The 54,998-nt window shown below is 70.1% G+C and carries 55 protein-coding genes, 1 tRNA gene, 1 pseudogene and 1 riboswitch (2 of these 58 running past the window's edge); of the genes and pseudogenes, 29 read left to right on the top strand and 28 right to left on the bottom strand.

Annotated features, from left to right (window positions below):
• Positions 1–667, top strand: partial view of a sel1 repeat family protein gene (locus ACIQWG_RS19485; RefSeq protein ID WP_404097059.1) — the final stretch only. Its footprint begins 1,274 nt before the window's first position; 667 of the gene's 1,941 nt are visible here — the last part of the coding sequence; the start codon falls outside the window, past its left edge; its stop codon occupies positions 665–667.
• A gap of 101 nt (positions 668–768) precedes the next feature.
• Positions 769–842 (top strand) — tRNA-Met (locus ACIQWG_RS19480).
• Between the two features lie 49 nt (positions 843–891).
• Here ACIQWG_RS19480 and ACIQWG_RS19475 read toward each other — a convergent pair.
• The 4 genes and pseudogenes from ACIQWG_RS19475 to ACIQWG_RS19460 all read right to left on the bottom strand — a co-directional run bounded on the left by ACIQWG_RS19475 (position 892) and on the right by ACIQWG_RS19460 (position 4,304).
• Positions 892–2,049: an ABC transporter substrate-binding protein gene (locus ACIQWG_RS19475; RefSeq protein ID WP_404097056.1), complete on the bottom strand. Its 1,158-nt coding sequence runs from the start codon at positions 2,047–2,049 to the stop codon at positions 892–894.
• Complete coding sequence (locus ACIQWG_RS19470) at positions 2,046–2,909, bottom strand: ABC transporter permease (RefSeq protein ID WP_404097053.1); 864 nt, start codon at positions 2,907–2,909, stop codon at positions 2,046–2,048. The genes ACIQWG_RS19475 and ACIQWG_RS19470 overlap by 4 nt, the downstream gene beginning before the upstream one ends.
• Positions 2,906–3,704 (bottom strand): annotated as a pseudogene (locus ACIQWG_RS19465) (ABC transporter ATP-binding protein). Before ACIQWG_RS19465 ends, ACIQWG_RS19470 begins: the two are co-directional and overlap by 4 nt.
• 183 nt (positions 3,705–3,887) lie before the next feature.
• Entirely contained in the window at positions 3,888–4,304 is a 417-nt protein-coding gene (locus ACIQWG_RS19460; RefSeq protein ID WP_328423642.1) for a Fur family transcriptional regulator, read from the bottom strand.
• Positions 4,305–4,457: 153 nt separating this feature from the next.
• Between ACIQWG_RS19460 and ACIQWG_RS19455 the strand changes: the two genes are divergently transcribed.
• The gene (locus ACIQWG_RS19455; RefSeq protein WP_404097731.1) at positions 4,458–5,912 is read left to right on the top strand and encodes a catalase; all 1,455 of its coding nucleotides are present in this window, start codon (positions 4,458–4,460) and stop codon (positions 5,910–5,912) included.
• An 82-nt stretch (positions 5,913–5,994) separates the two neighbouring features.
• Here ACIQWG_RS19455 and ACIQWG_RS19450 read toward each other — a convergent pair whose 3' ends face one another.
• Positions 5,995–6,387: a cyclic nucleotide-binding/CBS domain-containing protein gene (locus ACIQWG_RS19450; protein ID WP_404097049.1), complete on the bottom strand. Its 393-nt coding sequence runs from the start codon at positions 6,385–6,387 to the stop codon at positions 5,995–5,997.
• Positions 6,388–6,540: 153 nt separating this feature from the next.
• On the opposite strand from ACIQWG_RS19450, the gene ACIQWG_RS19445 reads away from it, so the two are divergent.
• A complete protein-coding gene (locus ACIQWG_RS19445) occupies positions 6,541–7,041 on the top strand; it encodes an SRPBCC family protein (RefSeq protein WP_404097046.1) in 501 nt (166 codons plus the stop codon).
• 40 nt (positions 7,042–7,081) lie between these two features.
• Here ACIQWG_RS19445 and hisN read toward each other — a convergent pair whose 3' ends face one another.
• Positions 7,082–7,882, bottom strand: a complete 801-nt coding sequence (gene hisN, locus ACIQWG_RS19440) for a histidinol-phosphatase (RefSeq protein WP_404097043.1) — start codon at positions 7,880–7,882, stop codon at positions 7,082–7,084.
• 263 nt (positions 7,883–8,145) lie between these two features.
• Between hisN and ACIQWG_RS19435 the strand changes: the two genes are divergently transcribed.
• A complete protein-coding gene (locus ACIQWG_RS19435) occupies positions 8,146–8,754 on the top strand; it encodes a TetR/AcrR family transcriptional regulator (protein WP_404097039.1) in 609 nt (202 codons plus the stop codon).
• Positions 8,755–8,789: 35 nt separating this feature from the next.
• On the opposite strand, the gene ACIQWG_RS19430 is transcribed toward ACIQWG_RS19435, so the two are convergent.
• The 4 genes from ACIQWG_RS19430 to ACIQWG_RS19415 form a co-directional block, all read right to left on the bottom strand.
• Positions 8,790–9,113, bottom strand: coding sequence for a DMT family transporter (locus ACIQWG_RS19430; protein ID WP_404097036.1), 324 nt, complete (start codon positions 9,111–9,113; stop codon positions 8,790–8,792).
• A gap of 162 nt (positions 9,114–9,275) precedes the next feature.
• Positions 9,276–10,286, bottom strand: a complete 1,011-nt coding sequence (gene rsgA / locus ACIQWG_RS19425) for a ribosome small subunit-dependent GTPase A (RefSeq protein WP_404097033.1) — start codon at positions 10,284–10,286, stop codon at positions 9,276–9,278.
• Between the two features lie 11 nt (positions 10,287–10,297).
• Positions 10,298–11,617, bottom strand: coding sequence for a 3-phosphoshikimate 1-carboxyvinyltransferase (aroA, locus tag ACIQWG_RS19420; protein WP_404097030.1), 1,320 nt, complete (start codon positions 11,615–11,617; stop codon positions 10,298–10,300).
• Between the two features lie 125 nt (positions 11,618–11,742).
• Complete coding sequence (locus tag ACIQWG_RS19415; protein ID WP_404097027.1) at positions 11,743–12,465, bottom strand: M50 family metallopeptidase; 723 nt, start codon at positions 12,463–12,465, stop codon at positions 11,743–11,745.
• A 50-nt stretch (positions 12,466–12,515) separates the two neighbouring features.
• Between ACIQWG_RS19415 and ACIQWG_RS19410 the strand changes: the two genes are divergently transcribed.
• The 8 genes from ACIQWG_RS19410 (at position 12,516) to def (ending at position 19,663) form a co-directional block, all read left to right on the top strand.
• Complete coding sequence (locus tag ACIQWG_RS19410) at positions 12,516–13,331, top strand: SOS response-associated peptidase (RefSeq protein ID WP_404097024.1); 816 nt, start codon at positions 12,516–12,518, stop codon at positions 13,329–13,331.
• Position 13,332: 1 nt separating this feature from the next.
• Positions 13,333–13,962, top strand: coding sequence for an alpha/beta family hydrolase (locus ACIQWG_RS19405; RefSeq protein WP_404097018.1), 630 nt, complete (start codon positions 13,333–13,335; stop codon positions 13,960–13,962).
• A 257-nt stretch (positions 13,963–14,219) separates the two neighbouring features.
• On the top strand, positions 14,220–14,915 hold the full coding sequence (gene sigR / locus ACIQWG_RS19400; protein ID WP_404097728.1) for an RNA polymerase sigma factor SigR: 696 nt from the start codon (positions 14,220–14,222) through the stop codon (positions 14,913–14,915).
• Positions 14,912–15,214, top strand: coding sequence for a mycothiol system anti-sigma-R factor (gene rsrA, locus ACIQWG_RS19395; RefSeq protein WP_404097015.1), 303 nt, complete (start codon positions 14,912–14,914; stop codon positions 15,212–15,214). The genes sigR and rsrA overlap by 4 nt, the downstream gene beginning before the upstream one ends.
• Before the next feature lie 108 nt (positions 15,215–15,322).
• On the top strand, positions 15,323–16,612 hold the full coding sequence (locus ACIQWG_RS19390) for an HD-GYP domain-containing protein (RefSeq protein WP_404097012.1): 1,290 nt from the start codon (positions 15,323–15,325) through the stop codon (positions 16,610–16,612).
• The gene (locus ACIQWG_RS19385; protein ID WP_404097009.1) at positions 16,609–17,850 is read left to right on the top strand and encodes an HD-GYP domain-containing protein; all 1,242 of its coding nucleotides are present in this window, start codon (positions 16,609–16,611) and stop codon (positions 17,848–17,850) included. Before ACIQWG_RS19390 ends, ACIQWG_RS19385 begins: the two co-directional genes overlap by 4 nt.
• A gap of 107 nt (positions 17,851–17,957) precedes the next feature.
• The gene (locus ACIQWG_RS19380; RefSeq protein ID WP_404097006.1) at positions 17,958–18,938 is read left to right on the top strand and encodes a tetratricopeptide repeat protein; all 981 of its coding nucleotides are present in this window, start codon (positions 17,958–17,960) and stop codon (positions 18,936–18,938) included.
• Between the two features lie 74 nt (positions 18,939–19,012).
• A complete protein-coding gene (gene def / locus ACIQWG_RS19375) occupies positions 19,013–19,663 on the top strand; it encodes a peptide deformylase (protein WP_404097003.1) in 651 nt (216 codons plus the stop codon).
• 5 nt (positions 19,664–19,668) lie between these two features.
• On the opposite strand, the gene ACIQWG_RS19370 is transcribed toward def, so the two are convergent.
• The gene (locus tag ACIQWG_RS19370) at positions 19,669–20,634 is read right to left on the bottom strand and encodes a helix-turn-helix domain-containing protein (protein WP_404097000.1); all 966 of its coding nucleotides are present in this window, start codon (positions 20,632–20,634) and stop codon (positions 19,669–19,671) included.
• A 92-nt stretch (positions 20,635–20,726) separates the two neighbouring features.
• Here ACIQWG_RS19370 and ACIQWG_RS19365 point away from each other — a divergent pair, with 92 nt between their 5' ends.
• The gene (locus ACIQWG_RS19365) at positions 20,727–20,966 is read left to right on the top strand and encodes a hypothetical protein (protein ID WP_404096997.1); all 240 of its coding nucleotides are present in this window, start codon (positions 20,727–20,729) and stop codon (positions 20,964–20,966) included.
• Here the strand turns inward: ACIQWG_RS19365 and ACIQWG_RS19360 are convergent.
• From ACIQWG_RS19360 to ACIQWG_RS19325, 8 genes are all read right to left on the bottom strand, one after another.
• Entirely contained in the window at positions 20,879–21,892 is a 1,014-nt protein-coding gene (locus ACIQWG_RS19360; RefSeq protein WP_404096994.1) for a ribonucleotide-diphosphate reductase subunit beta, read from the bottom strand. The genes ACIQWG_RS19365 and ACIQWG_RS19360 overlap by 88 nt on opposite strands.
• Positions 21,892–24,267, bottom strand: a complete 2,376-nt coding sequence (locus ACIQWG_RS19355; protein WP_404096991.1) for a ribonucleoside-diphosphate reductase subunit alpha — start codon at positions 24,265–24,267, stop codon at positions 21,892–21,894. The genes ACIQWG_RS19360 and ACIQWG_RS19355 overlap by 1 nt, the downstream gene beginning before the upstream one ends.
• Before the next feature lie 124 nt (positions 24,268–24,391).
• A riboswitch (cobalamin riboswitch) is annotated at positions 24,392–24,534 on the bottom strand.
• Positions 24,535–24,569: 35 nt separating this feature from the next.
• Entirely contained in the window at positions 24,570–25,076 is a 507-nt protein-coding gene (locus ACIQWG_RS19350; RefSeq protein WP_404096988.1) for a GNAT family N-acetyltransferase, read from the bottom strand.
• 73 nt (positions 25,077–25,149) lie between these two features.
• On the bottom strand, positions 25,150–26,778 hold the full coding sequence (gene mctP, locus ACIQWG_RS19345; RefSeq protein ID WP_404096985.1) for a monocarboxylate uptake permease MctP: 1,629 nt from the start codon (positions 26,776–26,778) through the stop codon (positions 25,150–25,152).
• Entirely contained in the window at positions 26,775–27,032 is a 258-nt protein-coding gene (locus ACIQWG_RS19340) for a DUF3311 domain-containing protein (RefSeq protein ID WP_404096982.1), read from the bottom strand. The genes mctP and ACIQWG_RS19340 overlap by 4 nt, the downstream gene beginning before the upstream one ends.
• Before the next feature lie 151 nt (positions 27,033–27,183).
• Positions 27,184–27,381, bottom strand: a complete 198-nt coding sequence (locus ACIQWG_RS19335) for a YbdD/YjiX family protein (protein ID WP_404096979.1) — start codon at positions 27,379–27,381, stop codon at positions 27,184–27,186.
• Positions 27,353–29,491, bottom strand: a complete 2,139-nt coding sequence (locus tag ACIQWG_RS19330) for a carbon starvation CstA family protein (protein ID WP_404096976.1) — start codon at positions 29,489–29,491, stop codon at positions 27,353–27,355. Before ACIQWG_RS19330 ends, ACIQWG_RS19335 begins: the two co-directional genes overlap by 29 nt.
• A 177-nt stretch (positions 29,492–29,668) precedes the next feature.
• Entirely contained in the window at positions 29,669–30,433 is a 765-nt protein-coding gene (locus ACIQWG_RS19325) for a GntR family transcriptional regulator (RefSeq protein WP_404096973.1), read from the bottom strand.
• 321 nt (positions 30,434–30,754) lie between these two features.
• Here ACIQWG_RS19325 and ACIQWG_RS19320 point away from each other — a divergent pair, with 321 nt between their 5' ends.
• From ACIQWG_RS19320 to ACIQWG_RS19305, 4 genes are all read left to right on the top strand, one after another.
• Entirely contained in the window at positions 30,755–32,032 is a 1,278-nt protein-coding gene (locus ACIQWG_RS19320; protein ID WP_404096970.1) for an extracellular solute-binding protein, read from the top strand.
• A gap of 78 nt (positions 32,033–32,110) precedes the next feature.
• On the top strand, positions 32,111–33,097 hold the full coding sequence (locus ACIQWG_RS19315) for a carbohydrate ABC transporter permease (RefSeq protein ID WP_404096967.1): 987 nt from the start codon (positions 32,111–32,113) through the stop codon (positions 33,095–33,097).
• Positions 33,094–33,924 carry a carbohydrate ABC transporter permease gene (locus ACIQWG_RS19310; RefSeq protein WP_404096964.1) on the top strand — a complete coding sequence of 277 codons (831 nt, stop codon included), beginning with the start codon at positions 33,094–33,096 and terminating at the stop codon, positions 33,922–33,924. Before ACIQWG_RS19315 ends, ACIQWG_RS19310 begins: the two co-directional genes overlap by 4 nt.
• A 9-nt stretch (positions 33,925–33,933) precedes the next feature.
• Positions 33,934–35,427: a glycoside hydrolase family 3 protein gene (locus ACIQWG_RS19305; RefSeq protein WP_404096961.1), complete on the top strand. Its 1,494-nt coding sequence runs from the start codon at positions 33,934–33,936 to the stop codon at positions 35,425–35,427.
• A 156-nt stretch (positions 35,428–35,583) separates the two neighbouring features.
• Here the strand turns inward: ACIQWG_RS19305 and nagB are convergent, their stop codons facing one another.
• Entirely contained in the window at positions 35,584–36,369 is a 786-nt protein-coding gene (nagB, locus tag ACIQWG_RS19300) for a glucosamine-6-phosphate deaminase (RefSeq protein WP_404096958.1), read from the bottom strand.
• A 301-nt stretch (positions 36,370–36,670) separates the two neighbouring features.
• Here nagB and ACIQWG_RS19295 point away from each other — a divergent pair, with 301 nt between their 5' ends.
• The gene (locus tag ACIQWG_RS19295) at positions 36,671–37,759 is read left to right on the top strand and encodes an SIS domain-containing protein (RefSeq protein WP_404096955.1); all 1,089 of its coding nucleotides are present in this window, start codon (positions 36,671–36,673) and stop codon (positions 37,757–37,759) included.
• A 131-nt stretch (positions 37,760–37,890) separates the two neighbouring features.
• On the opposite strand, the gene ACIQWG_RS19290 is transcribed toward ACIQWG_RS19295, so the two are convergent.
• Positions 37,891–38,643 carry an SDR family oxidoreductase gene (locus ACIQWG_RS19290; RefSeq protein ID WP_404096952.1) on the bottom strand — a complete coding sequence of 251 codons (753 nt, stop codon included), beginning with the start codon at positions 38,641–38,643 and terminating at the stop codon, positions 37,891–37,893.
• A gap of 98 nt (positions 38,644–38,741) precedes the next feature.
• Between ACIQWG_RS19290 and ACIQWG_RS19285 the strand changes: the two genes are divergently transcribed.
• Complete coding sequence (locus ACIQWG_RS19285; RefSeq protein ID WP_404096949.1) at positions 38,742–39,383, top strand: TetR/AcrR family transcriptional regulator; 642 nt, start codon at positions 38,742–38,744, stop codon at positions 39,381–39,383.
• 423 nt (positions 39,384–39,806) lie between these two features.
• Positions 39,807–41,273, top strand: coding sequence for a sensor histidine kinase (locus ACIQWG_RS19280; protein WP_404097725.1), 1,467 nt, complete (start codon positions 39,807–39,809; stop codon positions 41,271–41,273).
• Between the two features lie 304 nt (positions 41,274–41,577).
• On the opposite strand, the gene ACIQWG_RS19275 is transcribed toward ACIQWG_RS19280, so the two are convergent.
• Both ACIQWG_RS19275 and ACIQWG_RS19270 read right to left on the bottom strand, forming a co-directional pair.
• A complete protein-coding gene (locus ACIQWG_RS19275; protein ID WP_006142322.1) occupies positions 41,578–41,835 on the bottom strand; it encodes a WhiB family transcriptional regulator in 258 nt (85 codons plus the stop codon).
• A gap of 319 nt (positions 41,836–42,154) precedes the next feature.
• A complete protein-coding gene (locus tag ACIQWG_RS19270; protein WP_404096946.1) occupies positions 42,155–43,123 on the bottom strand; it encodes a diacylglycerol/lipid kinase family protein in 969 nt (322 codons plus the stop codon).
• 503 nt (positions 43,124–43,626) lie between these two features.
• On the opposite strand from ACIQWG_RS19270, the gene ACIQWG_RS19265 reads away from it, so the two are divergent.
• On the top strand, positions 43,627–44,088 hold the full coding sequence (locus ACIQWG_RS19265; protein WP_404096943.1) for a hypothetical protein: 462 nt from the start codon (positions 43,627–43,629) through the stop codon (positions 44,086–44,088).
• Between the two features lie 19 nt (positions 44,089–44,107).
• Here ACIQWG_RS19265 and ACIQWG_RS19260 read toward each other — a convergent pair whose 3' ends face one another.
• The 3 genes from ACIQWG_RS19260 to ACIQWG_RS19250 all read right to left on the bottom strand — a co-directional run bounded on the left by ACIQWG_RS19260 (position 44,108) and on the right by ACIQWG_RS19250 (position 46,224).
• Positions 44,108–45,262, bottom strand: coding sequence for an RNA polymerase sigma factor SigF (locus ACIQWG_RS19260; protein WP_404096940.1), 1,155 nt, complete (start codon positions 45,260–45,262; stop codon positions 44,108–44,110).
• Between the two features lie 17 nt (positions 45,263–45,279).
• Positions 45,280–45,693, bottom strand: a complete 414-nt coding sequence (locus tag ACIQWG_RS19255; protein WP_004925829.1) for an anti-sigma regulatory factor — start codon at positions 45,691–45,693, stop codon at positions 45,280–45,282.
• Between the two features lie 270 nt (positions 45,694–45,963).
• Positions 45,964–46,224 carry a UBP-type zinc finger domain-containing protein gene (locus ACIQWG_RS19250; protein WP_404096937.1) on the bottom strand — a complete coding sequence of 87 codons (261 nt, stop codon included), beginning with the start codon at positions 46,222–46,224 and terminating at the stop codon, positions 45,964–45,966.
• Between the two features lie 250 nt (positions 46,225–46,474).
• On the opposite strand from ACIQWG_RS19250, the gene ACIQWG_RS19245 reads away from it, so the two are divergent.
• Complete coding sequence (locus ACIQWG_RS19245) at positions 46,475–48,070, top strand: Na+/H+ antiporter (protein WP_404096934.1); 1,596 nt, start codon at positions 46,475–46,477, stop codon at positions 48,068–48,070.
• Positions 48,071–48,077: 7 nt separating this feature from the next.
• On the opposite strand, the gene ACIQWG_RS19240 is transcribed toward ACIQWG_RS19245, so the two are convergent.
• A complete protein-coding gene (locus ACIQWG_RS19240; RefSeq protein WP_404097723.1) occupies positions 48,078–48,974 on the bottom strand; it encodes a 1-aminocyclopropane-1-carboxylate deaminase/D-cysteine desulfhydrase in 897 nt (298 codons plus the stop codon).
• 49 nt (positions 48,975–49,023) lie between these two features.
• On the bottom strand, positions 49,024–49,614 hold the full coding sequence (locus ACIQWG_RS19235; RefSeq protein ID WP_404096931.1) for an N-acetylmuramoyl-L-alanine amidase: 591 nt from the start codon (positions 49,612–49,614) through the stop codon (positions 49,024–49,026).
• 306 nt (positions 49,615–49,920) lie between these two features.
• Here ACIQWG_RS19235 and ACIQWG_RS19230 point away from each other — a divergent pair, with 306 nt between their 5' ends.
• The 6 genes from ACIQWG_RS19230 to ACIQWG_RS19205 all read left to right on the top strand — a co-directional run.
• A complete protein-coding gene (locus ACIQWG_RS19230; protein WP_404096928.1) occupies positions 49,921–51,327 on the top strand; it encodes a family 2B encapsulin nanocompartment shell protein in 1,407 nt (468 codons plus the stop codon).
• A gap of 123 nt (positions 51,328–51,450) precedes the next feature.
• Complete coding sequence (locus ACIQWG_RS19225) at positions 51,451–52,593, top strand: family 2 encapsulin nanocompartment cargo protein polyprenyl transferase (RefSeq protein WP_404096925.1); 1,143 nt, start codon at positions 51,451–51,453, stop codon at positions 52,591–52,593.
• Positions 52,594–52,894: 301 nt separating this feature from the next.
• Complete coding sequence (locus ACIQWG_RS19220; RefSeq protein WP_404096922.1) at positions 52,895–53,488, top strand: GNAT family N-acetyltransferase; 594 nt, start codon at positions 52,895–52,897, stop codon at positions 53,486–53,488.
• A 469-nt stretch (positions 53,489–53,957) separates the two neighbouring features.
• On the top strand, positions 53,958–54,542 hold the full coding sequence (locus tag ACIQWG_RS19215) for a dihydrofolate reductase family protein (protein ID WP_404096919.1): 585 nt from the start codon (positions 53,958–53,960) through the stop codon (positions 54,540–54,542).
• Between the two features lie 26 nt (positions 54,543–54,568).
• Complete coding sequence (locus tag ACIQWG_RS19210) at positions 54,569–54,811, top strand: hypothetical protein (protein ID WP_404096916.1); 243 nt, start codon at positions 54,569–54,571, stop codon at positions 54,809–54,811.
• Between the two features lie 90 nt (positions 54,812–54,901).
• Positions 54,902–54,998 carry the 5' end (the start) of a YciI family protein gene (locus tag ACIQWG_RS19205; protein ID WP_404096913.1) on the top strand. Its footprint extends 317 nt past the window's final position, so only the first 97 of its 414 coding nucleotides appear in the window; its start codon is at positions 54,902–54,904; the stop codon falls past the right edge of the window.

The raw sequence follows: 54,998 nt of genomic DNA, 5'->3' as shown, positions 1-54,998 counted from the left end.
CTTCAACCTGGGGATCCTGTACGCCGGGCGGGGCGAGGAGCGGGCCGCGCTGCGCTGGTACGAGCGTGCCGCCGCCGCCGGGCACACCGAGGCGGCGTTGCAGGTCGGGATCGCGCGGCTGCGGGACGGCGACGAGCTCGCGGCGGAGCGGCATCTGCGCTGCGCGGCCGGAGGTGGCAGTGCGGAGGCCGCCTACCGGCTGGCGACCGTGCTGGACGCGCGGCGGCCGCCCGAGCCGGAGCACGAGCTGGGGGAGCAGGTCCATGAGAAGAGCGAGTGCGAGGAGTGGTACGAGCGGGCGGCCACGCAGGGGCATCGCCGGGCGCAGGTGCGGGTCGGGATGATGGCCGCGGCTCGGGGTGACGTGGTGGAGGCGGCTCGCTGGTACCGGGAGGCCGCCGAGGCCGGGTCACGGAACGGCGCTTTCAACCTGGGGCTGCTGCTCGCCCGCGAGGGGAGCGAGCCCGAGGCGGCGGTGTGGTGGACGCGGGCGGCCGACGCCGGGCACGGGCGGTCGGCTTTGCGGCTGGCCCTGGTCTACGCGCGTCGCGGAGAGCTGGCGGAGGGGCAGCGGTGGGCCGATCGGGCCGTGTCGCTGGGGCCGGCAGAGGTCGCGGAGCGGGCGGCGCGGTTGCGGGACGCGCTGCGCGAGGAGCTGTCGGCGTGACGTCCGGGGGGCTACCGGCCCCCCGCGCCACGCTCGGCGACCCACCCCCGACAAGCGATTTGCCTCTGTCGGCGTCGTTGACGTAATGTTGCGTTCACCGACGCGGGGTGGAGCAGCTCGGTAGCTCGCTGGGCTCATAACCCAGAGGTCGCAGGTTCAAATCCTGTCCCCGCTACTGATGGCCTAGGGCCGGGACCCGTAAGGGTCCCGGCCCTAGGTGTGTTTCAGGGCTGATGGGACCGCTGGTGGCCGATCGCCTCCTCGTAGAAGGCGCGGGTCACCGTCTGTGACTCAGGCAGGGGTTCTCCCTCCGTCACACCCTGGGACTCGTAGGCCGACTGGAGGCGGGTCGTCGTGCCGGAGCGGATTTCCCAGTCCATGACCAGGGACGGGGTGGATTCGAGGATCGGCTTCTCCGCCTTGAGGAGTTCGGCCAGGTATGTGACGAAGCTCGCATCCTGCTTGTAGTCCGAGGCGAAGTACGAGTTCACCGTGCGGATGTAGGCCCGTAGCAGGGCCACCCCCGCGTCCACGTCGTCCTGGAGCAGCGAGCGGCCGTACAGCATGCCGCCCAGGGGCTCGCCGGGCGGCTGGCCGCCCAGGTAGGCGTAGCCCCGCTTGCCGTCGACCTTGCGCCACACCGGGTCCAGGAGCCACGCGGAGTCGACGCCGCCGTTCTGAAGGGCCGTGAGGACGTCGGCCGAGCCGAGCTGCTGGTACTGGATGTCGGCGAGGCCGCCGCCGTGTTTCTCCAGCGCCTTCTCCATGGGGTACGCGATGACCGAGCCCTTGCCGATCATCGTGCCCAGTCTGCGGCCGGCCATGGGGACATGGGACGCGGTCTCGCCGTTCTTCAGGCGGACCCACAGGCCGCTCTTCGACTTGGGGGCCGGTGAGAAGTTCCCCGCGACCCACTTGATGTCGAATCCGCCGCGCAGACCGTTCATCACCGCCGCCTCCGGGGCCGCCCACAGCGCGTCGATGTCACCCTTGGCCAGAAGCGGGAGGGCGTCCGGGGTGGGCAGGACCCGCAGCTCGACGTCCAGGCCCTCCTTCTCGAACTCGCCCTTGTCGAGCGCCACTTGCAGGGGTGCCACGTACTCGGCGCTGAGCGTCCCCGTCGCTATCGTCAGCTTGCGGGGCTCGCGCAGGGGCCGTGCGGGAGGGGCTCCGGGTCGGCAGCGGGCCGGAGTGCGGGTCGGCGCGAGGTTCGCCGGGTCCGTCCAGGAAGTCGCGCCGCAGCCCTCGACCGGGCGGATGGTGCGGCCGGCGCCGGCCGCGTCCGACGAGGAGTCCGACTCGTTCGGCGAGGAGCACGCCGACGCCGCCAGCAGTGCTCCCGCGGCCAGGAGGGCGCCGTACACGTGTCGCCTTCCGCTCATGACTGGCCCCTTCCGCGGTCCCTCGGTGCCCAGGGCGTCAGCAGGCGGCCGGCGAAGCGGATCAGCTCGGAGAACAGGACACCGAGGATCGCGACACAGACGATGCCGACGAACATCACGTCGTTCTGGAACAGGGCGCGTGAGTCGAAGATCAGATGGCCCAGGCCGTTCGTCGCGGCGATCTGCTCCGAGGCGACGATGACCAGGACCGCGACGCCCGCCGCGATCCGCGCGCCCACCAGGACGGCAGGGAGCGACGCCGGGAGCAGGACATGGCGGAACATCTGCCAGGGGGAGGCGCCGAACACGTGGCCGGCGTCGCGGTGGCCGGCGGGGACGGACATCACCGCGGACATGGTGGAGATCCAGACGAAGAAGAACACGGTCGTCGCCACGAGTGCCACCTGCGGGCCCTCGCCCAGTCCGAACATGTTCAGGAAGACGGGCAGCAGGGCGAGCTTCGGTACGACGTACAGCGCGTCCAGCAGGGGTTCGAGGGCCGCTCGTACCAGGGACAGGGAGCCCATCAGCAGGCCCAGGGCGTAGCCCGCCGCCGTGCCGGCCGCATAGCCCGCCAGGACCCGCTTCAGCGTCGCCCACACGTCCGGCCAGAGATCGCCCGCCGCGGCCCGGTCCCAGCCGTCGGCGAGGATCGTGGACGGGGCCGGGTAGACGCGGTCGTCGATCCAGGCCTGCGTCGCGGCCAGTTGCCACAGCAGGAGGAGAGAGACGGGGACCGCGAGTGCCAGGGACATCTCCAGGGCGCGCCTTCGCCGGTGGGTGCGGGCGGGGTGGAGTTCCCGTGGGCCGGGGCGGCGGACCAGGACCGACTCGGCGGGGGGCTTGGTGAGAGTCGTCATGCCGGTACGGCCTCCTTCCGCAGCAGGTCCCACAGTTCGCTCCTCAGCCCGGTGAACTCGGGGGTGGCGCGAATGTCGCCGGTGCGCGGGCGCGGGAAGGGCGGGCGGTGCTCGGCGATGATCCGGCCCGGCCGGGCGGACATGACCAGCACCCGGTCGCCGAGGACGATGGCCTCCTCCAGGCTGTGGGTGATGAACAGCGTGGTGGTCCGCAGTGTCTGGGTGAGGTCCAGGAGTTCGTCCTGGAGGATCGTGCGGAGCTGGGCGTCCAGGGCCGCGAAGGGCTCGTCCATCAGCAGGAGTTCGGGCTCCACGGCCAGAGCGCGGGCGATGGCCACGCTCCCCCAGTGCCTAAAGGGCCTGGGGGGACCCCCAGCGCATACCGCCGGAGAGGGCGGCCGGGTAGGCGTCCGCGAAGTCCGACAGGCCCATGCGGGCCAGCCAGTCGCCGGCGCGGGCGTTCGCCTCGCGGCGCGGGACGCGCTGGATGTCCAGGCCGAAGCGGACGTTCGCGCGGACGGTCTTCCAGTCGTAGATGCCGTAGTCCTGGAAGATCATGGCCGCCGGGCGCCGGTCGGTGGTGCGGATCCGAAGGGTGCCGGTGCTGGGGCGGAGCAGGCCCGCGGCGATCCGTAGCAGGGTCGACTTGCCGCAGCCGGAAGGGCCGACGACACAGACGAACTCGCCGGGCGCGACGGCCAGGTCGAGGGGGCCCAGCGCGTGGACCGTGTGGGGGGTTCGGCCGAAGACGCGGGTCAGGTCATGGGCGGTGAGTTTTGGATACGGCTCTCCCACTTCGGTCTCCTCGCGGAGTGCGGAACGGACGTGTGGGTGACGTACGGGTGGTGACGTAGGAGTGGCTGACGTACAGGTGGGTGCCGTTGACCATATGACGACCCGTCAGATTCGGGAACCCCGCCTGCACGCGGGCAGCACAGAGCCCCGGCACTCAGGGGTGCCGGGGCTCAATGGCGGCTTTCAGGCCTTCGCGCAGTTCGGGCAGAGGCCGCGGTAGGTCACCTCGACGTCCGAGACCGTGAAGCCGAAGCGCTCGGAGTCGGGCAGGTCCGCCATCGGGTTGCCCGTCGGGTGGACGTCCCGGATCGAGCCGCACTGGGCGCAGACCAGGTGGTGGTGGGGCCGGTGCGCGTTCGGGTCGTACCGCTTGGCGCGCTTGTCGGTGGAGACCTCGAGTACTTCGCCGAGGGTGACGAGCTCACCCAGGGTGTTGTAGACGGTCGCGCGCGAGATCTCGGGCAGCTTGGCCACGGCGCGCGCGTGCACCTCGTCGGCCGTCAGATGGACGTGATCGCCGGCGAGGACCTCGGCCACGACACGTCGCTGCGCGGTCATCCGCCATCCGCGTCCGCGCAGCCGTTCCAGAAGGTCACTCATGCAGAACACCTTAACAGCAGGGGGACCAGCTTCCGAATGGATGTGACTTTGGAGCTTGGTTTGACTTAGACAAAGTCCAGTATAGGATCGAGCTCGACTTTGGCCAATGCACAGGAGTGGCTGGAGTTGCTCGAACTGACGCAGGAGGCGCACGTGACCCAGGGACCGCTCACGACGGAGGCCGGAGCGCCGGTCGCCGACAACCAGAACAGTGAGACCGCGGGTATCGGCGGCCCGGTCCTCGTCCAGGACCAGCTCCTGCTGGAGAAGCTGGCCCACTTCAACCGGGAGCGCATCCCGGAGCGCGTGGTGCACGCGCGCGGCGCCGGGGCCTACGGCACCTTCACGGTGACCGCCGATGTCACGCCGTACACGCGGGCCGCGTTCCTCTCCGAGGTCGGCAAGCGGACGGAGACCTTCCTGCGCTTCTCGACGGTGGCCGGCAACCTGGGCGCGGCGGACGCCGTGCGCGACCCGCGCGGCTGGGCGCTGAAGTTCTACACCGAGGAGGGTAACTACGACCTCGTCGGCAACAACACCCCGGTGTTCTTCATCAAGGACGCCATCAAGTTCCCGGACTTCATCCACACCCAGAAGCGCGACCCGTACACCGGCAGCCAGGAGGCGGACAACGTCTGGGACTTCTGGTCCCTGTCGCCGGAGTCGACGCACCAGGTGACCTGGCTGTTCGGCGACCGGGGCATCCCCGCCTCCTACCGCCACATGAATGGCTACGGCTCGCACACCTACCAGTGGAACAACGAGGCCGGCGAGGTCTTCTGGGTCAAGTACCACTTCAAGACCGACCAGGGCATCCGGAACCTCACCCAGCAGGAGGCCAACCGCCTCGCCGGTGAGGACCCCGACTCCCACCAGCGTGACCTGCGTCAGGCCATCGAGCGGGGCGAGTTCCCGACCTGGACCGTGCAGGTGCAGATCATGCCGGCGGCGGACGCGGCGGCGTACCGCTTCAACCCGTTCGACCTGACCAAGGTGTGGCCGCACGAGGACTACCCGCCGATCGAGATCGGCCGGCTGGAGCTCAACCGCAATCCGCGCAACGTCTTCGCGGAGGTCGAGCAGTCGATCTTCAGCCCCGCCCACTTCGTCCCCGGCATCGGCCCGTCCCCGGACAAGATGCTCCAGGGCCGCCTGTTCGCGTACGGCGACGCACACCGCTACCGCGTCGGCATCAACGCCGACCACCTGCCGGTGAACCGCCCGCACGCCACCGAGGCGCGCACCAACAGCCGGGACGGCTTCCTGTACGACGGCCGTCACGGCGGCGCGAAGAACTACGAGCCGAACAGCTTCGGCGGCCCGGCCCAGACGGGGCGCCCGCTGTGGCAGCCCTTCGCCGGTTTCACGGCCGGCACCGGCGACCACGAGGCCCCGGCGCACGCCGAGGACGACGACTTCGTGCAGGCGGGCAACCTGTACCGGCTGATGTCGCAGGACGAGAAGGAGCGCCTGATCGCCAACCTCGCGGGGTTCATCGCCAAGGTCTCGCGCGAGGACATCGTCGAGCGGGCGATCGACAACTTCCGCCGGGCGGACGAGGACTACGGCAAGCGGCTGGAGGCCGCCGTCCAGGAACTGCGCGGCTGACACCCAGCACTGGACCGCTTGTCGTGCGCGGACGGGCCGGATTCCCCCGTGGGGATCCGGCCCGTTTCGCGTTCGCGCGCGCCTAGGCCGGCACGTGCTGTCGTACGGGCGCCCAGCAGCGGATGATGTCGCGGACCGAGACGATGCCGACGGGCTCGTCGCGGTCCAGGACGATCAGATGCCGGAAGCCGCCGTGTGCCATGGCCCGGGCGGCATCCTCCAGGGTCCAGCCCGGGGCGGCGAACACGACGTCGGTGGTGGTGTGGTCGTGGGCGCGTTCGGTGTCCGGGTCCTGTCCCAGCCCGAGAGAGTTGAGGATGTCGCGTTCGGTGAGAATGCCGATACCGCCCGCGTCGGGGTCGTGGACCACGGCCGCGCCGACCCGGCGGGTGGACATGAGTGCGGCGGCCTGCCGAAGGGTGTGGGTGGGGCCGATGGTGAGGACCACGGTGCTCATGGCGTCACGTACGAGCATGGATGGAGCCACCTCCTGAAGTGCCCCCGCACCGTTTGTTCACGGTTTCACAAATTCACAAGTGGGGGGACTTTCAGAGTGACAGGTAAAGAGGGGGTCAACAAGAGGGCGCTCGGTAGCGCTCGTGGTCCCACACCCGGAAGGTGAAGAGTGATGCGCCCCATGAAATACACCGTCTCCATCGAGATCGCCCTGCCGCGGGAGCAGGTGGTCCAGCTGCTCGCCGACCCTGCACAGCTGCCGAAATGGCTGCGGGGCCTGGTGCTGCACGAGCCGCTGAGTGGGGAGCACGGGCAGCTCGGCACCAGGTCGCGGGTCGTGATGCGGATGGGCCAACGGGAGTTCGAGGCCACCGAGACCATCACCCGCCGGGAGCCGGCGGACCTGCGCGAGATCCCGAGAGGGAGCGTCGTTCACTTCGACCGCGAGATCGTCGGTGAGGGCATGTGGAGCGCCGTGCGCGACCGGCTGACCGAGGCCGGACCGGACACGACGCTCTGGGAGAGCGAGAACGAGTACCGGTTCGGCGGCCTTCTGATGAAGCTGGTGGGCCTTCTGATGCCCGGCGCCTTCCGCAAGCAGTCGCGACAGCACATGCAGGACTTCAAGGCGTTCGCCGAGCAGGGAAAGGACGTCCGCGAAGCGACGGCCTGATCTGCCCTACGGAAACGCGCAGGTCAGGCCGCCGACTCCGTCAGTAGCGCTCGTTGAGGTACCCGAGCAGCTCGTCGTGCAGCAGGCCGTTCGAGGCGGCGGCGTTGCCGCTGTGCGGGCCGGGGCGGCCGTCGAGGCCGGTGAAGGTGCCGCCGGCCTCCGTGACGACGATCGCGGTGGCGGCCATGTCCCACAGGGACAGCTCCGGCTCGGCGCAGATGTCGACCGACCCCTCGGCGACCATCATGTACGGCCAGAAGTCGCCGTACGCGCGCGTGCGCCACACCTCACGCGTGAGGTCGAGGAAGCCGCCGAGGCGCCCCAGGTCCTCCCACCCGCTGAGCGAGGAGTAGGCGAAGGAGGCGTCCGTCAGTTTGGAGACGCGCGAGACGCGCAGCCGGGACGCGGAGGAGAGGCTGCGGCCGGTGAACGCGCCGTGGCCCTTGGCGGCCCACCAGCGCCGCCCGAGCGCGGGAGCGGACACCAGCCCGACCACCGGCTGGAAGCCGCCCTCCGACGCCTCCGTCAGGGAGATCAGGGTGGCCCAGACGGGGACGCCGCGTACGTAGTTCTTGGTGCCGTCGATCGGATCGATCACCCAGCGACGGGGCCCGGTGCCCTCGACGCCGTACTCCTCGCCGATGATCGCGTCTCTCGGCCGGGCCCGCTGCAACTGCCCCCGGATGAGCTCCTCGGCGGCCTTGTCCGCCTCGCTCACCGGGGTCATGTCCGGCTTCGTCTCGACCTTGAGGTCGAGCGCCTTGAATCGGTCCATGGTTGCGGCGTCGGCGGCGTCCGCGAGGACGTGGGCGAGGCGGAGATCGTCGAGATAGTCCGGCATGGGACGAACGCTATCTGCCGTGGTCCCGGTGGGGCTACCAGGCCCTGGGATCATGGGCGGATTGCCCACGGTTGGCGGGGCGCGACACACGCCGAGGGCACGGACCGTGGCGGAAGTGGCCGTAGGGGCGCCTGGGTCGGCCCCGGCACCGAAGGCCGCGCACACCCGCCGGATGGCGCCCCCGCATGCCCTCGCGAACCCTTGACAGTGACCCCGTGCGCGTCAAATCTGGGCGCAGAGCCGCTCGTCCCCGGGAGGCGAAGATGCCTGGAGCGCGGGAATCCCTGCTGGACGCCGCTTACACGGCGCTGGCGCGCCGGCCGTGGTCCGCCGTGCGGATGGTGGACGTGGCCGCGGCGGCCGGAGTGTCCCGGCAGACGCTGTACAACGAGTTCGGGAGCAAGGAGGGGCTGGCCCGCGCGCTGGTCAGGAGGGAAGCCGACGGCTATCTCGCCGGCGTCGACCGCGCCCTCGCCTCCCCGGGCGACGCCCGCGACCGCCTCGCCGCCACCGCCGAGTGGACCGCCGGCCTCGCCCGCGACAACGCCCTCGTCCGCGCCATGCTCACCGGCTGCTGGAGCGAGCGCCTGCCCTCGCCGACGCTCTCCGCGGTCCCGTCCTCCTCCGCCGTCCCGGCGCAGCGCCGAGCCGATGGCCCGCTGCCCTCACCGGGCGACTTCGTGACCACCGTGCGCGACCGTGCCGTGGCCGTCCTCTGCGGACCCGGCGTCACCAAGTCCGACACCGCCGACCTCGCCCGCTCCTGCGAACTCGTTGTCAGGCTGGCCCTGTCCTGCGTCAGCGCCCCACCCGGCGAGGGCGGTGTCGCCGATCTCGTACGCGGGGCGCTGCACCGGCAGTTGGCGAGCTGACCGGTGCAGGGACCGGTGCCGCGACCGGAGTCGCCTCAGTTCGCCGAACCCGACAGCTGCAACCCGATGACGCCCACGATCACCAGGCTGATCGACACGAGCTTCAGCGTCGAGACGATGTCGCCGAGGAAGATCATCCCGTAGATGGCGGTGCCCGCCGCCCCGATCCCCGTCCAGACCGCGTACGCCGGCCCGACGTCCAGCTTCCTCAGCGACAAGGTCAGCAGACCGAAACTGCCGAGCGCGAAGATGCAGAACGCCACGGTCGGCCAGAGGCGGCTGAAGCCGTGCGACAGCTTCAGGCAGACGGCGAAGCCGGTTTCGAGCAGCCCCGCCACAATGACCAGCAGCCACGCCATGTGCTGTCCTCCCGTATCCCCACGTTCTGTGACCGCTTCGTCAGGTTCGTCAGGCTTTGGTCAGGCTTGGTTCCGGCTCGGTGCGATTATGCCTTTACCGGACTCACACGGGGACAAACAACGCGGAGGTCAATCACCTTCCTCCAGCGACTCCGAAGGCGCTCAGTCGCCTTCCTTGCGCTCACGTGTGGCCAACAACCGCCGCAGCGAATAGAGCCGCGCCGGGTCCGCGTGCCCCTCCGCCACATACTCGTCCAACGCGCAGTCAGGTTCGTCATGACTGCACGCACGCGGGCACCCCTCGGTTCCCGGTTCCAGATCGGGAAACGCGTGGATCACCCGGGACGGATCGATGTGCGCCAGACCGAACGACCGCACCCCGGGGGTGTCGATCACCCAGCCGTCGACCGTCGTCAACGGCAGCGCCAACGCCGACGTCGTCGTGTGCCGGCCGCGCCCCGTCACCGCGTTGACATGCCCGGTGCTGCGCCGACGCTCCTCCGGCACCAGCGCGTTCACCAGCGTCGTCTTGCCCACGCCGGAGTGCCCGACGAACGCCGTGACCCGGCCGTCCAACTGCTCGCGCACCCGGTCCGCGGCGGCCCCGTCCTTCAACTCCTCGCGGTTGGTGACGACATACGGGATGTCCAACGCCCCGTACAGCTCCAGGAGTTCGTCCGGTGGCGCCAGGTCCGACTTCGTCAGGACGAGCAGCGGCTCCAGGCCGCCGTCGAACGCCGCGACCAGACAGCGGTCGATCAGCCGGGGCCGTGGCTCGGGGTCGGCGAGGGCGGTGACGATGGCGAGTTGGTCGGCGTTGGCCACCACGACCCGCTCGAACGGATCGTCGTCGTCGGCGGTACGGCGCAGCACCGACGTCCGCTCCTCGATCCGCACGATCCGCGCGAGGGTGTCCTTCTTGCCGGACAGATCGCCGACCAGCGCCACCCGGTCCCCGACCACCGCCGCCTTGCGGCCGAGTTCGCGGGCCTTCATGGCCATCACGACCCGGTCGTCGACGAGGACGGTCAGCCGTCCCCGGTCGACGGTGAGGACCATGCCCTCGGCGGCGTCCTCGTGCTTGGGCCGGATGTTCGTACGGGGCCGGGTGTTCCGGCGGCCGGGACGGGTGCGGATGTCGTCCTCGTCGGTGTGCTTGCCGTAGCGGCGCATGGCGGTGTCCCCTACGCCCCGAGCATCCCGGTCCACAGTTCGGGGAAGTCCGGCAGGGTCTTCGCCGTTGTCGCCACGTTCTCGATGCGTACGCCCTCGACCGCGAGGCCGATGATCGCGCCGGCCGTCGCCATGCGGTGGTCCTCGTAGGTGTGGAAGACACCGCCGTGCAGGCGGCGCGGGCGGATGTGCAGACCGTCGGCGGTCTCGGTGACGTCACCGCCGAGTTCGTTGATCTCCTTGGTCAGCGCGGCCAGGCGGTCCGTCTCGTGCAGCCGCAGATGCGCGACGCCGCGCAGGGTCGACGGGGAGTCGGCGAGCGCCGCGACCGCCGCGATGCCGGGGGTCAGCTCGCCGACCTCGCTCAGGTCCACATCGATGCCGTGAACCGCACCCGAACCGGTGAACACCAGCCCGTACTCGGTGAGTTCGCAGGAACCGCCCATCTCGGTGAAGATCTCACGCAGCCGGTCCCCGGGCTGGGTGGTACGGGCCGGCCAGTCCGGCACGAGCACCTTGCCGCCGGTCACCAGCGCCGCCGCCAGGAACGGCTGGGCGTTGGACAGGTCCGGCTCGACCGTCAGGTCGCGGCCGAGCAATGCGCCCGGCGTGACCCGCCAGACGTTCGGCTCGCCACCCGACTCCGGGGTGTCCACCTGGGCACCGACCGAGCGCAGCATGTCGACGGTCATGCGGATGTGCGGCATCGAGGGAAGCGCGGAGCCGATGTGCCGCACCTCCACGCCCTGGTTGAAGCGCGGCCCGGAGAGCAGCAGCGCCGACACGAACTGGGAGGACGACGAGGCGTCGATCTCCACGGGGCCGCCCTCCAGCGCACCCCCGCCGTGGACCGTGAGCGGCAGCGCGCCGCGGCCGTCGTCGTCGATCCGGGCGCCCAGGACGCGCAGGGCGTCGATCACGCCGTTCAGGGGCCGCTCGTACGACCTCGGGTCGCCGTCGAAACGGACGGGGCCGTCGGCCAGGGCGGCGACCGGCGGGAGGAAGCGCATCACCGTGCCGGCGTTGCCGACGTCGACCGTGGCCGGGCCGAGCAGGCCCGCGGGGAGCACCCGCCAGGCCTCTCCGGTGCCCTCGGGGCCCACACCTTCCTCGATCCCGACGCCCATGGCGCGCAGCGCCCCGGCCATCAGCAGGGTGTCGCGGGAGCGCAGCGGGCGGCGCAGCCAGCCGGGCTCGCTCGCCAGGGCGGCGAGGACGAGGGCGCGGTTGGTCACCGACTTCGACCCGGGCACGTGGACCGTCGCGTCGACGGGGCCGCTCGCGTGCGGGGCGGGCCAGAGGGCGGTGTGTGCGTCGGGGTTTTGGGCCATGGGTTCACTTTATAAGGAGGCCGTCCTTCTGGTGCGGCGCCGTTGTGGCTGGTCGCGCCCACGCGGCGGAGCCGCATGTCGATACCGTCCCGCGCCCCTGGGTGACTCGCCCCTTCGGGACTCCGTCACACATCCAGCAGCCAGCGACCCCCACCTATCAGCGAGCACAACGACACCGCGTGGAACAGGAACAGCCACAGTCCCGCCGGTACGTGCGTCAGCCGCGACAGCTGGTCCGCGTCCGAGTCGCCCGCACCCCCGCGTGCCCGCTTGGCCTGAAGCTCGAACGCGGGGCGCACGCCCCCGAGCAACAGGAACCACACCACCACATACGCGAACGCCGCCTGCACCTGCGGTCCGGTGAACCAGCTCACCAGCACGAACGTCCCGCCCGTCACGAACACCGTCAGCGCCCCGTACGCGTTCCGGATCATCACCAGCATCGCCACCAGCAGGGCCGTCGCCAGCCACAGCAGCAGCGTGATGCGGCCCGCGCCGAGCAGGGCGGCGCCGCCGAGGCCCAGCAGCGGGGGAGCGGTGTAGCCGGCGGCCGCGGTGAGGATCATGCCGAGGCCGTGCGGCTTGCCCCGGCTGACGGTGAGGCCGCTGGTGTCGGAGTGCAGGCGTATGCCGGTCAGCGTCCGGCCGGTCAGCAGCGCGACCAGACCGTGGCCGCCCTCGTGGGCGATGGTGATGGCGTTGCGCGAGAGGCGCCACAGTCCGTGCGGGACGACCACCGCGAGCGCGGCGACCAGAGCCGCGATCACGACCCACAGATCGGGGTCGGGCTGGGTGCCGGAGACCTCGTCCCAGAGGGCGGCGAGCGAGGCGGATGCGGTGCTGTCCATGGAGGGCTGTGGCTCCCTGTGGTCGGATGGAGTCTGGCAGTGTTGCACGTATGTGCGGACGGTATGCAGCCAGTCGTGGGCCCGAGGATCTCGCAGGAATCTTTGAGATCGAGAAGTGGGAGCCCGAGGAGAGCCTCGAAGCGGACTACAACGTGGCCCCGACCAAGGAGGTGCACGTCGTCCTCGACCGTCCCTTGAAAGACGTGGACGACCCGCGCCCGGTTCGGCAGCTGCGGAAGCTGAAGTGGGGGCTGGTGCCCAGCTGGTCCAAGACCCCCGAGAGCGCCTTCAAGATGATCAACGCGCGCGCGGAGACGGTGCACGAGAAGCCGTCGTACCGCCGGGCCTTCGCCACCCGGCGCTGCGTCATCCCCGCCGACGGCTATTACGAGTGGGTCACCGGCAAGCAGGAGCGGGACCTGGAGGTCGAGGGGCGCAAGAAGCGGCCGCGCAAGCAGCCGTACTTCGTGCTGCCCGCCGACGGATCGGTGTTCGCGATGGCCGGGCTGTACGAGTTCTGGCGGGACCGGACCCTGCCCGACGAGCACCCGCAGGCCTGGTGGGTGACCTGCTCCGTGATCACCACGGAGGCCGAGACGACCCCGCTGGCCGTCTCCCCGGCCCAGGGCCCGCACACGCTCGCCGAGATCCACCCCCGTATGCCGCTGATGCTGACCCCGGACCGCTGGGACGCCTGGCTGGACCCCTCCCGCACGGACCCCGACGAGTTGCGCACGCTCCTCGACCCGCCGCCGGCCGGACTGATGCGCGCCTACCCGGTCTCCACCCTGGTCAGCAACGTCCGCAACAACGGCCCGGAGCTGCTGAAGGAGCTGGACGGCCCCGAAGAGGGCACACTCTTCTGACGTGACGACCGAGATCATCGCGACGGAGGCGGGCGACGCCCGCATCACCTGGCACCCGGCGAAGAAGGCACGGCTGGTGCTGGCCGCGAGCCACGGCGCCGGAGGCGGCATCGGGGCCCGGGACCTCGTGGCCCTCGCCGAGGTCCTCCCGGCCCACGGCGTGAGTGTCGCCCTCGTGGAGCAGCCCTGGCGGGTGGCCGGGAAGAAGGTGGCGCCCGCGCCGAAGACCCTCGACATCGGCTGGCGGGGCGTCTGGCCCGCGCTGTCCGGGCCCGGCCTGCCCGTGATCTCCGGCGGCCGCAGCGCGGGGGCCCGGGTGGCCTGCCGTACGGCCGTCGAGCTGGGCGCCCGTGCCGTGCTCGCGCTCAGCTTCCCCCTGCACCCACCGGGCAGGCCCGAGAAGTCCCGCGCCGACGAACTGCTCGGCGCCGGCGTGCCCACCCTCGTCGTACAGGGCGGCAACGACCCCTTCGGCAGGCCCGAGGAGTTCCCCGACGGCGACCACGAGCTGGTCGAGGTGCCGTACGGCGACCACGGGTTCGCCGTGCCCAAGCGGGCACCCCTCGATCAGGGCGAGGCCGTGGCGATCGTCACGGACGCGGTCCTCAAGTGGGTCGGGTCACTCGGGTAAAGACTCGGGAATGCCGGGGGCCCGGGCTCTGTTGTGGCGGACAGCGGTGCTGAAACGGCAGCGCTCACGCCGTAGGAGAGGAAGTCCACCGCATGGGTTCGACCTTCTGCCCGACCGCCGGCAAGCGCGCCGACCTGGAGTGGACGGTGCTGCACGCGGCCAAGACCGCTCCTATTCGAGGGGCGGCAGGTACGGCAGGTCGTCTATCCTCCGATTCAGGTGGGTCCGGTTTCGGCCCTGCCCGGAATCTTGAGGAGGTGGGTCCGGTTCCCGGTACCGACGCAGGGACCGACAACGGCCAGGCGGAGCAGCCCGAGGGCCTGGGCACGGGCGTGGGCACATCGGCGGAGTCGACCGCCGAGCGCAGCGCACGCTTCGAGCGGGACGCGCTCGAATTCCTCGACCAGATGTACTCGGCCGCGCTGCGCATGACGCGCAACCCGGCCGACGCGGAGGACCTGGTGCAGGAGACCTACGCCAAGGCGTACGCGTCCTTCCACCAGTTCCGCGAGGGCACCAACCTCAAGGCGTGGCTGTACCGGATCCTCACCAACACCTTCATCAACTCGTACCGCAAGAAGCAGCGTGAACCCCAGCGCTCCGCGGCCGAGGAGATCGAGGACTGGCAGCTCGCCCGCGCCGAGTCGCACATGTCGACGGGCTTGCGCTCCGCGGAGTCGCAGGCGCTCGACCACCTGCCCGACTCGGACGTGAAGGAAGCACTCCAGGCCATCCCCGAGGAATTCCGCATCGCCGTGTATCTGGCCGACGTAGAGGGCTTTGCGTACAAGGAGATCGCGGACATCATGGGGACACCCATCGGTACGGTGATGTCCCGGCTGCACCGGGGCCGCCGTCAACTGCGCGGCATGCTCGAGGACTACGCCCGTGAGCGCGGGCTGGTCCCGGCCGGCGCCGGAGAGTCGAACGAAGCGAAAGGCTCGGGCTCATGAGCTGCGGAGAGCCGCACGAGACGGACTGCTCTGAGGTACTTGATCACCTCTACGAGTTCCTCGACAGCGAGATGCCGGACATCGACCGCGCCAAGTTCAAGCAGCACTTCCAGGAGTGCTCGCCGTGCCTGGAGAAGTACGGACTCGAAGAGGCCGTGAAGAAGCTGGTCAAGCGGTGCTGCGGACATGACGACGTGCCCACCGACCTGCGCGCCAAGGTGCTCGGGCGACTCGATCTGATCCGCTCCGGCCAGACCGTGCCCGAGCACGACGTCACGGCGACACCGCAGGAATCCTGAACGCACGGCCGTCACTCGAACGTGCTAATCCATCGGTCATAAGACCGCGAACCTCCCCCTGGCCGCCCTAGGCTCCCGTGCCTGAAGCGCGTGTCCGGGGAGGGGCGTATGACGGCGACACCCACACGGGCCCGTGTCTACATCGGCTGCGTCGTCATCGGCGCCCTGTACTGCGTGCACGGGCCGGCGGCGACGAGCGTCCCCTGGTGGGCGGTGGTCCTGCTGGCCGCGCTGCACGCCGGGGGCGAGCGGCTGTCCGGCCCGTTCTATCCGGTGCTGCTCGCCGCGGCCTTCCTGCTGCCACCGTCCGCCGCCGCCCTGGTCGCGGTGCCGGGTGCGCTGTGCGCCCCGGTCGGCGGCAGCCCCCGTCTGCTGCGGCGGGTGTGGCGGGCGGCGCAGCTCATGGTCGCGGTGTGGGTGGCCTCCCGCGTCCACTGGGCGTTCGGCGACCATGACGCCCTGGTGGCGTCCGACTTCCCGTACGCGCTCGCGCCCGCGGGGGCCGCGGTCCTGGCGTTCTGCCTGGTCCTCACCGCGCTGGACGGAGGGATCCGGGTGTTCGCCGAGCGTCTGCCGGCCCGGCGCGCCTGGCGGGGGCTCTTTCTGCGCTCGCTCGCGCCGATCGCCGTGCACGGGCTGGCCGGACTGATGATGGCCGTCCTGTGGCGCAGCCCCTACGGCCCCGTCGCCGCGCTGCTGGTGCTGCTGCCGATGTGCGTGTCGTGGTGGGCGTTCGCCCAGTACCACCGCGAACACGCGGCCCACCAGGCGACCATCCGGGCACTCGTCCAGGCCGTCGACATCAAGGACGGCTACACCCGCGGCCACAGCGAGCGCGTCGGACAGGCCACGATGATGATCGCGCGCGAACTCGGCCTGGCCGACGAGCGCGTCGAGGTGCTCCGCTTCGCCGGGATCCTGCACGACGTCGGCAAGCTGGGCGTACCGACGCGGCTGCTGCGCAAGAACGGGCCGCTGACTCCCGAAGAGCGGCGGGTCATCGAGCTGCACCCCGAGTACGGGCACGAGATGGTGCGCGGGATCTCCTTCCTCGGCGAGGCGCGGGCTGCCGTACTCCACCACCACGAGCGGCTGGACGGGAGCGGGTACCCCTATGGGCTGAGCGGCAGTCAGATCCCCGAGTCGGCACGGGTGGTGGCGGTCGCGGACGCGTTCGACGCGATGACGTCGACCCGGTCCTACTCGCGGGCCCGGCCGGTGGCCGTCGCGCTGCGGGAGCTGGAGAAGTGCGCGGGCTCGCAGTTCGACCCCCGGATGGTCACGGCCCTCGTCCAGGCCGTCGACCGGCACGGATGGCACCCCGCCGTGACCGCCGACGAGGGCCCCGCGTCGGCACCCCGCCCGGCCGTCGCCGGCGTCCCGGGAGCCCGCCGATGAGCGCCCCGCGGCCCAGTCCTGTGCTGACCCTTGTCCACGGGTGCGCCGCCGTCCTCGCGGCGGGTTGTCTGGTCGCCGGCGTTTCCGGTGGTCTGGTCGAGCGGGGCACGGCGGCGGCCTTCGGGGTGCTGATCGCGCTGGGCGAACTCACGCGGTGGACCGGGGCCGAGGGCAGGGAGGCCGCGCCGCTCGGGGCGGCCGTCGCGCTGTCGTACGCCCTGCTGGGGGAGACGGGCGGACGGCCCAGCGAGCACGGCGTCGCGCAGGTCGTCGCCGTCGTCCTCGCCGCCTCGCTGCTCGGCAGCGTGCCGCACATCGCACGAGGGCGCCCGGTGCTCGACCATCTCGCCCGGCGCGTCCTGACCGTGGGCTTCGCCGCCGTCTGCTTCCAACCCCTGTTCAACCAAGGCACGTTCCGCGGCTGGGGCACCCCCTACGCCCTGCTGCTGCTCGCGATCCTCGCCCTCACCACCCTGTGCGACGCGCTGCTCGCGGCCGCCCTGGCACACTCGCGCACCCGATGGCCGTTCGGGCCGCTGCTGCGGGACGAGCTGCGGGCGACCCTCGGGATCGGGTCGGCCGTCTGCGCGACCGGCGCGGTGATGGCGCTCGCGGTCGCCGTGGTCGGGCTGTGGGCGCTGCCCGTGTTCTCGCTGCCGCTGCTGCTCACCCAGATGTCCTTCCGCCGGTACGCCGCCGTGCGGACCACCTACCGGCAGACCATCGCCTCCCTCGCCCGGGCCACCGAGATCGCCGGATACACCCCGACCGGACACGCCCGGCGGGTGGCCGCGCTCAGCCGGGAGGTGGGGCGGGACCTGGGCCTGTCCGAGGCGGAACTCACCGTCCTGGAGTACGCGGCCCTCATGCACGACATCGGACAGCTCAGCCTGGTCGATCCGGTGCCCGCCGGGGCCACCGCCGGGCTGCCCGTCGAGGAACAGCGGCGGATCGCGCTGCTGGGCGGCGCCGTAGTACGGCAGACCGGGGTGAATCCGCAGGTCGCGATGGTCGTGGAGCGGCTCGCCGACCCCCCTGAGGAGCAACCGGTCGCCGCGCGGATCGTGCGGGCGGTGAACGCCTACGAGGAGAAGGCGCACGACGCCGGGCCGGGCGGGTCGCTGGAGGCACTGGAGGAGCTGCGGCTGGGCACCGCGGGGGAGTACGCCCCGGAAGTGGTGGGGTCGCTCGCACGGGTGCTGTCCAGAGACCGTCTTACAGTGCCCGTGGCTGGGTAACCCATGGGTAATGAGCGCCCTTCCAGCCGTACGTGGTTGGATGCGAATGAGAGGGTGTCCGGGGGCAGCACTAGCCAGCCCACCCACGGAACTGGCAGGCGGGAATCGTGAGGATCTTCGGCAAGGGACGGCACCGGCCCTCCGCCTCCTGGCGGCAGGCCACCGACCGGGCGTTCACGCTCATCGGGGACGGCCGGTACGAGGACGCGGGCGCGCTGTTGACACGTGCCGCCGATCTGGAGCCCTGGCTTTCGGAGTCCTGGTTCAACCTCGCGCTGCTGCACAAGTTCCGGCACGACTGGGAGCAGGCCCGGGCGGCCGGACTGCGTGCCGTGGCGCTGCTGGACCGGGAGACCGGGGCGCCCGACTGGTGGAACGTCGGCATCGCGGCCACCGCACTCCAGGACTGGCCGCTGGCCCGGCGCGCCTGGCAGGCGTACGGGTTGCGGGTTCCCGGCGGGGCGACCGAGTCCGGAGCGCCGGTCGGCATGGACCTCGGCAGCGCGGCCGTACGGCTGTCCCCGGAGGGGGAGGCCGAGGTGGTGTGGGGGCGGCGGCTGGACCCCGCCCGGATCGAGGTGCTGTCGATCCCGCTGCCGTCGTCCGGGCGGCGCTGGGGCGAGGTCGTCCTGCACGACGGGGTGCCGCACGGGGAGCGGACCACGTCCGCCGGGCACTCCTACCCCGTCTTCGACGAGATCGAGCTGTGGGCGCCCTCGCCGGTGCCCACCTGGGTGGTCCTCCTGGAGGCCGCCACCGAGGCCGACCGGGACGCCCTGGAGCAGCTCGCCGCGGACGCCGGTTTCGCCGCGGAGGACTGGTCGTCGTCGGTACGGCTGCTGTGCCGGATGTGCTCCGAGTCGCGGATGCCGTCCGACGAGGGCGACGGGGAGCACCTGGATCCGCACGACCACAGTGAGCCGGGGCACCCCGGACCGCTGGGCCACCGTACGGACGGCCAGCTGTGGGTTCCCGAGCGTGAGTGCGGGGTGGCCGCGCCGGCCGCGCTGGTGCGGGGGCTGCTGGACGGGTGGGTCGCGGACAGCCCGGATTCCAGGGACTGGCGGGATCTCGAAGAGGTCTGCTGAGCGTTCGCCGTACCCTGTATCAGCGTCACACCCCCTTTTCTTCTTTTGTTTGTGCAGGAAGGCATACGTCGGTCATGGCCCAGCAGGACACCGAGCAGCAGCACGCGGGCGTGCTCCCCGTGGACGACGAGGGTTTCGTCGTCGACACCGAGGACACGGAGGAGCGCGAGAACGCCTGGCATGAGCGCGGCACGTCGCGGCCGATCACCGTCGTGGGGAACCCGGTGCTGCACAAGGAGTGCAAGGACGTCACCGACTTCGGCGCCGAGCTGGACCAGCTGGTGGCGGACATGTTCGCCTCGCAGCGCACCGCCGAGGGCGTGGGCCTGGCCGCCAACCAGATCGGCGTCGACCTGAAGGTCTTCGTCTACGACTGCATGGACGACGAGGGCAAGCGCCACGTCGGCGTCGTCTGCAACCCGAAGCTCGTCGAGCTGCCCGCCGACCAGCGCCGGCTGGACGACAGCAACGAGGGCTGCCTGTCGGTGCCGACGGCCTATGCGCCGCTCGCCCGCCCCGACTACGCCGAGGTGACCGGGCAGGACGAGAAGGGCAACCCGATCAAGGTGCGCGGCACCGGGTACTTCGCGCGCTGCCTCCAGCACGAGACCGACCACCTGTACGGCTACCTCTACATCGACCGGCTGTCCAAGCGCGAGCGCAAGGACGCGCTGCGGCAGATGGCCGAGAACGAGCCGCGCTACCCCGTGGTCGCCAACGACTGACCGGCTCAGGCCGCGCTCGGCCCCTGGAACGTCCTGCGGTAGGCGTTCGGGGTCGTCCCCAGTGCGCGGACGAACTGATGACGCAGCGCCGCCGCGGTGCCGAACCCCGTTCGGCCCGCGATCGCGTCCACCGTCTCGTCCGACGCCTCCAACAACTCCTGCGCCAGCAGCACCCGTTGGCGCAGGATCCAGCGGTACGGCGTGGTGCCGGTCTCCTGCTGGAAGCGGCGGGCGAAGGTGCGCGGGGACATGTGCGCGCGCTCGGCGAGCTGCTCGACCGTGAGCTCCTCGTCCAGGTGGCGCTCCATCCAGGACAGCACCTCGCCGACGGTGTCGCAGTGGGAGCGCGGGAGCGGCCGCTCGATGTACTGGGCCTGCCCGCCGTCCCGGTGCGGCGGTACGACCATGCGCCGGGCGATCTTGTTGGCGACCTCGGGCCCCTGCTCCTGCCGCACGATGTGCAGACAGGCGTCGATGCCGGCGGCGGTGCCGGCGCTGGTGATCACCGGGCCCTCGTCGACGTACAGCACGTCGGACTCGACGATCGCTCCCGGATGCCGGACGGACAGCTCCCCGGCGTGCTTCCAGTGCGCACTGCACCTCCGCCCGTCGAGCAGTCCCGCGGCACCCAGCACGAAGACGCCGGAGCACACACTGAGCACCCGGGCGCCCCGCTCGACGGCTCTGACCAGGGCATCCAGCAGCTCGGGCGGGTAGGCCCGGGTGACGTACTCGCTGCCGGCCGGGACCGCGATCAGGTCGGCCTCCTCCAGCCGCTCCAGGCCGTACGGCGTGGAGACGGAGAGCCCGCCGACATGGGTGCCCAGCGTCGGCCCCTCCGCCGAGACCACGGCGAAGTCGTACGTGGGCAGTCCCTCGTCGCTGCGGTCGATGCCGAACACCTCGCAGACGACGCCCATTTCAAAGAGATGTACACCGTCGAGGAGGACGGCGGCGACGTTTTTCAGCATGCTGCCAGTGTGCCTCGAAGCTGGCAGTAAATCGAGGGTGAGCGGCAGTCCTGCCACTGTTGGTAAGGAGTATCCGGCGCGACAGTGGTGTCATGACTACGGAACAGACACAGACACTGCTCGCGATGATCGTCGTCCTCGGGATGTTCGTCGTTCTGGTCCTCCCGTCACTGATCGGCGCGGCGCGCGATCGGCGCATCGACCGTCAGATCAGGGAGGCCCAGGAACGCGACGCGGCCGAGGCTCAGAAGTCCTCGTCCAGGTCTACGGTGCCCTCCACCGCCACCTGGTACGCCGAGGGACGCCGCTCGAAGAAGTTGGTCAACTCCTGAACTCCCTGGAGCTCCATGAAGGAGAAGGGGTTCTCGGAGCCGTACACCGGAGCGAAGCCGAGACGCGTCAGGCGCTGATCGGCGACACACTCCAGGTACTGCCGCATCGACTCGGTGTTCATACCCGGGAGGCCGTCACCGCACAGGTCGCGCCCGAACTGGAGCTCGGCCTCGACGGCCTCCCTCAGCATGTCGGTGACCTGCTGCTGGAGCTGGTCGTCGAAGAGCTCCGGCTCCTCCTTGCGGACGGTGTCGACCACGTCGAAGGCGAAGGACATGTGCATCGTCTCGTCGCGGAACACCCAGTTGGTGCCGGTGGCCAGGCCGTGCAGCAGGCCCCGGCTGCGGAACCAGTACACGTAGGCGAAGGCGCCGTAGAAGAACAGGCCCTCGATGCACGCGGCGAAGCAGATCAGGTTCAGCAGGAAGCGACGCCGGTCGGCCTGGGTCTGGAGGCTCTCCAGCTTCTCGACCTCGTTGATCCACCGGAAGCAGAACTCGGCCTTCTCGCGGATCGAGGGGATGTTCTCGACGGCGTCGAAGGCCGCCGCCCGGTCCTCCGGGTCGGGGAGGTAGGTGTCCAGCAGCGTCAGGTAGAACTGGACGTGCACGGCCTCCTCGAAGAGCTGGCGCGACAGGTACAGGCGCGCCTCAGGGGAGTTGATGTGCTTGTACAGCGTCAGCACCAGGTTGTTCGCCACGATCGAGTCGCCCGTCGCGAAGAACGCGACCAGCCGGCCGATCATGTGCTGCTCACCCTCGGACAGCTTCGCCAGGTCGGCGACGTCGGAGTGGAGGTCGACCTCCTCCACGGTCCAGGTGTTCTTGATGGCGTCCCGGTAGCGCTCGTAGAAGTCCGGGTAGCGCATGGGGCGCAGGGTCAGCTCGAAGCCCGGGTCGAGCAGGTTGGCGTTACGGGTACTCATTACTGGCAGGCCTCGCAGGACTCGGGGTTTTCCAGGGAGCAGGCGACGGCGTCGGGCTCGGCGACCTGCTGGACGGGGATGGTCTTCTCGGGCTGGGCGGTCTGGCTCTGGGCGGCGCGGGCGATGCGGGTCGCCGGGCGGGAGCGCAGGTAGTACGTCGTCTTCAGACCTGACTTCCAGGCGTACGCGTACATCGAGGAGAGCTTGCCGATGGTCGGCGTCTCCAGGAACAGGTTCAGGGACTGCGACTGGTCGAGGAACGGCGTGCGCGCCGCCGCCATGTCGATCAGGCCGCGCTGCGGGATCTCCCACGCGGTGCGGTACAGCGCCCGTACGTCCGCCGGGATCCAGGCGAAGTCCTGCACCGAGCCGTTGGAGTCGCGCAGCGCCTCACGGGTGCGGGCGTCCCAGACGCCGAGCGCCTTGAGGTCGTCGACCAGGTAGGAGTTCACCTGGAGGAACTCGCCGGACAGCGTCTCGCGCTTGAACAGGTTGGAGACCTGCGGCTCGATGCACTCGTAGACGCCCGCGATGGACGCGATGGTGGCGGTCGGGGCGATGGCGAGCAGCAGGGAGTTGCGCATGCCGGTCGTGGCGATACGGTCGCGCAGGGCCGCCCAGCGCTCCGGCCAGGTGAGCTCGACACCGTAGTGGTCGGGGTGCAGCACACCCTGGGCGGTACGGGTCTTCTGCCAGGCCGGCAGCGGGCCGTTGCGCTCGGCGAGGTCGGCGGAGGCCTCGTACGCGGCGAGCATGATGCGCTCGGCGATCCGGGTCGAGAGCTGCTTCGCCTCGGGCGAGTCGAAGGGCAGCCGAAGCTTGAAGAAGACGTCCTGGAGGCCCATCGCACCGAGACCGACCGGCCGCCACTTGGCGTTGGACCGGCCCGCCTCGTCGGTCGGGTAGAAGTTGATGTCGACGACGCGGTCGAGGAAGGTGACGGCGGTGCGGACGGTGTCGTCGAGCCGCTCCCAGTCGAGGTCGCCGTCGCGGACGAACGCGCCGAGGTTCACCGACCCCAGGTTGCAGACCGCCGTCTCCCCGTCGTCGGTGACCTCCAGGATCTCCGTGCAGAGGTTGGAGGAGTGGACGACATGGCCCGGCAGGGCGGTCTGGTTGGCGGTGCGGTTGGCGGCGTCCTTGAAGGTCATCCAGCCGTTGCCGGTCTGCGCGAGGGTGCGCATCATCCGGCCGTACAGATCACGGGCCGGGATGGTCTTGCGCGCCAGCCCCGCGGCCTCCGCCTTGCGGTACGCCGCGTCGAACTCCTCGCCCCACAGGTCGACCAGCTCCGGCACGTCCGACGGCGAGAACAGCGACCACGGCTCGTCGCCGTTGACCCGGCGCATGAACTCGTCCGGGATCCAGTGCGCGAGGTTGAGGTTGTGCGTACGGCGGGCGTCCTCACCGGTGTTGTCGCGCAGCTCCAGGAACTCCTCGATGTCGGAGTGCCAGGTCTCCAGGTACACCGCGGCGGCGCCCTTGCGCCGGCCGCCCTGGTTCACGGCGGCCACGGAGGCGTCGAGGGTCTTCAGGAACGGAACGATGCCGTTGGAGTGGCCGTTGGTGCCGCGGATCAGCGAACCGCGGCTGCGGATGCGGGAGTACGCGATACCGATGCCGCCGGCGTGCTTCGAGAGACGGGCGACCTGGTGGTAGCGGCCGTAGATGGAGTCCAGCTCGTCCAGCGGGGAGTCGAGGAGGTAGCAGGACGACATCTGGGGGTGCCGGGTGCCGGAGTTGAAGAGCGTGGGGGAGGAGGGGAGGTAGTCGAGGCGGCTCATGAGCCCGTAGAGCGCGGCGACTTCGTCCAGCGACCTCGCGGTGTCGTCCTCGGCGAGACCGGCGGCGACGCGCAGCATGAAGTGCTGGGGCGTCTCGATGACCTTGCGGGTGATGGGGTGCCGGAGCAAATAGCGGCTGTGCAGGGTGCGCAGGCCGAAGTAGCCGAAGCGGTCGTCGGCGCCGGTGTCGACCAGGGAGTCGAGACGGGCCGCGTGGATTCGCGCGAACTCGGCGGTGCGGTCGGCGATGAGCCCCTCGCGGTGGCCGACCGCGACCGACTCGGTGAAGGACGTGACACCCTGCGAGGCGGCCTCGGCGGCGATGGAGATGGTCAGCAGCCGGGCGGCGAGCCGTGAGTAGGCCGGGTCCTCGGAGATCAGGCCGGCGGCCGCCTCGGTGGCCAGCTCGCGCAGCTCCGTCTCGTCCGCGCGGGCGGACCGGCCGCGCAGCGCGGCGGCGGCGACCCGGCCGGGGTCGGCGTCGGGGAGGTCGGCGGTCAGCTCGGTCAGGAGCCGCAGCAGCGCGGCACCGGGACCGTCGTTGTCCTGTTCGACCGCTGCTGAACCCGGTTCGGCTGGCGCGATGGTCACGTGGGGCTCTCCCTCGCTCGGCACGGGGGCCTCGCCGAGGGCAGGGGGCAGCACACGAGCGCACGGGGCGTCGCGTCCACCGGCCCATTCCACGAGGCCCGGACGTCAGGGCGCACCGGCCGGGCGGCCGGGCGCAGCTGTCGGCAGGTCCTCGGACTGACTCCCGTGCGCAGATACGCACAAGTACACCGTTGCGGGACAGTTCCGGATTCGCACCGGATTCCCCTGCGGCGACAGCGAGCACGAGCATACATCTTGTGCCGGGCTGTCGTATCACCACCAGATGTTGTGTCGCGCTGGTTTCAGAGCGTCAACTCGTAGGTGAGAAGAGTGATGTCGTCCAGCTCCGGGATCGGATTCCAGTCCCGATCGGGTGTGCGGACGAAGCCCAGGCGTTCGTAGATGCGGTGGGCGCCGTGCATGGTGCGCTGGGTCGACAGGACGATCCGTACACAGCCCTCCGTGGCCCGTGCGCGGTCGACGCAGGCGCGCACGAGCGCCTCTCCGGCGCCGCGTCCGCGTGCCGCCCGGTCGACGGCGAGCATGCGGATCTCGGCCTCGCCGGAACGCGCGATGTCGGCCATCGGGCCGCCGCTCGGCACGAAGGTCACGCCGCCCAGCAGGCGGTCCTTCTCGACGGCCACCAGCACGTCGGCGGCCGCCGCGCGTTTGGCCACGTCCCTGAGTTCGCCGAGGTACTCGTCGCTCTCGCCGAAGTCGAGAAGGCCGTCCTGTAGATAGGCCTGGGCGGTGATCTCGCCGAGGGCGTCGTACTCGGCGGTTCCGGCCTGCCGGATCACGATGTCCATAGGGGCGAGTCTGCCGGACACATACGACGGCGGGCCGCCGGATTTCTCCGACGGCCCGCCTGGTCCGAGCCGCTCAGTGGGACGAACCCGCCGTCGCCGGCGGCAGTTCCACCTGGACGCCCGGGTCGCCGGCGTCCGCCGTGTAGTCCTCCGGCTTCGTCTCGTCGATGCCCTCCGGAGCCTTCGCCGCCTTCAGGGCGAAGGTCAGGACCACCGTCACCAGGACGTTGAGCACGAACGCGGTGAGGCCGATGTAGCCGATCTCGCCGATGCCCGGGATCTCCTTCGCCGAGCCACCGAAGTGCTTCTGGGTCGGGGAGGCGACGCCGTACGCGGCGACTGTGCCGTAGATCATGCCCACCGCCCAGCCGGCCAGCAGCGCCCAGCGGTGGAACCAGCGGGTGAACAGGCCGCCGACCAGGGCCGGGAAGGTCTGAAGGATCCAGATGCCGCCCAGCAGCTGGAAGTTGATGGCGACCGTCTTGTCCATGGTCAGGACGAAGACCAGGGCGCCCACCTTCACCAGCAGGGACACGATCTTGGAGACCTTGGTCTCCTGCGCGGGCGTCGCGTCCGGCTTGATGAAGTCCTTGTAGATGTTGCGGGTGAAGAGGTTCGCGGCCGCGATCGACATGATCGCCGCCGGTACCAGCGCGCCGATGCCGATCGCCGCGAAGGCCACGCCCGCGAACCAGGACGGGAACATGTTCTCGAACAGCTGGGGGATGGCCAGCTGGCCGTTCTCCACCTTGATGCCGGCCGCGATCGCCATGAAGCCCAGCAGCGCCAGCAGGCCCAGCATCAGGGAGTACAGCGGCAGGATCGTGGTGTTGCGGCGGATCACCTCACGGCTGCGGGAGGAGAGCGTCGCGGTGATCGAGTGCGGGTACATGAAGAGCGCGAGCGCGGAGCCCAGCGCCAGCGTGGCGTACGTCCACTGCCCCGGCTCACCCGGCGCCAGCGCACCGCGTGGCGCGCCCGTGGCCGGGTTGGTCTGGCTGTAGGCCTCGCCCGCCTTGGCGAAGATCTCGTCGAAGCCGCCGAGCTTGATCGGGATGTAGATGATCGCCACCGCGATGACGATGTAGATCAGTGTGTCCTTCACGAACGCGATCAGCGCGGGGGCCCGCAGACCCGAGGAGTAGGTGTACGCCGCCAGCACGCCGAAGGCGATCAGCAGCGGCAGGTCCTTGATGAACCAGTTCGTGTCCTCGCCGCCGCCGACGCCCATCACGTCCAGCACCGCCTGGATGCCGACGAGCTGGAGGGCGATGTACGGCATCGTCGCGAGGATGCCCGTCACGGCCACCGCCAGCGACAGGCCCTTCGAGCCGAAGCGCCCGCGTACGAAGTCCGAGGTCGTCACATAGCCGTGCTTGTGGGAGACCGACCACAGACGCGGCAGGAAGGTGAAGACCAGCGGGTAGACGAGGATCGTGTACGGCACCGCGAAGAAGCCGGCCGCGCCCGCCGCGTAGATCGCCGCGGGTACGGCGACGAAGGTGTACGCCGTGTACAGGTCGCCGCCGAGCAGGAACCAGGTGACCCAGGTGCCGAACGACCGGCCGCCCAGGCCCCATTCGTCGAGGCTGTGCTCGTTCTCGGCCTTGCGCCAGCGCGCGGCGAGGAAGCCCATGACCGTGACGGCCAGGAAGAAGAAGATGAAGACGGCGAGTGCGACGCCGTTCACGCCGTCCTTCACTTGGCGGCACCCCCCTTGCGGGCCCGCTGGTCACGCTGCCACAGCTTGTACGCGGTCATCGTGAGCGCCGTGGAGATGAGCACCCACAGCATCTGGTACCAGTAGAAGAACGGGATGCCGATGAAGGCCGGGTCGACCTTCGCATACGAACCGACCCACAGCATCGCCACGAAGGGCGCTGCGAGGCAGAGCGCGATGACGACCCGGACGGGCGTCACCACCGGCCCTCTGTTCACTTCTGGGGCATCTGACATCTGACGGCTCCGTCCCCTCACTGATCACCTGAGAAACGCCCGGGCAATCTAGGTGACGGTGCAACTACAGCGGAAGCCCCTGTCCGCATATCGGATGTGGAGGATTGGTGTGCACCCTGGCGTGCCCGTCTGTCGTCCGGCGTGGGTGCGCTCAGCAGCAGCGGAACCCCTGGCTGGGGTCGGCCTCCTGACGGTCCGTCCGCATCCGCTCGAAGTCCCGCCGGGAGGGCACGTCCGCGTCCGGATGCCCAAGTCGGATGTGGGCGACATAACGGTCGTACGCCGACTCGTCGGTCAGCTCCCGCACGTACCAGCGCACGCTACCGAGGACCCGCCGAAGCGACCGCACCGCGCTCCTCCTCCTTCTCCTCCTTCGTGGGGAACAGCCCGGCCGGAGCGACGATCTTCGACTCGACGTACGGCGCCTCGCTGAGCGTGGACAGGGCCGGGCGGCGCACGTGCCGTACGCAGACGCGGGCGGCGTCGGCGATCACCACGACGATCAGGACGGCCAGGACCGCCGAGAGGACGCCGTCCACCGTGGAGTTGGTGACCACCGTGTGCATGTCGTCCATGGTCTTGGCGGGCGGCAGGATCTCGCCGCGGTCGATGGCGTCCTGGAAGACCTGGCGCTGCTTGAAGAAGCCGACCTTCGGGTCGCTGGAGAACACCTTCTGCCAGCTCGCGGTGAGCGTCACCGTGGCGTCCCAGGCGAGCGGAACGCCGGTGATCCAGGCCCACTTGAGGCGCCCGGACTTCACCAGCAGGGTGGTGCAGACGGCGAGGGCGACCGCCGCGAGCAGCTGGTTCGAGATGCCGAAGATCGGGAAGAGCTGGTTGATGCCGCCGAGGGGCTCGTGGACGCCGACCCACAGGAAGTAGCCCCACAGAGCGCACACGATCGCGCTGGTGATGGCGAGTCCAGGCTTCCAACTGACGTTCCTGAAGGGGCGGTAGACGTTGCCCAGCATGTCCTGGAGCATGAACCGGCCCACGCGGGTGCCGGCGTCCAGCGCGGTCAGGATGAACAGCGCCTCGAACATGATCGCGAAGTGGTACCAGAAGGCCCGCAGGCCGCCGCCGGTGACCTGCGAGAAGATCTCCGAGACACCGATGGCGAGCGTGGGCGCGCCGCCGGTCCGGGACAGTAGCGAGGCCTCCTCGACGTTCTCCGCCGCCCGGGCGAGCGCCTCGGGGGAGATCTGGTAGCCCCAACTGCCCACGACCTGCGAGGCGTTCTGCACGGTGTCGCCGATGACCCCGGCGGGCGCGTTCATCGCGAAGTACAGGCCCGGGTCGATGATGCTGGCCGCCACCAGCGCCATCACGGCGACCGACGACTCCATCAGCATGGAGCCGTAGCCGATCATCCGGACCTGGGTCTCCTTCTGGATCATCTTCGGTGTCGTACCGGAGGAGATCAGCGCGTGGAAGCCGGACAGGGCGCCGCAGGCGATGGTGATGAAGACGAAGGGGAAGAGCGAGCCGGCGAAGACCGGGCCGTCGCCGCGTGAGGCGAAGTCCGTGACCGGGTCCATCTTGAGCGTCGGCAGCGCGACCACCACGCCGAGGGCGAGCAGGAAGATCGTGCCGATCTTCATGAAGGTCGAGAGGTAGTCGCGCGGCGCCAGCAGCATCCACACCGGCAGGATCGAGGCGATGAAGCCGTACGCCACCATCCAGATGACCAGCGTCGAAGGCGCGAGCGTGAAGGTGTCGGCCCAGGACGACTCGGCCACCCAGCGGCCCGCGACCAGGGCGAACAGCAGCAGCGCGACGCCGATGAGCGAGACCTCGGCGACCCGCCCGGGACGCAGCACCCGTAGATAGAAGCCCATCAGCAGGGCGATCGGGACGGTCATCGCGATCGAGAAGGTGCCCCACGGTGACTGCGCGAGGGCGTTGACGATGACGAGGGCCAGCACCCCGAGCAGGATGATCATGATGACGAAGGTGGCCAGCAGCGCGGCCGCCCCGCCGAACGGACCGATCTCCTCGCGCGCCATCTGCCCCAGCGAGCGCCCGTCGCGGCGGGTGGAGAAGAACAGCACCACCATGTCCTGGACCGCGCCCGCGAAGATCACGCCGGCGATGATCCAGATCGTGCCCGGGAGATACCCCATCTGCGCGGCCAGCACGGGCCCGACCAGTGGTCCGGCGCCGGCTATCGCCGCGAAGTGGTGGCCGAGCAGGACGCGACGGTCGGTGGGGTGGAAGTCGATGCCGTTGTTGAGGCGTTCGGCCGGGGTGGCCCTGGTCCTGTCGACCTTCAGCACCTTGTACGCGATGAACTTGGCGTAGAAGCGGTACGCGATGGCGTACGAGCCCAGCGCGGCCGCGACCATCCAGGCGGCGGAGACCTCCTCGCCGCGGGAGAGCGCGAGCACGGTCCAGCCGGAGGCACCGACCAGCGCTACGACGGTCCAGATGACGACGGTTCGGGGATTCGCGGTACGCACCGGGCAGTCCTCCCGTCCATGCGGCGACGGGAGGAACGTAGAACAGGAAACGGGGATGCGCTACACCGCGTGCGCCACCCCAAGGCGGCTACTCCTGAGGCCGCTTGAGCCGTGCCACGCTGCGTTGTCCCGGGGGGTGACCCCCGGACCCCCAGCCGACCGCAGCCGCACGGCGTTTCACTCCTGAGGCCGCTTGAGCCGAGCCACGAACTTGTAGCGGTCGCCCCGGTACACCGACCGCACCCACTCCACCGGCTGCCCGTCCCGGTCGCGCGAGTGCCGGGAGAGCATCAGCATCGGCAGGCCCACGTCGGTGCCGAGCAGGCCGGCCTCGCGCGGGGTGGCCAGGGAGGTCTCGATGGTCTCCTCGGCCTCGGCGAGATGGACGTCGTAGACCTCGGCGAGCGCGGTGTAGAGGGAGGTGTACTTCACCAGGCTGCGGCGCAGTGCCGGGAAGCGCTTCGCGCTGAGGTGGGTCGTCTCGATGGCCATCGGCTCACCGTTCGCCATGCGCAGCCGCTCGATGCGCAGCACCCGGCCGCCGGCGGTGATGTCGAGCAGGTCGGCGAGGCGGTCGTCCGCGGTGATGTAGCCGATGTCGAGGAGCTGGGAGGTCGGCTCCAGGCCCTGGGCGCGCATGTCCTCGGTGTACGAGGTGAGCTGGAGCGCCTGGGAGACCTTCGGCTTGGCGACGAACGTGCCCTTGCCCTGGATCCGCTCCAGCCGCCCCTCGACGACCAGTTCCTGGAGCGCCTGACGCACGGTCGTGCGGGAGGTGTCGAACTCGGCGGCCAGCGTCCGCTCGGGCGGTACCGGGGTGCCCGGGGCCTGGGTCTCCGTCATGTCCAGGAGGTGCTTCTTCAGGCGGTAGTACTTGGGCACGCGGGCGGTACGGACGGTCGCGCCGTTCTCGTTCTCCGCACTGCTGACGTCGGTGCTCATGCTTCGCCTTCCCGGCTCCGGATGCGGGTCACATCGTGATCCCTTCTGTATACCGTCGCCTCCACTTTTGGTCTAGTCCATACAGCCAAGTGGTCTAGCGGACGAGAGTACTCCGGTGGCCGTCTTTTCGCTGGCTTCTTACTTAAAGGTTCCTTCATATGTCGGTCCCATAACGGCTGGTCAGGGCCGTTTTCGAGACCCTTGACAGGGCTTTTGGTCTGGTCCAAGCTCCCCGTACTGGTCTACACCATTGGTCCAGGTCCCGGCCCAACGCTCGTGCGGGGAGGCAGGGGGGTTTGTGGCATCCCTGAGGAGGGTGGCGTGAAGCGCAAGCTGATATCCGCGATCGGTGTCGCGGGCATGATGATCTCCCTGGCGGCGTGCGGGGGCGACAACGGCGACGGCGGGGACAAGGCCGGAGCGGACGGTTACGCGGGCGAGACCCTCACGGTGTGGGTGATGGACGGCTCCTCCCCGGACCAGTGGCAGAAGGACGTCCAGGCCGCCTTCGAGAAGAAGACCAAGGCCAAGGTCAAGTTCGAGATCCAGCAGTGGAACGGCATCCAGCAGAAGCTGACCACCGCCCTGTCGGAGGAGAACCCGCCGGACGTCTTCGAGATCGGCAACACCCAGACCCCGGCCTACGCCAAGACCGGTGGTCTCGCCGACCTCGCCGACCTCAAGACCGAGATCGGCACCGACTGGGCCGAGTCCCTAAACGAGTCCTCCATCTACGACGGCAAGCAGTACGCCGCCCCGTGGTACTTCGCCAACCGCGTCGTCCTCTACAACAAGAAGGTCTGGGCCGAGGCGGGCATCAAGGACACCCCCAAGACCCGCGACGAGTTCTACGCCGACCTCAAGCAGATCGGCGAGAAGACCGACGCGGAGCCCCTCTACCTGCCGGGCCAGAACTGGTACCACTTCGTCGGCCTGACCATCGGTGAGGGCGCCGAGCTGGTGAAGAAGGACGGCGACAAGTACGTCTCCAACCTGGACGACCCCAAGGTCGCCGCCGCCATGGAGACGTACAAGAAGTTCCAGGCGCTGTCCAAGGCGCCCAAGGACAAGGACGAGGCCACCCCGCAGCAGGCCGAGGTGTTCGCCAAGGGCAACGTCGGCGCCTTCATCGGCATGGGCTGGGAGGCCGGTACGGCGATCGCGGCCAACAAGAAGATCGAGTCGGACATCGGCTACTTCACCATCCCGGGTGCCACGGCCGACAAGCCCGAGGGCGTCTTCCTCGGCGGCTCCAACCTCGCGGTCGCCGCGGGCAGCAAGAAGCAGGAGCTCGCCAAGGAGTTCCTGAAGATCGCGCTGTCCGACCAGTACGAGGGCGAGCTCGCCAAGCAGAACGGCGTCATCCCGAACAAGGAAGCGCTCCAGTCCAACCTCAAGGGCAACGCGGTCGCCGAGGCCGCGGCGCCGGCCGCCGCGGGCGGTGGCACCACGCCGCTGATCCCGGAGTGGGCGGCCGTGGAGAACGCGCCCAACCCGGTCAAGACGTACATGACCGCCGTGCTGAACGGTAAGTCGCCGGCCGAGGCCGCCGCGCAGGTCGAGGAGGAGTTCAACAAGCGTCTGGCGCAGCAGCAGTAAGGACACGGGGTGCGGGGGCCGGCTGTCAGGTGGCCCCCGCACCCACGTTCAGGCAGGTCGAGAAGAGAGATCGCGAGCATGACCGTGCAGACCGAACGGCCGCCCTCCGGTCCGGTGGACGCAGTCGGGAAAGCCGAGAGCGGATCCGCCGGGCCACCGCCCCGAGCCGCGTCACGCGTCGGCGCGCTCACCCCGTACCTGTTGCTGCTGCCGGCCTGCGCGGCCACCGTGCTGCTGCTCGGCTGGCCGCTGCTGAAGGACGTGCTGCTGTCGTTCCAGAACCTCAACATGGCGCAGCTGATCCAGCACGTCACCGAGTGGAACGGCATCGAGAACTACAAGGAGGTCCTCAGCGGCGAGGACTTCTGGCGCGTGACGCTGCGCTCGATCCTGTTCACGGCGGTCAACGTCGCCCTGATCATGGTCCTGGGCACCCTGGTCGGCCTGCTCCTCGCCCGCCTCGGCAACCGGATGCGGGTCATGCTGCTGCTCGGGCTGGTGCTGGCCTGGGCGATGCCCGTGGTCGCCGCGAGCACCGTGTACCAGTGGCTGTTCGCACAGCGCTTCGGCGTCGTCAACTGGGTCCTGGACAAACTGGGCTGGCACTCCATGGCCGACTACAGCTGGACCAGCAGCCAGATGTCGACGTTCTTCGTGGTGACGCTCCTGATCGTCTGGATGTCGATCCCGTTCGTCGCGATCAACCTCTACGCGGCCACGACCACCATCCCCGGCGAGCTCTACGAGGCCGCGGCGCTGGACGGCGCGGGCGCCTGGAAGAGCTTCACCACGGTGACCCTGCCGTTCCTGCGGCCCTTCCTCTACGCGACGACCTTCCTGGAGATCATCTGGGTCTTCAAGGCGTTCGTGCAGGTCTTCACCATCAACGGCGGCGGTCCCGACCGGCTCACCGAGATCCTGCCCGTCTACGCCTACATCGAGGGCGTCGGCAACCAGCACTACGGCATGGGTGCCGCGATCGCCGTCCTGACCATCCTGATCCTGCTCGGCCTGACCGCGTACTACCTGAGGATCGTGCTCAAGCAAGAGGAGGACGAGCTGTGAAGCGCTCGCTCTTCGGCCGCCTGTGGCCCAACGTCACGGCCGTCGTTCTGTTCATCGGCTTCGTCTTCCCCGTGTACTGGATGTTCTCCACGGCCTTCAAGCCGACCGGCGACATCATCTCCGAGGACCCGGTGTGGTTCCCGACCGACTTCACCTTCGCCCACTTCGAGCGGGCGACCGGCGTCGACCACTTCTGGACGTACGTCTCCAACTCGCTGATCGTCACGCTCTGCGCGGTCGGCCTCGCCCTGGTCATCGCGCTGCTCGGCTCCTTCGCCCTCGCCCGGATGCGGTTCAAGGGGCGGCGCGGGTTCATCATCGGCTTCATGATGGCCCAGATGGCGCCCTGGGAAGTCATGATCATCGCGATGTACATGATCGTGCGGGACGCGTCGCTGCTGAACAGCCTCCTGCCGCTGACGGTCTTCTACATGATGATGATCCTGCCCTTCACCATCCTGACCCTGCGCGGCTTCGTCGCGGCGGTGCCCCGGGACCTGGAGGAGGCCGCGATGGTTGACGGCTGCACCCGCGCCCAGGCGTTCCGCAAGGTCATCCTGCCGCTGCTGGCACCGGGTCTGATGTCCACGTCCCTGTTCGGCTTCATCACCGCATGGAATGAATTCCCCCTGGTCCTGGTGCTGAACAAGGAGGCGGAGGCCCAGACCCTGCCACTGTGGCTGTCCAGCTTCCAGACCGCCTTCGGCAACGACTGGGGCGCGACGATGGCCGCGTCCTCCCTCTTCGCCATCCCGATCCTGATCCTCTTCGTCTTCCTACAGCGCAAGGCTGTCAGCGGCCTGACGGCCGGCGCCGTGAAGGGATAACGCCACCCGATGACAACATTCGCCAGTGGTACGGACACCCTCACGCGCGACGCGCTGACGGTCCTCCAGCCCGGTTTCACCGGCACCACCGCCCCCGACTGGCTGCTGCGCCGGCTCGGCGAGGGCCTCGCCTCCGTCGGCCTGTTCGGCCGCAACATCGCCTCGCCCGAGCAACTGGCCACGCTGACGGCGCAGTTGCGCGCCGAGCGCGACGACGTCCTGGTCGCGATCGACGAGGAGGGGGGTGATGTGACGAGACTGGAGGTGCGGTCCGGCTCCAGCTTCCCCGGCAACCACGCCCTGGGCGCGGTGGACGACGTGGAACTGACCAGGGAGGTGGCCGCCGAGCTGGGGCGCCGTCTGGCCGCCTGCGGGGTGAACCTCAACTGGGCCCCGTCGGCGGACGTGAACTCCAACCCCGCGAACCCCGTCATCGGCGTACGTTCCTTCGGCGCCGACACCGCCCTGGTGGCCCGCCACACCGCCGCCTACGTCACGGGCCTTCAGTCGGCCGGCGTCGCGGCCTGCACGAAGCACTTCCCGGGCCACGGTGACACCGCGGTCGACTCCCACCACGCGCTCCCACGCATCGACGCGTCCTCGGACGTGCTGTCGGACCGCGAACTCTCCCCGTTCCGCGCGGCGATCGTCGCCGGCACGCGAGCCGTGATGAGCGCGCACATCCTCGTCCCCGCGCTCGACCCGGACCACCCGGCGACCCTCTCCCGCCCGGTCCTGACGGACCTCCTGCGCGGCGAGCTCGGCTACACCGGCCTGATCGTCACCGACGGCATGGAGATGCAGGCCATCGCCGCCACCTACGGCATCGAACGCGGCAGCGTCCTCGCCATCGCGGCCGGCGCCGACGCGATCTGCGTGGGCGGCGGACTCGCCGACGACGAGACGGTACGGCGCCTGCGCGACGCCCTGGTCGCCGCGGTCCGCTCGGGCGAACTCCCCGAGGCCCGACTGGCGGAGGCGGCGGAACGAGTACGGGAACTCGCCCACTGGACGGCGACGGCGGCCGTCCCCGCGGCCGACGGCACGGGCCGGACGGACATCGGCCTCGTCGCCGCGCGCCGCGCCCTGAAGCGGACTTCCGCCTCGCCCTTCACCCCGCTCACCGAACCTCCTTACGTCGCCGCCTTCACCCCGGTCGCCAACATCGCCGTCGGTGAGGAGACCCCGTGGGGCGTGGCGGCGGAGCTGGCCCGACTGCTCCCCGGCACGGAGACCGGCAGCTACTCGGGTCCGGGCGATCAGGCGGCCCTAACGGCCCTGGAAGCGGCCGGCGACCGCCGCGTGGTGGCCGTGGTCCGCGACGAACACCGCCACCCCTGGATGGCGACGGCCCTGGACACCCTGCTGGAGTCCCGCCCCGACACGATCGTCGTCGAGATGGGCGTCCCCCAGGCGTCCCCCCGAGGCGCCCTGCACATCGCGACCTACGGCGCGGCCCGAGTGTGCGGACGGGCGGCGGCGGAGGTCATCGCGGGGGTGTGAGCGGGGTGTGAGCGGGGGTGTGAGCCGGGGGTGTGAGCGGCGATGCAGGTGCCGCTCACGCTCACTCTGGCATCGTCGTGCGGTCGGTCCAACAGGAGGCGGGCGGGTGCCCCCGTCGAGACGGGGCACCCGCACCGCAGCCGAGCCGAAGACCGCTCAGATCCCTTGCCAGTCCGGCTTGTTGGCGTACGTGTGCCGGAAGTAGTCGGCCAGCTTCAGCTTCGACGCGGCGGCCTCGTCGACCACGACCGTGGCATGCGGGTGCAGTTGCAGTGCCGAGGCCGGGCAGACCGCCGCGACCGGGCCCTCGACGGTCGCCGCGACCGCGTCCGCCTTGCCCTCGCCGGTGGCCAGCAGCACCAGGTGCCGCGCCTCCAGGATCGTGCCGATGCCCTGGGTGATGACGTGATGCGGCACCTGCTCGATGTCCCCGTCGAAGAACCGCGCGTTGTCGACACGGGTCTGCTCGGTCAGGGTCTTGATCCGGGTCCGCGAAGCCAGCGACGAGCAGGGCTCGTTGAACCCGATGTGCCCGTCGGTACCGATCCCGAGCAATTGCAGGTCGACACCCCCGGCGGCGGCCAGCGCCGCGTCATACGCCTCGCACGCGCCCTGCACGTCCTCGGCCGTCCCGTCCGGCCCCATGAACGCGTCCATCCCGAGCCCGAGCGGCTCCAGCACCTCGCGCCGCAGCACCGAACGGTAGGACTCCGGGTGCTCGGCGGGGAGATCCACGTACTCGTCGAGCTGCGCGATCCGCGCCCGTGAGGCGTCCACGGCACCGGAGCGCACCTTGGCCGCGAGCGCCGCGTAGATGGGCAGTGGCGTCGACCCGGTGGCCACGCCGAGCACGGCGTCGGGCTTGCGCCCGAGCAGCTGGGCCATGGCCTCGGCTATCAGCTCGCCACCCGCCTTGGCGTCCGGAACGATGACAACTTCCACGCTGGGCCTGCCGATCTGAAGAGGGACTCGAAGGGCACCCTGAAGGGGCATGTGGTTTAGACCAATCTAACAGAGCAGGGCTCCGCGGCCCAGGTGAACGAAAGCCCCGCGGACATTTCCGGAGCCCGTCGGGCAGGCGTCATTCCCCATGGGGGAGTGGAATGGAGACTGTCGGTCCGAACGGTCCGTCACTGTCCGTACGCGGCGACCGCGACCCGGGCGCCACACCCGGCACGACGAGCGCGATAGACGGCGAAAGGCGCCGCACCCGCACGACAAGCGCGAGAGCAGGAAGGGCCTCATGACCACCGCGACCCCGTACCCTCCCGACCCCCAGGCTCCGCGCAACGAGCTCCCCGGCCGGATCATGGCCCGCGAGATGGCCGAACAACCCGCCGTCCTGCGCCGGATCCTGTCCCAGGGCGCCCCCGCCATCCGTGAGGTCGCCCAGCAGATCGCCGCCCGCGCCCCGCGCTTCGTCCTGCTCACCGCCCGCGGCACCTCCGACAACGCCGCGCTCTACGCCAAGTACCTCCTGGAGATCCGCCTCGGCCTGCCCTGCGGTCTGACCTCGATGTCGACGACCACGGCGTACGGCGCCCGCCCCGACCTGACGGACGTCCTCGTCATCACCGTCAGCCAGTCCGGCGGCTCACCCGACCTGGTCGCCTCCACACGGGCCGCCCGCGAGGCCGGTGCGATCACCCTCGCGGTGACCAACAACCCCGACTCCCCGCTGGCCGGCGTCTCCGAGTACCACGTCGACATCATGGCGGGACCCGAGCGCGCCCTGCCCGCGACCAAGACCTACACTGCCTCCCTCCTCGCGCTGTACCTCTTCGTCGAAGGCCTGCGCGGCGGCAACGGCACCGCCGCCAAGGTGCTCCCGGACCTGGCCGAGCGACTGCTCGCCCGGCAGGACGAGGTCCGCTCGCTCGCCGCCCGCTACCGGTTCGCCGAACGCATGGTCATCACCTCCCGCGGCTACGGCTATCCCACGGCCAAGGAAGCCGCCCTCAAGCTGATGGAGACCAGCTACATCCCGGCGCTCGCGTACTCCGGCGCCGACCTCCTGCACGGCCCGCTCGCCATGGTCGACAACGTCTCCCCGGTCATCGCGGTCGTCACCGACGGCAAGGGCGGCGAGGCTCTCCGGCCCGTCCTCGACCGACTCCGCGGCCGTGGCGCCGACCTGGTCGTCATCGGTCCCCGGTCCCACGTCGAACGGGCCTCGGCCGGCTTCGTCCTGCCCACCGAGGAGGTGGCCGAGGAACTCCAGCCGATCCTGGAGATCCTCCCGCTCCAACTGCTGGCCTACGAGGTCACCATCGCCCGCGGCCAGGACCCGGACTCGCCCCGGGCTCTGGCGAAGGTGACGGAGACGCGGTAGGCGGGGGTAGTCGGTCGGCTCGTTGAGGGCGTGAGGGCGTGAGGGCGTGAGGGCGTGAGGGCGTCAGGTTGCAGGGCGAAGAGACCACACGGCCCACAGCCCATCCGCACGCTCCATCACGCCCACCCCCCTCACGTAAGCGAACCCCCCGTCGCATCCACCCAGCTCCCCGTCACCCACCGCCCCGCGTCGGACGCCAGGAACGCCACCACGTCGGCGACGTCGGCCGGCTCGCCCACTCTCCCGAGCGCCGATATCGCGGCGGCCTCGGCCCACCCGCCCTCGGTTCCGTGGAGCAGGTCGGCCGTGTTGTCGGTGTCGATGATCCCGGGCGCCACCGAGTTCACCGTGATCCCCCGTGATCCCAGCACCTTGGAGAGGTCCCGGGAGAAGACGTCCAGCGCGCCCTTCGTCATGGCGTACGCCATGTTGTTCGGGAACACCGCGGTCCGGGCGAGTCCCGACGAGATGTTGATGACGCGCCCACCGTCGCGCAGGCGGTGCAGGCCCCGGCGGACGATGAAGAAGGGCGCCCGGACGTTCACCGCGAAGAGCTCGTCGTAGTCCCGCTCCTCGATCTCCTCGATCGGCCGGGAGTTACCGATCGCGGCATTGTTGACGAGGATGTCCAGTCCGTCCGCGTGCCGGTCGAACTCCTCCCACAACGCGTCGGCGCCCTCCGGCAGCCCCAGCTCGGTCCCGATCGTGAACGCCGAGCCGCCCGCCGCCTCGATCGAGGCCACCGTCTCCTTCGCCGCCGCCTCGTTCCTGCCGTAGTGCACCCCGACCCGGGCTCCGTCTCGCCCCAGCCGCTCGGCGATCCCGCGCCCGATCCCCCTGCTCGCCCCCGTGACCAGAGCCGTCCTGCCCGTAAGCGCACCCATGACCGGCACCCCCTTCGCATTTCTCTAGCGGTCGCTACAAAAAAGACCGTAGATCACGCCGCCGACTTTTGTCTAGCGTCCGCTATAAAATGCACTCCATGGTGAGCAGCAAGGCGAGCGAGGAGACAGGGGCGAAGGCCCGTCCGGCGTCCAGACCCCGTGGCCGCCCCCGCTCCTTCGACCGCGAGACCGCTCTGGAGAAGGCGATCCTCGCCTTCTGGGAGCACGGCTATGAGGCGACCTCCGTCTCCGATCTGACGCGCGTCATGGACATCGGCGCCCCGAGCCTGTACGCCGCGTTCGGCGACAAGCAGTCCCTGTTCGAGGAGGTCGTCCGCGAGTACGGCGTGCGGTACGGCTCCTTCGCCGATCGCGCCCTCGCCGAGGAGCCCACCGCCCACGCCGCCGTGACGCGCATGCTGCGCGAGGCCGCCGCGGAGTACACCGACCCGTCGCATCCCTACGGCTGCCTGGTCGTCCACGCGGCGACCAACTGCTCGACGCCGGAGGTCGAGGGCTCGCTGCGGGGGCGGCGCAATGCCAATATCGCGGCCATACGGAGCCGTATCGAGGCGGACGTCGTCACCGGAACGCTCCCCGCCGGCACCGACGCCGCCGCTCTCGCCCGGCACGCCGGCGCGATGATCCAGGGCATGTCACAGCAGGCGCGCGACGGGGCGAGCCGGGAGGAGCTGGAGGCACTCGCGGAAATTGCCATGGCGATCTGGCCCCGCACATGAACCCACACGGGTTAGGCTGCGTGGTGTATGCCGGGGCGTCCTATCGGTTCTCCAACTGGCGGGAAGCCCACGAGAGAAGCGTCAACAGCAAACACGCTCCAACGCATGGACACACGAGAGTGGTCTAGTCCACAATGCCAAAGAGTGCGTAGGCGAAGAACGCACCGACTTCCGTCTTCCCCGCACAGGAAGGCGGACCGAGGAACCGGAGCTCTCTGCCCTGACTGCCCCGGGTCCTCATCCTTCGGCCGACCGGGACCGCACACCCCACGGCCGATGTTGCTCCGGGCTGCGGTGCCGGGAGGGTTGAGGGTCCCTCTCAGGCGCCGCGGCCCGCGGGTGTTTTCGAGCCCGGTCTGCCTCCGAAGTGGCTGGTTTCCAACCATGTCCGTACCGCCAGGTACGCTCGGCCACGTGCCCTCCATGAACGAACTCGTACGCCAGCACACGGCCCTCGACGACTCCGACCTCGAGTGGCTCCACCTGCTGGTCTCGGAGTGGCAACTGCTCTCCGACCTCTCCTTCGCCGACCTCGTCCTGTGGGTCCCCACCAGCGACGGCACCCGCTATGTCTCCGTGGCGCAGATGCGGCCCAACACCGGCCCGACCTCGTACCAGGACGACATGGTCGGCCATCTCGTCCCGCGTGGCCGCCGCCCGATGCTGGACGCCGCGCTCGACGAGGGCCGGATCGTGCGCGAGGGCGACCCGGAGTGGCGCGAGGAGGTGCCGGTCCGCGTCGAGTCCATTCCGGTACGACGGGAGGGGCGCGTCCTGGGTGTCATCGCCAGGAACACCAACCTGCTGACCGTTCGCACCCCGAGCCGGCTTGAGCTGACCTATCTCCAAAGCGCCTCGGATCTGGCGCAGATGATCGCCGCCGGCTCGTTCCCGTTCGCCAACCAGCAGGTCGACATGGACGCCTCACCGCGCGTCGGCGACGGCCTGATCCGCCTCGACGCCGACGGCCTCGTCCAGTACGCCTCCCCGAACGCGCTCTCGGCCTACCACCGTCTCGGCCTCGCCTCCGACCTCGTCGGACATGAGCTGGGCAGGACCACCGCCGAACTCGCCCCGACCCACGGCCCGGTGGACGAGGCGCTCGCCAAGGTGGCCAGCGGCTGGGCGCCCCGCAACTTCGAGATCGAGGCCAACGACGGGGTCATCCAGTTCCGCGCGATCCCGCTCAAGCCCAAGGGCACCCGTATCGGTTCCCTCGTCCTGCTCCGTGACGTCACCGAACTGCGCCGCCGCGAGCAGGAGTTGATCACCAAGGACGCGACCATCCGGGAGATCCACCACCGGGTGAAGAACAACCTCCAGACGGTGGCGGCCCTGCTGCGCCTCCAGGCCCGGCGCATCGAGTCCGAACGTGGCCGCGAGGCACTGGAGGAGGCGGTACGGCGGGTCGGCTCGATCGCGATCGTGCACGAGACGCTCTCCCAGAACCTCGACGAGCGCGTGGAGTTCGACGAGATCGCCGACCGCGTGCTGGCCATGGTCGCCGAGATCGCGCCCGGCAAGGTCAACGGCCGGCGCACCGGCCGCTTCGGCATCCTGGACGCCGAGGTCGCCACGCCGCTGTCGATGGTCCTGACCGAGATTCTCCAGAACGCCCTGGAGCACGGATTCCGCGAGGGCGAGACCGGCACGGTCGAGGTGACGGCGGTCCGCGGCGGCACGACGAAACAGGCCCGCCTCCTGGTCACCGTCCAGGACGACGGCGTGGGCCTCCCCGACGGCTTCGACCCGCACACCGCGGGCAACCTCGGTCTCCAGATCGTACGGACGCTGGTGGAGGGGGAGTTGGGCGGTACGTTCGACATGGTCCCGGCGCCGGAGCGGGGGACCCGGGTGATCCTCGACGTGCCGGTGCGGGCGCCCAAGTAGGACACCCGGACTCTCGGGACGGCTCAGAACAGCGACGGTTGCTCAGAACAGCGACGGTTGCTCAGGACTTGTGACGGCTGCACAGGACTGTGACGGCTGCACAGGACTGTGACGGCAGCTCAGATCTGCGGCGCTGCCCAGGACAGCAAAGAGCCCCAGCCCGTTCAGGGGGCTGGGGCTCCACATGCTCGTTGCCAGCATTCGCTGCGCATCGGGGGGTACTGCGCGCTGCGGCTCGGGGGCGGGAGATGCGTACTCGCTGTACGCGCCGCCAAGCTCAGGCTGTTTTAGCGGGGCGGGTGTGTCAGGCGGAGGCCTGACGGGCCCGGTTGCGGGCGGCGCGGCGCTTCATGGCGCGGCGCTCGTCCTCGCTGAGACCACCCCAGACGCCGGAGTCCTGGCCGGACTCGAGCGCCCACTGCAGACACTGATCCATAACGGGGCAGCGACGGCAGACGGCCTTGGCTTCCTCGATCTGCAGCAGCGCAGGACCGGTGTTGCCGATGGGGAAGAAGAGCTCGGGGTCTTCCTCGCGGCAAACGGCGTTGTGACGCCAGTCCATGGCTGCTACCTCTCCTTGGTATTACGTGCTGATTGCTTGTGAATGTGAACGCTTTCACGAATCCCTCAACAAGTGAAGGGCCTAGCGCCAGTTCCCTGGCGTGGGTCCTGTGAGTTGAAGAGGGGTTCCGGTGATCTGAGGACGCCGGTGTTGCGGGCTGTCCCGACCGCCACGTAGAGACTCGCAAACCTCAGCGGCGGATACAACCCCTTCCGGAAAGTTTTTTTTGATTCCTCGGTGTCGACTAGGTCACAGCCGTACTTCCATGGGGTGGATGCTGGCCTAAACGTTCGAGTGAAAGGACTTTAGCCCGTTCCGCTCACACAATCACACGCAGTGCATGGCGTACGCCTGTGAACGTCACGCTTGTACGCAGCCCTAGGTGGTCGCCGTCCATCTGAAGGGGCAGCGGGACCTTCGAATGCAAGGTGAACTGGTCCAAGTCGTGCAGCGTGACCGCATGCCTGCCGCGGGCTCCGCGCTCGGGGGACGAAGTGAGCAACTGGGTTGCATACCGGGCAACCGAGACCGTGGACATCCGGCTGAGACCGAGTACGTCGAGGCCCGTATCGAACGAAGCCTTAGGGGCCGCGTACACCGGACGATTGCCCAGATACGTCCATGGAGCGGTGTTGCAGACTATGGACAGCACCAAATCGGTCACCGGGTCCTCGCCCTGACGCTCCAGCGTGATGGTGCCGTGCCGGCGGTTGGGCTCACCCAGGAACTGACGCAGGGCCTGGCGGAGGTAGAGAGCGTGTGTGGATTTCCGGCCGCGTTCGCGCTGCTGCTCCACCCGGCCCACCACACCCGCGTCGAAACCGAGTCCCGCGTTGAAGAGGAACCAGCGCGACGGGACCGCCTCGTCGTCCGAACCCGGGGTGCCTGAGGTCAGGCCGAGGCCGACCGTACGTTCGCTGCCGTCGCGCAGGGCGTCCAGGAGGGCGCCGGTCGCCTCGACGGGGTCGTTCGGCAGACCGAGGGCCCGGGCGAAGACATTGGTGGAACCGCCGGGGACCACGGCGAGGCCGGGCAGATGGCCGGGGTCGGGGCCGGCGTGCAGGAGGCCGTTGACCACCTCGTTGACGGTGCCGTCGCCGCCGAGGGCCACGACCAGGTCGATGTCGTCGCTCTCCGCCGCATGCCGACCGAGGTCGCGGGCGTGTCCGCGGTACTCGGTGGTGACCGCCTCCAGCTTCATCTCGCTGGCGAGCGCGTGGATCAGGACATCGCGCGTACGTGCGCTTGTGGTGGTTGCTGCCGGATTGACCACGAGAAGTGCACGCATGCGTTGCAGCGTACCTACTGGGGGGTACCGGGCACAGGTCGAGGTAGGGATCAAGTAAGAGAGGGGGCGTGAGTCTCGACACGGGGGCACTGCGTTGGCTTCGGCGGGGGGTACTTGTGCCGTCGGTTGATCGGGTGCTCGGCGTTGTGGTCGGCGTCTGCTGGGGGCTGCCGCCTCCAGGCCCCCGCTGTCGGCCCTGGACGGGCCTTGTCCTCAAACGCCGGACGGGCTGGGATGCCTGGACCGGGCTGAGCCTGACGGGCTGGGTTGCACGGACCGGCGTCTAGGCCGGCGCCGTGCCGTTGGCTGTTCGGGTGCTCGGCGTTGTGGTGGGCGCCCTGCTGGGGGCTGCCGCCCCCAGGCCCCCGCTGTCGGCCCCGGACGGGCCTTGTCCTCAAACGCCGGACGGGCTGGGATGCCCGGACCGGGCTGAGTCTGATGGGTCGGGATGGATGCCCGGACCGGCGCTGAGAGGGCGATATGTCGGGGGCTACCCTTCAGGTGTGACCAAGGAGCAGAAGCCCGCCACCCCGGAGACCGTCCGTCCGGAAACCGTCGAACCTCGTCCGCGGAAGCTGACGTATGCGGCGTTGCTGACCGCCTTGGAGGGGGCGGCGCTTGCCGTCGGGGGTGTCTGGGTGCTGGTGCTGGGGCTCGCCGGGGAACCGGACGACCGGCAGCAGGCGGTCACGCTCGGCGTGACGCTGATCGCTCTCGCCCTGCTGCCGTTGCTCGCCGCGCGGGGGCTTTTCGGCCTGCGCAGCTGGAGTCGTGGGCCGTCCGTCATCACCCAGATCCTGGCGCTGCCGGTGGCCTACAGCCTGCTTCAGGCCGACAGCATCGCCATCCCGGCGGGGATCGCGATCGCCGTGGTCGCGGTCGCCACGCTCGTGCTCCTGATCAACCCCGCCACCACCAAGGCCCTCGGGATCCGGGGGCCCGGCGGTACTCAGGACCAGAAGTAGCGGTCGGCTCAGCGAGCCGTCACTCCTCCACCAGGAGCTTCTCCCGCAGCTGCGCCAGCGTGCGCGCCAGCAGCCGGGACACGTGCATCTGCGAGATGCCGACCTCCTGCGCGATCTGCGACTGGGTCATGTTGCCGAAGAAGCGCAGCAACAGGATCCGCTTCTCGCGCGGCGGGAGGTCCTCAAGGAGTGGCTTGAGGGACTCGCGGTACTCGACGCCCTCCAGCGCCTCGTCCTCCGCGCCCAGGGTGTCCGCGACCGCCGGGGACTCGTCGTCGGTGTCGGGGACGTCCAGGGACAGCGTGGAGTACGCGTTGGCGGACTCCAGGCCCTCCAGGACCTCCTCCTCCGAGATCGCCAGCTTCTCGGCGAGCTCATGCACCGTGGGGGAACGGCCGTGCTGCTGGGACAGCTCGGCCGTGGCCGTGGTGAGCGCGAGACGCAGCTCCTGAAGGCGCCGCGGGACACGCACCGCCCAGCCCTTGTCACGGAAGTGGCGCTTGATCTCGCCGACCACCGTCGGGGTCGCGTACGTCGAAAACTCCACACCCCGGTCGGGATCGAACCGGTCGACCGACTTGATCAGGCCGATGGTGGCGACCTGGGTGAGGTCGTCGAGCGGCTCGCCGCGGTTGCGGAAGCGGCGCGCGAGGTGTTCGACGAGCGGCAGATGCATCCGGACCAGCTGGTTGCGCAGCTCCGCGTACTCCGCGCTGCCGTCCTGAAGCTTGCGCAGCTCGAGGAACATGGCGCGCGCCCCGCTGCGGTCCTGAGGGTTGTGCTGCGTGGCCTGCGCGCTGTGCGCGCCCATCGCCTCGTCGGCGTGTCGCTCGTGCTCGCTCATCGTCCCGCCCGTCGCCCTCTCCCGAGCATTCGCCTCCGCCCCCACTCTCGGCTTCGAACGAGCTGGGGAACCTCCATGGACAGGGGAGACCCCGATCCGCCCGCCCAGAGGCGCGCCCTGCACGGCACCTGCGTCCTCCCGTCCGTCGCCCAGGAAACCGGCCTCCACGGAGTCGTCCTCCGGGTGCGGCCGGGCCTGCTCGGGGATGCCGTCGATGCCGTCCGCCATGCGTCGGGAACCGCTCGGGCCCGCGCCCGGACTCTCGGCCGCGCCCGAGCAGGGGGGAGTGGTCTCCGGCAGCTCCCGTGTGCCGCGCTCTTCGTCCCGCACCGGCCCGTCCCCGTTCCTCACGCCGGCCCGGGTCCCGCGCCGCGCTGTTTGTAGAGGCTGATCGAAACGGTTTTGTCCTCGTCCACGGCGGAGGAGACCTTGCCCGCGAGGGCGGACAGGACGGTCCAGGCGAAGGTGTCCCTGGAGGGGGCGTGGCCGTCCGTGGTCGGGGCCGAGACGGTGACCTCGAGTGAGTCGTCGACGAGCCGGAAGACACAGCTGAGCACCGAGCCGGGCACGGCCTGCTGGAGCAGGATCGCGCAGGCCTCGTCCACCGCGATGCGGAGGTCCTCGATCTCGTCGAGGGTGAAGTCCAAACGGGCCGCGAGGCCGGCAGTCGCCGTACGCAGCACCGACAGGTAGGCACCCGCGGCCGGCAGCCGGACTTCCACGAAGTCCTGGGTCGCGGGCTCGCCTGCGATCTGGGACACCCTCACCTCCAAGGTGGTACAAGCTTCTCGGGGCCGAGGGTCGCCCCCCGGGGTAACGCGATGTGTGGTTCAGCGGTGACGCTATCGCGCTCTTAACTTTCCTGTCCCCAGGACCCCAACCCCTTGCTGTCACTCATAGTAAACACACGGATACGCTCCGTGGCTAGGGGGTCTGCGGGCCCAATTGGGAAGAGCGCGCGCCGGTTTGACGTACCCAGGCGTCAGACGGTCGAACCGTCCGGATCCCCGGGCGTCCAGCGTACGTCCCCGTCACACCAGTACGTGGTCGACGAAGCACCAGCGCCAGGCCTCGCCCGGCTCGAAGGTACGCATGATGGGGTGGCCGGATTCCTTGTGGTGCTCCGTGGCGTGGCGTCCCGGCGAGGAGTCGCAGCAGCCGACGTGACCGCAGGTGAGGCACAACCGCAGCTGCACGGGGTGCCAGCCCTCGGCGAGACAGGTGGGACATGTCTCGTTGAGCGGGCCGGGCTCCGGGTGCGGCAGCGCGTCGGCGTGCGTGCACTGTTTCATGATTGCCAGGTTACGACGGCCACGCGCGCACCCGCGCGGAAAAACGAGGTCGGGCGGCGGCGACGATGAGCGAGGGCGGGAGAAGAGTGATGAACGGGGTCGCCGGCAGGGCGGCGCGCGGACCGGCGCGAGCGGTGGGCGGGCCCGGGCCCGTGGCCGCCGGTGGGCGTGAGACGGGGGTTGCCGCCGGCGGGCTGCTCGTGATGACTGGGGGGCGTCGGAGCGGTGCGGGCGAGGGTGGGCGAGGCGTATGGATGTGATGCCGCTGTTGTTGCTGGTGGCGGGGAGTGCCATCGTCGCCGCGGCGGCGCGGCGCACGCCCGTGCCGGCGCCGCTGCTGCTGGTCGCGGCCGGGCTCGCGGTGTCGTATCTGCCCGGGGTGCCCGAGTACACGCTCGACCCGCACATCGTCCTGCCGCTGGTGCTGCCGCCGCTGCTGCACACCGCGGCCACGGACAGCTCGTACCTCGACCTCCGGGCCCAGCTGCGGCCCGTGATGCTGCTCTCGGTGGGCTACGTCCTGTTCGCGACCTTCGCCGTCGGCTGGCTCGCCTATCTCGTCGTACCGGGGTTGCCGCTGACCGCGGCGCTGGTGCTGGGCGCGGTCGTGGCGCCGCCGGACGCGGTCGCCGCGACGGCGGTCGCACGGCGGGTGGGGCTGCCGTCCCGCATCACCACGATCCTTCAGGGCGAGTCCCTGGTGAACGACGCCACGGCGATCACCGCCTACCGGGTGGCCCTCGCGGCCGCCGTCGGGGAGGGCGCCACCTGGGCCGGAGGCATCGGCGAGTTCCTGCTCGCGGCGTTCGGCGGCGTCGGCGTGGGCCTGGTGCTGATGGTGCCGATCCACTGGCTGCGCACGCATGTGAAGGAAGCCCTGCTCCAGAACACGCTCTCCCTGCTGATCCCGTTCGTCGCGTACGCGGTCGCCGAGCAGGTGCACGCCTCCGGTGTGCTGGCGGTCGTGGTCGTCGCCCTGTACCTGGGCCACCGCGCGTGGGAGGTCGACTTCGCCACCCGGCTCCAGGAGGAAGCGGTGTGGAGGATGGTCGCGTTCGTGCTGGAGTCGGCCGTGTTCGCGCTGATCGGGCTGCAACTGCCGGTGGTCCTCAAGGGCCTCGGCGAGTACGAGGGCATGCGCGCCGCCTGGTACGCGATCGCCGTCTTCCTGATGGTCGTCGCCTCGCGGTTCGTCTGGGTGTATCCGGCGACCTTCCTGCCGCGCATCCTGTCGGCGCGGATCCGGGAGCGCGAGGCGAACCCGACGTGGAAGGGCCCGTTCATCATCTCCTGGGCCGGAATGAGAGGCGTCGTCTCGCTCGCGATCGCCTTCTCGATTCCGCTCACGGTGCACGGCGGCGAGGAGTTCCCCGAGCGCAACCTCATCCTCTTCCTGACCTTCACCACGGTCATCGGCACGCTCGTCGTACAAGGAGTGACGCTGCCGTCGCTGGTCCGCGTGCTGAAGCTCCCCGGCCGTGACGAGCAGGCCGAGACCCTCGCCGAGGCGAACGCCCAGGCGCAGGCCTCCCGCGCCGCCGAACAGCGTCTGGAGGAACTCCTCTCCGACGAGCGCAACGCCCTCCCCGAGTCGCTGGCCGACCGTCTGCGGGCCGTCCTGGAGCGCCGCCGCAACTCCGTCTGGGAGCGCCTCGGCCAGTCCAACCCCATCACCGGCGAGTCCGTCGACGACACCTACCGCCGGCTGTCCCGCGAGGCGATCGGCACCGAACGCACGGTCTTCGTGCGGCTCCGGGACGGCCGCTACATCGACGACGAGATGCTGCGCACGCTGCTGCGCAGGCTGGATCTGGAGGAGGCGGCGGCCTACCGGGAGACGCAGTGAGCCGGGGTCACCCGTCGAAGGGGGTCCCGGTGACGACGGCCGCCACCGTGGTGCCGGCCGGGAAGGCCCCTTCCTCCGCCAGCGCGACAACTCCATACAGCAACTTGGCGACATAGAGACGTTCGACGGCCAGTCCGTGCCGCTCCTCGAAGGCCTCGGCGAAGGCGTCCAGTTCGGGAGCGGTCCGGGCGTAGCCCCCGAAATGGAAGCGCTCGTCCAGCCACCAGTCACCGCGGGGCCCGCCGAACGCCTCGCCTTGCAGGCGCCGCACCTCACCGCCCAGGAAGCCGCCCTTCAGGACCGGCACGCCCAAGGCCCGCTGCCCGGGACCCAGCCCGGCGGCGAGCCCCGCCAGCGTCCCGCCCGTACCGCAGGCGACGGCGACCACGTCGGCCCGTCCGCGCAACTCCTCGCCGAGTGCCCGGCACCCTCGTACGGCGGCCGCGTTGCTCCCGCCTTCCGGTACGGCGTACGCGTCCTCGGCGCCGATGTCACGCAGAATGCCGGCCAGCGTCTCGGGCTCGGTCTTGCGGCGATACGTCGACCTGTCGACGAAGTGGAGCCGCATACCGTCGGCCGCGCATCGCGCCAGCGACTTGTTGAGGGGCCGCTCCGCCAGCTCCTGCCCGCGCACCACCCCCACCGTGCGCAGGCCGAGGAGACGGCCCGCGGCGGCGGTGGCGCGCAGGTGGTTGGAGTAGGCGCCGCCGAAGGTGACGACCGTACGGCGGCCCGCGGCCGACAGGTTCGGTACGAGCTTGCGCCACTTGTTGCCGATCAGCTCCGGGTGGATCAGATCGTCCCGCTTGAGCAGCAGCCGCAGCCCGCGCCGTGTGAACCGGTCGTCCGCGAGCTCCTGCACGGGCGAGGGGAGTCGCGGGAGCGGGCCGGCGACATCCGGCATGGCGTCGTGGCTGGTCACCACGCCATTGTCACCCCTCCAGGGCCCGGCCCTACGCCAGCCGGTCCCGAATCCTCGCCCGCATCGCGGCCATCGTGAACCCCCGCGGGTCCACCTTCCCCGGCTGCCACTCCAGATGTCCGATCACCGACCGCTCGGTCCAGCCGTGATGGCGGCAGATGGCGGCCGAGACCCGTTCGATCGCCGACAGCTGGGCTTCCGGCCAGGGGTCCTGTCCGTCCCCGAGGTTCTCGCACTCGAAGCCGTAGAAGTGACGGTTGCCGTCGGTGTTGGCCTCGTTGTCGGGCGGCAGTGCCGTCTCGGCGATGACCGCGCGCAGTACGTCGTCGTCGCCGAGGCCGGCGTGATTTGCGCGACCGTAGCCGACCAGGTGCACCCGGCCGTCCTTGGTGATCACGCCGTGGCACAGCGGGCCCGGCAGTCCCTCGTAGCCGTTGCGGCACAGTTCCACGGTCTGGGCGCTGCCCTTGGTCACCGTGTGGTGGATCATCACGCCGTGGACCGGGCCCCACGGCCCCACGTGGTTGCGGTTGTGGTGTTCCCAGTCGCCCACTTCGACGACCGTGGCGCCCTCCGCCTCGAGTCTCTCCAGGAATCTGCTCGCGGACATGGGTGTGGCCATGGCCGCGCCTCCTTCACGCCGTGCGCCGGCCGCCGTTCGCGACCGACTCGTACCGGTGCTCTACCGAAAACGGGCAGACGGGACTCCTCGAATCGCACGCTGTGCGAGTCGTTTCGGACACCGCAGGAGCAGCTCGACGGAAGCCGTACCGCTGGACAAGGTCCCTCTATTTGCCCAGCCTTCAGTGATCCATTCCCGCTCTTTCGGGTAATAGCACCGGCACGCTCCGTGATGGAAAGCTCGACCGCGGAGATCGCGATGCCTGGCGCCAGATCGGCGTCGTGCATGACGGGAGGGCAATTCCTTATGTCGGTAGGCGAAGAGGTCCGCACGGAGCAGGGCAAGCCGCAGCAGAGTCTCGGCACGGCGGCCGCGCGGAACCTGGCCACCACGACCAAGTCCGCGCCGCAGATGCAGGAGATCAGCTCCCGCTGGCTGCTGCGCATGCTGCCCTGGGTGAACGTTCAGGGCGGAACGTACCGGGTGAACCGGCGACTCAGCTACGCCGTCGGCGACGGCCGTATCACGTTCGTGAAGACCGGCGATCGCGTCGAGGTCATCCCGGCCGAGCTGTGCGAACTGCCGGCGCTGCGGTCCTACGACGACGAGGACGTGCTCTCGGAGCTCGCCCAGCGGTGCCAGCAGCGGGAGTTCGCGGCGGGCCAGGTGCTCGCCTCGTTCGGCAGCCCGACCGACGAGGTGTACCTGCTGGCGCACGGCAGGGTGGAGAAGCTCGGCACCGGCCCCTACGGGGAGGACGAGTCCCTCGGCGTCCTGGCCGACGGCGCCTACCTCGGTGAGCAAGCGCTCCTCGACTCCGACGCCATCTGGGAGTACACCGCCCGCGCGGTCACCGCCTGTACGGTGCTCGTCCTGCCCCGCCAGGACGTCGAGCAGGTCGCGGAGCGCGCCGAGTCGCTCCAGGGGCATCTGGAGGAGCTGCGCGCGATCCCGCAGCAGCGCACCAACAAGTACGGCGAGAAGGAGGTCGACCTCGCGGCCGGCCACAGCGGCGAGCCGGACATCCCGCACACCTTCGTCGACTACGAGGCCCGGCCCCGTGAGTACGAACTGAGCATCGCCCAGACGGTGCTGCGCATCCACTCGCGCGTGGCCGACCTCTACAACCAGCCGATGAACCAGACCGAGCAGCAGCTCCGGCTGACCGTGGAGGCCCTGAAGGAGCGGCAGGAGCACGAGCTCGTCAACAACCGTGAGTTCGGGCTGCTCCACAACTGCGAGTACGACCAGCGCCTCCAGCCACACGACGGGGTGCCCAGCCCCGACGACATGGACGAGCTGCTCAGCCGTCGGCGCGGCACCAAGCTGCTGCTCGCCCACCCGCGCGCGATCTCCGCGTTCGGGCGTGAACTGAACAAGCGCGGTCTGGTCCCCGAGACCATCGAGGTGGCCGGCAACCGCATCCCCACCTGGCGCGGGGTGCCGATCTACCCCTGCAACAAGATTCCGGTCACCGAGGCCCGTACGACCTCGATCATCGCCATGCGTACCGGCGAGGCCGAGCAGGGGGTGATCGGGCTCCAGCAAGCGGGCCTCCCGGACGAGATCGAGCCGAGCCTGTCCTGCCGCTTCATGGGCATCAACGAACAGGCCATCATCAAGTACCTGGTGACGGCGTACTACTCGGCCGCGGTCCTGGTGCCGGACGCCCTCGGCGTGCTGGAGAACGTCGAGATCGGCCGCTGGCGGTGACACTGCCGCCCACTCTCGCCACCGGTACGCCGTGTCCCGTGCCGTCGCCGTGGGTAAACCCTCCGGGTAGGCGCCCAGCCGTACCGGAAGTGCCACTGTCCGCCGACTCTCCGAGGCGATGCCATGGGTGAGTTCATGACGGAGACGCAGCAACGCCCTACCGGGGCGCGGCCGTCCGCCGAGACGCTCGGAGGGCCGAGGTCGGCCGCGGTCGAAGGGGACGGCGGTGGGCCGGGCTCGCCCGACGGTGTCGAGGCGACGGTGATCCTGGAGCGCGCGCGGGCCTCGGTCGACCCCGAACTGCGAGCCGCCGTGGAGTCGTTGCCGCCGTCCCTGCGCCGGATCGCGAGCTACCACTTCGGCTGGGAGCACCCGGACGGCACTCCGGCGGCCGGCAACGCGGGCAAGGCGATCCGTCCCGCCCTGGTCCTCACGGCGGCCGCCGCGCTCGGCGGACCGAGGGCACGGGCGGCGGCCGTACCGGCGGCGGTCGCGGTGGAACTGGTCCACAACTTCACGCTGTTGCACGACGACGTGATGGACCGGGACACCACCCGGCGGCACCGTCCCACCGCCTGGACCGTGTTCGGCGAGGCCGACGCGATCCTCGGCGGGGACGCCCTCCAGGCGCTGGCCCTGCGGCTGCTCGCCGAGGACCCGCACCCGGCGTCCGCCCCGGCCGTGGCCCGGCTGGCGGACTGCATCGTCGAACTGTGCGCCGGTCAGCAGGCGGACACGGCGCTGGAGAAACGGAAACCGGGCGAGGTCGGCCTGGCCGAGGTGCTCACCATGGCCGAAGCCAAGACGGGTGCGCTGCTGGGATGTGCGTGTGCCCTGGGTGCGCTGTACGCGGGGGCGGCGGCCGAGGACGTGGCGGCGCTGGACTCGTTCGGCCGTGAGGCCGGGCTCGCCTTCCAGCTCATCGACGACGTGATCGGCATATGGGGCGACCCGCGCCACACCGGCAAGCCGGCCGGTGCGGATCTCGCCGCCCGCAAGAAGTCCCTGCCGGTCGTCGCCGCGCTGACCTCCGGCGGTCCGGCGGCGGCGGAACTGGCCGCGCTGTACGAGACGCCGTACGACAAGGAGGACCTTCAGCGCACCGCGCTCGCCGTCGAGCGGGCCGGTGGCCGTGACTGGGCGCAGGCCCAGGCCGCCGACCGGATGGCGAGGGCCATGCAGGAACTGGCCCGAGCCGTGTCCGACCCGCGGGAGGCGGGCGGACTGCTGGCACTGGCGGAGTTCGTGACACGGCGCAGCAACTGAGCGCACGTCAGCAGACCCCGCACCGAGGTGGCACCACCGGATCGCCCTCCCTCCGAGGAACCGGCGGTCGTCGAGGCTCCGGAGCTCCCGGGCCGTACGGTTCCTGACCCCGTACGGCCGGTGGGTGGCTCCGGAACGGCGGGTCCCGCACATCCCCACGGTGTGCGGGGCCCGCCCCTGTGTACCGGTGCGTTCGCGCGGGGCACGGGCGGGATCTCGACAAACTGGCCCCAGGAACGTCACGCCATCCCCATTCCCCCTACGATCAAGGCGGGTTGACACGAAGGGGCGGGTACACATCATGGGCGTCGCGATCCGGACGGCGGGCGAGGAGGACCGGGAGCTGGTGGTCCGGCTGCTGGACACGGCCTTCCAGGACGATCCGGTCAGCGGCTGGGTGTTCCCGGGCGAGGAGTACCGCCGCAGCACCCATTCCCGGCTGATGGCGGCGTTCACCGACATCGTGCTCGCCCACGGTCGGATAGACGTCACCGAGGACGGCACGGCGTGCGCGCTGTGGATGTCCGTGCCGGCCGACGCGCACGGCCAGGACGAGGAGGGCCCCGCCCGGCTGCGCGAGGCCGTCGACCCGGGGAACGAGCGGGTCGAGCAGATAGGACGGCTGACGGCGGCCATCCACCCGGAGGGCCGGGCCCACGAGTACCTGTGGATGATCGCCACGGCACCCGGACACCAGGGCGAGGGCCTCGGCTCCGCACTCATCACCTCGGTCCTCGACCGCTGCGACGAGGAGGGCGTGGCCGCCTACCTGGAGGCGAGCAGCGCCCGCAGCCGCCAGCTGTACGAACGCCTGGGCTTCGAGCTGGAGGGCGACCCCCTCGACCTGCCGGACGGCCCCAGGATGTGGCCGATGTGGCGGGAGCCGCGCGGCTGAGTGGCCTACGTCGCTGACCTGCCTACGTCGCTCGGGCACGATCAGCTGCACCAGTTCGTCGGGCACGCGCCCCAGGGCAGGGCGTCGGCCAGTGCGTAGGTAGCTCCAGAAGCTCCAGAAGCTTCAGGAGCAGCCCAAGCAGCAGCCCAAGCAGCCCAAGCAGCCCAAGCATCGCAGGACAGAGCTCGGTGATCAGGCGTCGCGGTGGATCTCGCTGCCCTCCCACCGGCTCGCCGCCCGCCGACAAGGACCGGACCGGCCCTCCCCGCCCCTGCGCGACAACGCCGACCCGCCGCTCCGGATCGCCCGCCATCGCCCGCCATCCGGAACCTCCTTTCTCACTTCACCCCGGTCACGGAAACGACCCCCGAATACCCTTGCAACCACTACAGACGACGTACTACAACTGAAGCACTACAACCAGAGTGGTTCTTCGAAACGCCCGCGCACCCCACGAAAAGAGACCAGCTTGCGCAAGCTCACCTACTTCATCGCCTGCTCGATCGACGGCTTCATCGGTGATCCGGCCGGCGACGCCACGGCGATGTACGCCTTCGTCGACGAGGAGTTCCTGGGGTTCCTCAAGGAGGAGTACCCGGAGACCGTGTCGACCCCCGGCCGCCGTGCCCTCGGCTTCGACGATGTGGCCAACCGGCGGTTCGACACGGTCATCCAGGGCCGGGCCAGCTACGACCTGGCCCTGAAGGAGGGCCTTACCAGCCCGTACGCCCATATGCGCCAGTACGTCGCCTCCCGCACGCTGGCCGAGTCGCCCGACCCGCAGGTCGAGATCGTCTCCGACGACGTGGTCGGCAAGGTCCGCGAACTGAAGGCGGAGGAGGGCGAGTTGGGGATCTATCTGTGTGGCGGCGCCCAGCTCGCCGGCGTGCTGTCGGACGAGATCGACGAGCTCGTCATCAAGACGTACCCCATCGTGTTCGGCACGGGCATGCCGATGTTCGGCTCGGACTTCGCCGTCACCCAGTTCGCCCTCGAAGGGACGCGGACGTTCGGCAACGGGGCCGTGGTCCGTACGTACAGCAGGAAGCGCTGAGCCGTATCCCGCCCTACTCTGAGGACATGGGCAGCGAACAGCACGTCTGTCCCGACTGCGGACAGCCCCTGGAAATGGTCGTCAAGCGGCACAAGACGCTGGGCGCCTGGGTCCCCACCTGGGTGGACGGCCCGTGCAGGAACCCCGACTGCGCGGCGCACCCCGAAGACGGCGCCGAGCACGAGGAGAAGCGCGAGGAGAAGCACGAGCAGCCCGTGCAGTCCGAGCAGTCCGAGCAGACCGGAACCCCCACCGCGAAAAATTCCTGAGCACCGTGTCGAGAAGCCAGGCCCGGCTCCGACGTCCCCTGTGAGAGCCGCCCACCGAGGGCGGCCGACGGAAGCAGAAGGAGCGGACTGATGAAGTACCTGGTCATGGTGCAGGGCACGCAGGCGGACTACGAGGCGATGCAGGGCAAGGGGTCGGCGAACTCCGTGGCCTGGAGCCAGGAGGACG

It is taken from the genome of Streptomyces sp. NPDC098781, assembly GCF_044759995.1.
Taxonomy (GTDB): Bacteria; Actinomycetota; Actinomycetes; order Streptomycetales; family Streptomycetaceae; genus Streptomyces.
This window is presented reverse-complemented; position numbering and strand designations above follow the sequence as displayed.

Bases quoted from the DNA above. Each gene is read 5' to 3' on its own strand.
- ACIQWG_RS19475 (WP_404097056.1), bottom strand. From the start codon at position 2,049: ATGAGCGGAAGGCGACACGTGTACGGCGCCCTCCTGGCCGCGGGAGCA.
- ACIQWG_RS19470 (WP_404097053.1), bottom strand. From the start codon at position 2,909: ATGACGACTCTCACCAAGCCCCCCGCCGAGTCGGTCCTGGTCCGCCGC.
- ACIQWG_RS19460 (WP_328423642.1), bottom strand. From the start codon at position 4,304: ATGAGTGACCTTCTGGAACGGCTGCGCGGACGCGGATGGCGGATGACC.
- ACIQWG_RS19450 (WP_404097049.1), bottom strand. From the start codon at position 6,387: ATGCTCGTACGTGACGCCATGAGCACCGTGGTCCTCACCATCGGCCCC.
- ACIQWG_RS19445 (WP_404097046.1), top strand. From the start codon at position 6,541: ATGCGCCCCATGAAATACACCGTCTCCATCGAGATCGCCCTGCCGCGG.
- hisN (WP_404097043.1), bottom strand. From the start codon at position 7,882: ATGCCGGACTATCTCGACGATCTCCGCCTCGCCCACGTCCTCGCGGAC.
- ACIQWG_RS19435 (WP_404097039.1), top strand. From the start codon at position 8,146: ATGCCTGGAGCGCGGGAATCCCTGCTGGACGCCGCTTACACGGCGCTG.
- ACIQWG_RS19430 (WP_404097036.1), bottom strand. From the start codon at position 9,113: ATGGCGTGGCTGCTGGTCATTGTGGCGGGGCTGCTCGAAACCGGCTTC.
- rsgA (WP_404097033.1), bottom strand. From the start codon at position 10,286: ATGCGCCGCTACGGCAAGCACACCGACGAGGACGACATCCGCACCCGT.
- aroA (WP_404097030.1), bottom strand. From the start codon at position 11,617: ATGGCCCAAAACCCCGACGCACACACCGCCCTCTGGCCCGCCCCGCAC.
- ACIQWG_RS19415 (WP_404097027.1), bottom strand. From the start codon at position 12,465: ATGGACAGCACCGCATCCGCCTCGCTCGCCGCCCTCTGGGACGAGGTC.
- ACIQWG_RS19410 (WP_404097024.1), top strand. From the start codon at position 12,516: ATGTGCGGACGGTATGCAGCCAGTCGTGGGCCCGAGGATCTCGCAGGA.
- rsrA (WP_404097015.1), top strand. From the start codon at position 14,912: ATGAGCTGCGGAGAGCCGCACGAGACGGACTGCTCTGAGGTACTTGAT.
- ACIQWG_RS19390 (WP_404097012.1), top strand. From the start codon at position 15,323: ATGACGGCGACACCCACACGGGCCCGTGTCTACATCGGCTGCGTCGTC.
- ACIQWG_RS19385 (WP_404097009.1), top strand. From the start codon at position 16,609: ATGAGCGCCCCGCGGCCCAGTCCTGTGCTGACCCTTGTCCACGGGTGC.
- def (WP_404097003.1), top strand. From the start codon at position 19,013: ATGGCCCAGCAGGACACCGAGCAGCAGCACGCGGGCGTGCTCCCCGTG.
- ACIQWG_RS19370 (WP_404097000.1), bottom strand. From the start codon at position 20,634: ATGCTGAAAAACGTCGCCGCCGTCCTCCTCGACGGTGTACATCTCTTT.
- ACIQWG_RS19365 (WP_404096997.1), top strand. From the start codon at position 20,727: ATGACTACGGAACAGACACAGACACTGCTCGCGATGATCGTCGTCCTC.
- ACIQWG_RS19360 (WP_404096994.1), bottom strand. From the start codon at position 21,892: ATGAGTACCCGTAACGCCAACCTGCTCGACCCGGGCTTCGAGCTGACC.
- ACIQWG_RS19350 (WP_404096988.1), bottom strand. From the start codon at position 25,076: ATGGACATCGTGATCCGGCAGGCCGGAACCGCCGAGTACGACGCCCTC.
- ACIQWG_RS19340 (WP_404096982.1), bottom strand. From the start codon at position 27,032: ATGTCAGATGCCCCAGAAGTGAACAGAGGGCCGGTGGTGACGCCCGTC.
- ACIQWG_RS19325 (WP_404096973.1), bottom strand. From the start codon at position 30,433: ATGAGCACCGACGTCAGCAGTGCGGAGAACGAGAACGGCGCGACCGTC.
- ACIQWG_RS19315 (WP_404096967.1), top strand. From the start codon at position 32,111: ATGACCGTGCAGACCGAACGGCCGCCCTCCGGTCCGGTGGACGCAGTC.
- ACIQWG_RS19305 (WP_404096961.1), top strand. From the start codon at position 33,934: ATGACAACATTCGCCAGTGGTACGGACACCCTCACGCGCGACGCGCTG.
- ACIQWG_RS19295 (WP_404096955.1), top strand. From the start codon at position 36,671: ATGACCACCGCGACCCCGTACCCTCCCGACCCCCAGGCTCCGCGCAAC.
- ACIQWG_RS19290 (WP_404096952.1), bottom strand. From the start codon at position 38,643: ATGGGTGCGCTTACGGGCAGGACGGCTCTGGTCACGGGGGCGAGCAGG.
- ACIQWG_RS19285 (WP_404096949.1), top strand. From the start codon at position 38,742: ATGGTGAGCAGCAAGGCGAGCGAGGAGACAGGGGCGAAGGCCCGTCCG.
- ACIQWG_RS19280 (WP_404097725.1), top strand. From the start codon at position 39,807: ATGAACGAACTCGTACGCCAGCACACGGCCCTCGACGACTCCGACCTC.
- ACIQWG_RS19275 (WP_006142322.1), bottom strand. From the start codon at position 41,835: ATGGACTGGCGTCACAACGCCGTTTGCCGCGAGGAAGACCCCGAGCTC.
- ACIQWG_RS19270 (WP_404096946.1), bottom strand. From the start codon at position 43,123: ATGCGTGCACTTCTCGTGGTCAATCCGGCAGCAACCACCACAAGCGCA.
- ACIQWG_RS19250 (WP_404096937.1), bottom strand. From the start codon at position 46,224: ATGAAACAGTGCACGCACGCCGACGCGCTGCCGCACCCGGAGCCCGGC.
- ACIQWG_RS19245 (WP_404096934.1), top strand. From the start codon at position 46,475: ATGGATGTGATGCCGCTGTTGTTGCTGGTGGCGGGGAGTGCCATCGTC.
- ACIQWG_RS19240 (WP_404097723.1), bottom strand. From the start codon at position 48,974: ATGCCGGATGTCGCCGGCCCGCTCCCGCGACTCCCCTCGCCCGTGCAG.
- ACIQWG_RS19235 (WP_404096931.1), bottom strand. From the start codon at position 49,614: ATGGCCACACCCATGTCCGCGAGCAGATTCCTGGAGAGACTCGAGGCG.
- ACIQWG_RS19230 (WP_404096928.1), top strand. From the start codon at position 49,921: ATGTCGGTAGGCGAAGAGGTCCGCACGGAGCAGGGCAAGCCGCAGCAG.
- ACIQWG_RS19225 (WP_404096925.1), top strand. From the start codon at position 51,451: ATGGGTGAGTTCATGACGGAGACGCAGCAACGCCCTACCGGGGCGCGG.
- ACIQWG_RS19220 (WP_404096922.1), top strand. From the start codon at position 52,895: ATGGGCGTCGCGATCCGGACGGCGGGCGAGGAGGACCGGGAGCTGGTG.
- ACIQWG_RS19210 (WP_404096916.1), top strand. From the start codon at position 54,569: ATGGGCAGCGAACAGCACGTCTGTCCCGACTGCGGACAGCCCCTGGAA.